Annotated in this window: 33 protein-coding genes; 13 read left to right on the top strand and 20 right to left on the bottom strand. The window is 60.5% G+C overall.

All coding sequences use genetic code 11. The features are described from left to right. Positions 1–261 precede the first annotated feature (261 nt). The 5 genes from ACQKI2_RS15275 (at position 262) to der (ending at position 5,450) form a co-directional block, all read left to right on the top strand. Positions 262–843 carry an NnrU family protein gene (locus ACQKI2_RS15275; RefSeq protein ID WP_427380462.1) on the top strand — a complete coding sequence of 194 codons (582 nt, stop codon included), beginning with the start codon at positions 262–264 and terminating at the stop codon, positions 841–843. A 57-nt stretch (positions 844–900) separates the two neighbouring features. Beyond that, on the top strand, positions 901–1,728 hold the full coding sequence (panB, locus tag ACQKI2_RS15270; RefSeq protein ID WP_427380461.1) for a 3-methyl-2-oxobutanoate hydroxymethyltransferase: 828 nt from the start codon (positions 901–903) through the stop codon (positions 1,726–1,728). Positions 1,729–1,809: 81 nt separating this feature from the next. After that, on the top strand, positions 1,810–2,526 hold the full coding sequence (locus ACQKI2_RS15265) for a tetratricopeptide repeat protein (RefSeq protein ID WP_427380460.1): 717 nt from the start codon (positions 1,810–1,812) through the stop codon (positions 2,524–2,526). Then, positions 2,523–3,872, top strand: coding sequence for a PQQ-binding-like beta-propeller repeat protein (locus ACQKI2_RS15260; RefSeq protein WP_427380459.1), 1,350 nt, complete (start codon positions 2,523–2,525; stop codon positions 3,870–3,872). Before ACQKI2_RS15265 ends, ACQKI2_RS15260 begins: the two co-directional genes overlap by 4 nt. Before the next feature lie 51 nt (positions 3,873–3,923). Next, a complete protein-coding gene (der, locus tag ACQKI2_RS15255; protein ID WP_427380458.1) occupies positions 3,924–5,450 on the top strand; it encodes a ribosome biogenesis GTPase Der in 1,527 nt (508 codons plus the stop codon). Positions 5,451–5,465: 15 nt separating this feature from the next. On the opposite strand, the gene ACQKI2_RS15250 is transcribed toward der, so the two are convergent. The 3 genes from ACQKI2_RS15250 to cysD all read right to left on the bottom strand — a co-directional run bounded on the left by ACQKI2_RS15250 (position 5,466) and on the right by cysD (position 9,462). Next, complete coding sequence (locus ACQKI2_RS15250; RefSeq protein WP_427380457.1) at positions 5,466–6,536, bottom strand: mannose-1-phosphate guanylyltransferase; 1,071 nt, start codon at positions 6,534–6,536, stop codon at positions 5,466–5,468. Between the two features lie 92 nt (positions 6,537–6,628). Next, positions 6,629–8,560 carry a sulfate adenylyltransferase subunit CysN gene (gene cysN / locus ACQKI2_RS15245; RefSeq protein WP_427380456.1) on the bottom strand — a complete coding sequence of 644 codons (1,932 nt, stop codon included), beginning with the start codon at positions 8,558–8,560 and terminating at the stop codon, positions 6,629–6,631. Next, a complete protein-coding gene (gene cysD / locus ACQKI2_RS15240; protein WP_427380455.1) occupies positions 8,560–9,462 on the bottom strand; it encodes a sulfate adenylyltransferase subunit CysD in 903 nt (300 codons plus the stop codon). Before cysD ends, cysN begins: the two co-directional genes overlap by 1 nt. A gap of 260 nt (positions 9,463–9,722) precedes the next feature. Here cysD and glmS point away from each other — a divergent pair, with 260 nt between their 5' ends. The 4 genes from glmS (at position 9,723) to ACQKI2_RS15220 (ending at position 14,886) form a co-directional block, all read left to right on the top strand. Continuing rightward, on the top strand, positions 9,723–11,549 hold the full coding sequence (gene glmS / locus ACQKI2_RS15235) for a glutamine--fructose-6-phosphate transaminase (isomerizing) (RefSeq protein ID WP_427380454.1): 1,827 nt from the start codon (positions 9,723–9,725) through the stop codon (positions 11,547–11,549). Between the two features lie 129 nt (positions 11,550–11,678). After that, the gene (gene galE / locus ACQKI2_RS15230; RefSeq protein WP_427380453.1) at positions 11,679–12,680 is read left to right on the top strand and encodes a UDP-glucose 4-epimerase GalE; all 1,002 of its coding nucleotides are present in this window, start codon (positions 11,679–11,681) and stop codon (positions 12,678–12,680) included. A 29-nt stretch (positions 12,681–12,709) separates the two neighbouring features. After that, positions 12,710–13,636 carry a hypothetical protein gene (locus ACQKI2_RS15225; protein ID WP_427380452.1) on the top strand — a complete coding sequence of 309 codons (927 nt, stop codon included), beginning with the start codon at positions 12,710–12,712 and terminating at the stop codon, positions 13,634–13,636. Positions 13,637–13,731: 95 nt separating this feature from the next. Beyond that, positions 13,732–14,886 (top strand): DegT/DnrJ/EryC1/StrS family aminotransferase, encoded by a 1,155-nt coding sequence (locus ACQKI2_RS15220; protein WP_427380451.1) that lies wholly within the window; start codon positions 13,732–13,734, stop codon positions 14,884–14,886. 88 nt (positions 14,887–14,974) lie between these two features. Here ACQKI2_RS15220 and ACQKI2_RS15215 read toward each other — a convergent pair whose 3' ends face one another. The 5 genes from ACQKI2_RS15215 to ACQKI2_RS15195 form a co-directional block, all read right to left on the bottom strand. Then, positions 14,975–15,574: a hypothetical protein gene (locus ACQKI2_RS15215; protein ID WP_427380450.1), complete on the bottom strand. Its 600-nt coding sequence runs from the start codon at positions 15,572–15,574 to the stop codon at positions 14,975–14,977. A 250-nt stretch (positions 15,575–15,824) separates the two neighbouring features. Next, entirely contained in the window at positions 15,825–17,006 is a 1,182-nt protein-coding gene (gene metK, locus ACQKI2_RS15210; protein WP_427380449.1) for a methionine adenosyltransferase, read from the bottom strand. Positions 17,007–17,033: 27 nt separating this feature from the next. Next, on the bottom strand, positions 17,034–17,891 hold the full coding sequence (gene purU / locus ACQKI2_RS15205) for a formyltetrahydrofolate deformylase (protein ID WP_427380448.1): 858 nt from the start codon (positions 17,889–17,891) through the stop codon (positions 17,034–17,036). Positions 17,892–17,913: 22 nt separating this feature from the next. Continuing rightward, positions 17,914–19,323, bottom strand: a complete 1,410-nt coding sequence (gene ahcY / locus ACQKI2_RS15200; protein ID WP_427380447.1) for an adenosylhomocysteinase — start codon at positions 19,321–19,323, stop codon at positions 17,914–17,916. 107 nt (positions 19,324–19,430) lie between these two features. Further along, complete coding sequence (locus ACQKI2_RS15195) at positions 19,431–20,516, bottom strand: glycosyltransferase (RefSeq protein ID WP_427380446.1); 1,086 nt, start codon at positions 20,514–20,516, stop codon at positions 19,431–19,433. A 239-nt stretch (positions 20,517–20,755) separates the two neighbouring features. Here ACQKI2_RS15195 and rfbC point away from each other — a divergent pair, with 239 nt between their 5' ends. Both rfbC and ACQKI2_RS15185 read left to right on the top strand, forming a co-directional pair. After that, positions 20,756–21,307, top strand: coding sequence for a dTDP-4-dehydrorhamnose 3,5-epimerase (gene rfbC, locus ACQKI2_RS15190; RefSeq protein ID WP_427380465.1), 552 nt, complete (start codon positions 20,756–20,758; stop codon positions 21,305–21,307). Between the two features lie 150 nt (positions 21,308–21,457). Beyond that, a complete protein-coding gene (locus ACQKI2_RS15185) occupies positions 21,458–22,795 on the top strand; it encodes a DUF2793 domain-containing protein (protein WP_427380445.1) in 1,338 nt (445 codons plus the stop codon). Here ACQKI2_RS15185 and ACQKI2_RS15180 read toward each other — a convergent pair. The 9 genes from ACQKI2_RS15180 to ACQKI2_RS15140 all read right to left on the bottom strand — a co-directional run bounded on the left by ACQKI2_RS15180 (position 22,792) and on the right by ACQKI2_RS15140 (position 31,716). Then, positions 22,792–24,093: a hypothetical protein gene (locus ACQKI2_RS15180; RefSeq protein ID WP_427380444.1), complete on the bottom strand. Its 1,302-nt coding sequence runs from the start codon at positions 24,091–24,093 to the stop codon at positions 22,792–22,794. The two genes, ACQKI2_RS15185 and ACQKI2_RS15180, sit on opposite strands and share 4 nt — an antisense overlap. A gap of 52 nt (positions 24,094–24,145) precedes the next feature. Further along, positions 24,146–25,546, bottom strand: coding sequence for an ABC transporter ATP-binding protein (locus ACQKI2_RS15175; RefSeq protein WP_427380443.1), 1,401 nt, complete (start codon positions 25,544–25,546; stop codon positions 24,146–24,148). Further along, positions 25,536–26,432, bottom strand: coding sequence for an ABC transporter permease (locus ACQKI2_RS15170; RefSeq protein WP_427380442.1), 897 nt, complete (start codon positions 26,430–26,432; stop codon positions 25,536–25,538). Before ACQKI2_RS15170 ends, ACQKI2_RS15175 begins: the two co-directional genes overlap by 11 nt. 159 nt (positions 26,433–26,591) lie before the next feature. Beyond that, positions 26,592–26,993 (bottom strand): GtrA family protein, encoded by a 402-nt coding sequence (locus ACQKI2_RS15165; protein WP_427380441.1) that lies wholly within the window; start codon positions 26,991–26,993, stop codon positions 26,592–26,594. Positions 26,994–26,998: 5 nt separating this feature from the next. Beyond that, on the bottom strand, positions 26,999–28,132 hold the full coding sequence (locus tag ACQKI2_RS15160) for an FAD-dependent oxidoreductase (protein ID WP_427380440.1): 1,134 nt from the start codon (positions 28,130–28,132) through the stop codon (positions 26,999–27,001). Next, positions 28,129–28,950: a glycosyltransferase family 2 protein gene (locus tag ACQKI2_RS15155; RefSeq protein ID WP_427380439.1), complete on the bottom strand. Its 822-nt coding sequence runs from the start codon at positions 28,948–28,950 to the stop codon at positions 28,129–28,131. Before ACQKI2_RS15155 ends, ACQKI2_RS15160 begins: the two co-directional genes overlap by 4 nt. Beyond that, complete coding sequence (locus tag ACQKI2_RS15150) at positions 28,947–29,951, bottom strand: hypothetical protein (RefSeq protein WP_427380438.1); 1,005 nt, start codon at positions 29,949–29,951, stop codon at positions 28,947–28,949. Before ACQKI2_RS15150 ends, ACQKI2_RS15155 begins: the two co-directional genes overlap by 4 nt. Next, positions 29,948–30,778 carry a sugar phosphate isomerase/epimerase family protein gene (locus ACQKI2_RS15145; RefSeq protein ID WP_427380437.1) on the bottom strand — a complete coding sequence of 277 codons (831 nt, stop codon included), beginning with the start codon at positions 30,776–30,778 and terminating at the stop codon, positions 29,948–29,950. Before ACQKI2_RS15145 ends, ACQKI2_RS15150 begins: the two co-directional genes overlap by 4 nt. Then, the gene (locus ACQKI2_RS15140; RefSeq protein ID WP_427380436.1) at positions 30,775–31,716 is read right to left on the bottom strand and encodes an NAD-dependent epimerase/dehydratase family protein; all 942 of its coding nucleotides are present in this window, start codon (positions 31,714–31,716) and stop codon (positions 30,775–30,777) included. The genes ACQKI2_RS15145 and ACQKI2_RS15140 overlap by 4 nt, the downstream gene beginning before the upstream one ends. 372 nt (positions 31,717–32,088) lie before the next feature. On the opposite strand from ACQKI2_RS15140, the gene ACQKI2_RS15135 reads away from it, so the two are divergent. After that, a complete protein-coding gene (locus ACQKI2_RS15135) occupies positions 32,089–35,160 on the top strand; it encodes a hypothetical protein (protein ID WP_427380435.1) in 3,072 nt (1,023 codons plus the stop codon). Between the two features lie 27 nt (positions 35,161–35,187). On the opposite strand, the gene ACQKI2_RS15130 is transcribed toward ACQKI2_RS15135, so the two are convergent. Further along, positions 35,188–37,044 (bottom strand): hypothetical protein, encoded by a 1,857-nt coding sequence (locus tag ACQKI2_RS15130; RefSeq protein WP_427380434.1) that lies wholly within the window; start codon positions 37,042–37,044, stop codon positions 35,188–35,190. A gap of 204 nt (positions 37,045–37,248) precedes the next feature. Here ACQKI2_RS15130 and ACQKI2_RS15125 point away from each other — a divergent pair, with 204 nt between their 5' ends. Next, complete coding sequence (locus tag ACQKI2_RS15125; RefSeq protein ID WP_427380433.1) at positions 37,249–38,907, top strand: hypothetical protein; 1,659 nt, start codon at positions 37,249–37,251, stop codon at positions 38,905–38,907. A gap of 250 nt (positions 38,908–39,157) precedes the next feature. On the opposite strand, the gene ACQKI2_RS15120 is transcribed toward ACQKI2_RS15125, so the two are convergent. Together ACQKI2_RS15120 and ACQKI2_RS15115 are read right to left on the bottom strand one after the other, a co-directional pair. After that, complete coding sequence (locus ACQKI2_RS15120) at positions 39,158–42,076, bottom strand: glycosyltransferase family 2 protein (RefSeq protein WP_427380432.1); 2,919 nt, start codon at positions 42,074–42,076, stop codon at positions 39,158–39,160. Continuing rightward, a complete protein-coding gene (locus tag ACQKI2_RS15115) occupies positions 42,069–45,380 on the bottom strand; it encodes a rhamnan synthesis F family protein (protein WP_427380431.1) in 3,312 nt (1,103 codons plus the stop codon). The genes ACQKI2_RS15120 and ACQKI2_RS15115 overlap by 8 nt, the downstream gene beginning before the upstream one ends. Between the last annotated feature and the right edge of the window lie 245 nt (positions 45,381–45,625).

The following is a 45,625-nucleotide window of genomic DNA, read 5'->3' as shown; positions in this document are numbered from 1 at the left end:
GGGGATCTCCTCCCCCGCGCGCGGGGGAGGTGCCCCGCAGGGGCGGAGGGGGGAGCGGCAAATGCCACCCTCGACACCTCCTAGCTAAAAATCCGCGTCCTCCCGGAAATCGCGCAAGCGATTATCCGGGACCTTCTCTCAGTCTTTCCCCAAAACCGGCCGCGCTCCCGCGCGTTCCGGCCCTCCGCGCTGCCGCAAACGCGCCGCTTCCCGCCATTCTCCAATCGGTTTACCGTGCGCCAAACGCTGGGAGGCACCGTCATGACCTATCTCATTCTGGGGATCATCATCTTTTTCGGAGCGCACCTGTTCAGCGCCTTCCGCAGCCGCGCGCCGGGGAAGGATCTGAAGGCAAAGCTCGGATACGGCCCTTATATGGGCCTCTACAGCCTGGTCTCGGCGGTCGGTCTTGGCCTGATGATCTGGGGCTTCGGCGCCGCCCGGCCCGCGCCCATCCTCTACACCCCGCCCACCGGCCTTGCCCATCTCAACCTTGCCCTGATGCTGCCGGCGATGATCCTGCTCGCCGCCGCCTACCTGCCCACGGGCCGCATCAAGAAGGCGGTCAAGCATCCGATGCTGGCTGCGGTGAAAATCTGGGCGCTGGGCCATCTGCTGGCCAATGGCGAGATCAATTCGGTCCTCCTCTTCGGCAGCTTCCTCGCCTATGGGGTGATTGACCGGATTGCCGTGAAGAAGCGCGGTGATATCGGCCCCGGCCCGGACGCGCCGGTCTCCGCCATCGGCGATGTCGGCGCCGTGGTCATCGGGGCAGGGGCGTATGTGGCGATCCTGCTCTGGCTCCACCCGATCCTCTTCGGTATGCCTGCCCTGCCACAGTAACCGGCCGGGCAAAGGCATTGCTTGCCCGTCCGGTTCTGACCGGGTAATCGCAGGGCCATGTCAAAACAGACCCAGACGACCCGCAAGACCGTCAAGGACATCGCCGCCGCCAAGGGCGCGACGCCGCTTGTCATGTTGACGGCCTATGACGCCCCGACCGCCGCGATCCTCGATCCCCATTGCGACATCCTTCTGGTGGGCGACAGCCTCGGTATGGTGGTCCACGGCCTGCCTTCCACGGTCGGCGTCACGATGGAGATGATGATCCTGCATGGCCAGGCGGTCATGCGCGGCTCGCAAAGCGCCATGGTCGTGGTCGATATGCCCTTTGGCTCATATGAGACGAACGCCGATCAGGCCTTCCTGAACGCCGTGCGGATCATGAAGGAAACCGGCTGCCAGGCCATCAAGATAGAAAGCGGCGCCTATGCCGCCGGCCAGATTGCCCACCTCGTTGAGCGCGGCATTCCGGTGATGGGTCATATCGGCCTGCGCCCGCAGGCGATCAATGTCGATGGCGGCTTCCGCGCCAAGGGCCGCACCGATGGCGAACGCGACCGGGTCATCGCCGAGGCCCGCGCCGCGGCGGACGCCGGCGCCTTCTGCATCGTCATCGAAGGGGTCGCCGAAGACCTGGCCGCTGAAATCTCGGCCGAAGTCAGCTGCCCCACCATCGGGATCGGCGCGTCGGCGGCCTGTGACGGGCAGGTTCTGGTGACGCAGGACATGCTCGGCCTGTTCGACTGGACGCCGAAATTCGTCCGCCGCTACGCCGATCTGCGGGCGGCGATCGACGCGGCCGCCGCAGAATATGCAGCAGATGTGCGCGCCCGGCGCTTCCCGGGCACGGCTGAAACCTACAGCCTGCGAAAACAGGGGTCTTAACAGCGCTGATCCGTTGCAGGCCCGCCTTGGGCCGTCTAGGTTCGCGCCCGAGTCCCCCAACAATCCCGCCGGAGCCCCTGCGTGAGCGACATTTTCACTGAAGTTGACGAAGGCATTCGCCAGGAAAAGCTGGGAACCCTTTGGAAAAGATGGCGGCCGTTCGTGTATGGCGGGGTGGCGGCTCTGATCATCGGCGTCGCCGTCAACGAGTTTGTGCTGGCCCCGCAGGCCGAAGCGCGCCGCGAAGCCCGCGCCCTGGCGCTGGAAAACGGCATCCGCGCGCTGGAAGACGCCCGCTATGCCGAGGCTGAGGAAGCCTTCACCAAGATCATGAACGAAGACGCCAAGCTTGCCCCGCTGGCGGCCCACTTCCTTGCCCAGACCAAGTATGAAGGCGGCGGCGACGCGGCAGGCGCAGCCGAGCTGCTCGCCTCTGTCGGCGGTGTCGAAGGCGGCCCGTATGAGCGCCTTGCCCTGCTGAAGTCGGCCTACTTCAAGGCAGACGAGCTGAGCCTGGCAGACCTTGAGACCACTCTCGGCAGCCTCGTGACCGATGACAGCACCGTCGGCGCGCTGGCGCGGGAACTGGTGGCCGCCAAGGCCTATGAAGCGGGCGATTTTGCCCGTGCCCGTACCGAATATAACCGCCTGCGCCTCGACGCTTACGCGCCGCAGGGGCTGGTCCGGCGCGCAGAGATCGCCCTGGCGGCAATCCCGGTGCAGACCGGAACTGAAGACGCAACAGAGGCCGCGCCCGCCGAGGCGGCGCCGGCTGAGCCGCAGGAGACCGGCCAATGAAGTTTGCCCGCACCATTCTTGCCAGCACGACGCTGGCGGCCGCGCTCGCCCTGTCGAGCTGCAACAGCCTGCCGAGCTTTGGTAACAACAAGAAGGCGGAGCAGACCGCTGAAGAAAGAGCCGGCCGCCTGGCGATGGTGCTGGATGATGAGCAGGTAACGCCCGAGCCCGGCCTTGCCGGCGTGGCAATCGACCTGCCGCCGGCCATAACGGTTGATGCCTGGCCCGAAGCGGGCGGCAATCCGGCCAAGGTTACCGGCCATATTCAGGCCGCGCAGGATCTGAAGATCGATTGGCGCCGCTCAGCCGGTAAGGGCTCGAACAAGCGCTCCGCCCTAACCTCTGCCCCGGTCACCGATGGCAAGCTCATCTATGTGCTCGATTCCCAGCAGACCGTGCGCGCCATGCGCCTGTCGGATGGTGGCTCGGTGTGGTCCGAACGGCTGAAAGGCCTCTCGCGCCGTGACAAGGCCGCCGTCGGCGGCGGCCTGGCGGTTTCCGGCGATACGCTGGTGGTCGCCAGTGGCTACGGCTATGTCGCTGCCCTGAACGCGGCGAATGGCGACGAAAAATGGAAGCGCCCGCTCGGCGTGCCGATGACGGGCTCGCCCACGATTGCCGATGGCCGCGTGTTCATCAATTCCAACAATAACGAGATCTTCGCCCTCGATCTGGCCACCGGCCAGACGCTGTGGAGCGATCAGGCTATCTCCGAAACCGCCCGCGTGCTCGGCAGCCCGAGCGTGGCGGCGGTCGAAGAATTCGTGATTGCGCCTTTCTCCTCCGGCGAGATCATTGCCTATCTGGCCTCCAATGGCCGCCGCCTGTGGACCGATGCGATCCAGCAGGCGGGCGGTTTCACGCCGATTTCCGAGATCAATGATATCGGCTCCCGTCCGGTCCTCGGGGCGGGCCTCGTCTTCGCCTCCAACCAGTCGGGCGCCACGGTGGCCATTGATGGCCGGACCGGCACTCGCGTCTGGGGCAAGACCGTCGGGTCCACCCGCGCGCCCGCTCTGGCTGGCCGCTACCTGTTCGTTGTTGGCATCAATGGCGAACTCGCCTGCCTCGACGCCCAGAATGGCGATGCTTTCTGGGTGACGGAGCTGCCGCAGTTCAAGAATGAGAAGAAAAAGAAGAACCGGATCAGCTATTCTTCCCCGATTATCGCCTCTGACCGGGTTCTGGTGGCCTCTTCAGAGGGGGAACTGCTTGCTTTCTCCACGCAGACGGGGCAGCAGACCGCTTCGCTGAAACTTGGCGATACGGTGTATCTTGAGCCCATCGCGGCTCAGGGTAAGCTTTACATCCTGACGGATAAGGCACGCCTGATCGCCATCAGATAATTCGGGCCGGGGCGATCCTCCGGCTCATAGCCGCTGCGGAGGGCGTCTGCCTTGCCATTGAAGCTCGCCATTGTCGGCCGGCCAAACGTCGGTAAATCGACCCTTTTCAACCGTCTGGTTGGAAAGAAGATCGCGCTTGTGGATGACCAGCCCGGCGTGACCCGGGACCGCAAGATGGCCGAAGGCCGCCTTGCCTCGCTGCCTTTGTCGCTGATCGACACCGCCGGTTTCGAGAATGTGAAGGATGACAGCCTGGAAGCGCGGATGCGCGCCCAGACCGAAGCGGCCATTGCGGAGGCTGATCTGGTGCTGTTCCTGGTCGATGCCCGCGTCGGGGTGACGCCGGAGGACGAAACCTTCGCCGCCCTTCTGCGCAAGGCAAACCTGCCGGTCGTGCTGGCGGCCAACAAGGCCGAAGGCCGCGCCGGGGAAGCCGGTGTGTTCGATGCGTTCAGCTTGGGCTTTGGCGAACCCGTGGGGCTTTCGGCCGAGCATGGCGAAGGGATGGCCGAGCTTTACGACGCCATCCGCAACGCCCTGGGCGAAGAGGCCTTCGAGCGTGCGCTGGAAGAGGCCGAGCCTGACTATGCCGGCGGCGGCGGTGACGACATTCTCGACAAGCTTGCCCATATCGACATTGAAGATACGACGATGTCGGATGAGGAGCTGGTCGCCGCCATCGAGGCAGCCGATGTGGACACGCCGGCCGCGCCGGTGCAGGCAGACCGGCCGATCCGTCTGGCCATCGTCGGGCGGCCCAATGCCGGCAAGTCGACCCTGATCAATCAGCTGCTGCAATCTGACCGTCTGCTGACGGGGCCGGAAGCGGGGATCACGCGCGATTCCATTACCATCGACTGGGAATGGGAAGGCCGCCAGATCCGTCTTGTGGATACGGCAGGCCTGCGCCGCAAGTCCAAGGTTCAGGAACGGCTGGAGCGGATGTCTACCGCCGAGACCATCCGTTCCCTGAAATATGCCGACATTGTCGCGCTGGTGATGGACGCGCATGAGGCGATGGAGAAGCAGGATCTGCAGATCGCCGACCTCGCCCTGCGCGAAGGCCGGGGGCTCGTGCTCGTCATCTCCAAATGGGATACTGTTCAGGATACGGACGCGGCCGCGCGCCATATCCGCGACATGGCAAACCGCCTGATGCCAAATGCGGGCGGCGCGCCCGTGGTGTTCCTCTCTGGCCTCACCGGGCGTAATACCGAGAAGCTGATGCCGGCGGTGGTGAAGGTCTACAAGGACTGGACGGCGCGGGCGAAGACCGGCGACCTCAATCGCTGGCTGCGTCATACGGTGGAGCACCATCCGCCGCCGAGCGTGCAGGGCAAGCGGATCAAGCCGCGCTACATGGCCCAGATGAAGGCGCGTCCGCCAACCTTCGTGCTGATCGCCTCGCGCGGTGATCAGATGCCGGAGGGTTACAAGCGTTATCTCGTGAACGGTATCCGCGAGGCGTTCGACATGCACGGCGTGCCGATCCGCCTGTTCGTGCGCCAGGGCAAGAACCCCTATGCCGGTAAGGTCGGCCCGGATGGCCCGCCGCGTTACAAACGCCGCAACGAGTAGCGGCGTACGGGCCGGTCAGAGATAGCTGTCCAGCCCGCGATCCTTCAGGGCCTGCACAACCTTGCCGACATCCTGCGCGCTGTTCTTCGAGGCGACGAGGACGCGCTTGCCATCAGCCACCACGACCAGATCTTCGACGCCCACTAGGGCCACCAGTATTCCTTCTGCAGCATGAACGATGCATTCGCCCGCTGAGATGCTGACCGGCTCCGGCGAGTTTGTCCGGTCTGAAACGTCGCCGATCATGGCCCAGGTGCCGATATCGCTCCAGGCACAGTCGAGCGGGGCATAGACGGCGGCGCGCTGGGTCTGCTCCATGATTGCATAGTCGATGGATGTGCTGCGGAGGGTGGCGAAAATGTCCGGGTCCAGAAAGAACCGCGCGCCTTCGGTGCGGGCAGCGCTCAGCGCCTGTGAAGACGCTTCCAGAATATCTGGCGCAAACGCTTCCAGTTCGGCCAGAAGCGTCCCCGCATCGAACAGGAAAAGGCCAGCGTTCCAGCTATACTGGCCGCTGGCCAGATAGCCGGCGGCGGTGGCGAGGTCGGGCTTTTCCTTGAAGGCGGCAACGCGCGAAACCGCGCCGGAGAGCGGCGCGCCGGCCTGAATATATCCGAAGCCGGTTTCCGGACGGCTGGCGGCAATGCCGAAGGTGGTGATGTAGCCATTGCGGGCGGTGGCGGCCGCCTCGCGGATGGCGTCAGTGAAGGTTGAGGGGCGGCCGATATAGTGATCGGACGGCACCAGCAGACCCAGCCCGCCGGGGAAACGGTCGGCAATCAGCCGCGCGGCCATGGCGGCGACAGCGGCGGTATTCTTGCCCATCGGCTCCAGCAGGATGGCGGAGGGATCCACACCGATTTCGGCCAACTGTTCCTCGATCAGGCCGGCATAGGCGGCGTTGCTGATGATGATCGGCGCGGCAAAGGCTTGCGCGGAGTCCGGCGCCCGGAAACGGAGAACCGTTTCCTGAAACACGGACTTGTCAGAAACGAGTCTGTGAAACTGTTTCGGGCGGGCCTTGTCAGATGCGGGCCAAAGGCGCGTGCCCGCGCCGCCGCACATGATCACGGGATGAATACTCATGCTTCACTCGCAACAGTGTCTACCAATGCGCGGACAATGCCCATCAGCGCGAGATATGCAATCTATGGGCCGTTTTGAGGTTAAACTTGGCCTCAGATGCCGCTTCCGGGGCCTTCCCAGATGCTGAGGAAGCCCTTTTTCTGGAGGTGAACGAAAATCTCCTCGGCTGCTTCGTCGGCAGAGTAGTCTGCGGTGCTGATGCGGATTTCCGGGTTCAAGGGCGGCTCATATGGGCTGTCGATACCGGTGAAATTGCGGATCTCGCCCGCCCGCGCCTTCTTGTAGAGGCCTTTGACATCGCGGCTTTCGGCGATCTCCAGCGGCGTATCGACATGGATCTCGATGAATTCGCCCTCCGGCATCAGGCTGCGCGCCAACTGGCGTTCGGCCCGGAAGGGGGAGATGAAGGAGACGAGCGTGATGAGGCCGGCGTCCGACATCAGCCGGGCCACATTGGCGACGCGGCGGATATTCTCCACCCGGTCAGCATCGGTGAAGCCAAGATCGCGGTTGAGACCATGGCGGACATTGTCGCCGTCCAGAATGAAAGTGTGGCGGCCATAGGCGAAGAGGCGCTTCTGCAACGCATTGGCGATGGTCGATTTGCCCGATCCCGAAAGGCCGGTGAACCACAGCACGGCCGGGCGCTGTCCCTTCTGCTCGGCCAGCGCGTCGCGGCTGATGTCAAGCGCCTGCCAGTGAATGTTGGAGGCGCGGCGCAGAGCAAAGTCGATCAGGCCGAGGGCCACGGTGTCGTTCGACTGGCGGTCGATCAGGATGAAGCCGCCGGTTTCGCGGTTGTCCTTGTAAGGATCAAACGGGATCGGCTGGTCCAATGACAGGGTCGTGACGACAATCTGGTTCAGCTCCGCCGTGCGTGCGGAGGTTTCCGCCAGCGTGTTGACGTCGATGCCATGCTTGGGCGCGTTGACGGTGGCGGTCACCGTCTTGGCGCCGGTCTTCAGGATGTAGCGCCGGCCCGGCAGCAGGGGCTGCTCGTTCATCCAGAGCAGATGGACCTGGAACTGGTCGGAAACCTCCGTAGGCTGATCGGCGGAGACGATCATGTCGCCGCGCGAGGTATCGATCTCGTCCGCGAAGGTCAGCGTGACCGACTGGCCGGAGACCGCCTCGGCCAGATCGCCGCCTGCGGTGACGATGCGGGTGATGGTGGTTTCGCGGCCGGAGGGAAGCGAGCGCACCTTATCCCCCGGCTTGACGCTGCCGCTGGCAATCTGGCCGGCAAACCCGCGGAAATCGAGGTTGGGGCGGCTCACCCATTGAACCGGAAGGCGGAAAGGCCGGGCGGCGCGTTCGTCCTCGATCTCGACGCTTTCGAGATATTCGATCAGGCTTGGCCCATCATACCACGGCGTCTCGGGCGAGCGCTCGGTCATGTTCGTTCCGGTCAGCGCCGAAAGCGGGATAGGCTGGATACTGACCTTTCCGGGAAGACCCTCGGCAAAGGCCATGTAATCGGCCACGATGTCGTCGAAGATGTCCTGATTGAAGCCAACCAGGTCCATCTTGTTCACGGCCAGCACCAGGTGACGGATGCCGAGCAGGCTGGCAATGAAGCTGTGCCGCCGGGTCTGGGTCAGCACGCCCTTGCGCGCGTCGATCATCAGGATGGCGGCGTCGGCGGTTGAGGCGCCCGTCGCCATATTGCGCGTATACTGTTCATGGCCGGGCGTGTCGGCCACGATGAACTTGCGTTTCTGGGTGGCGAAGAAACGGTAGGCCACGTCGATCGTGATGCCCTGTTCGCGCTCGGCGGCAAGGCCATCGACCAGGAGGGCAAAGTCGATGCTGTCGCCCTGGGTGCCAACTTTTTTGGAATCGTTTTCCAGCGCGGCAAGCTGGTCCTCGAAGATCATCTTCGAATCGTAGAGCAGCCGCCCGATCAGGGTGGATTTGCCATCGTCCACCGATCCGCAGGTGATGAAGCGGAGCAGGGACTTGTTCTCATGCGCCTCCAGATAGGCGCCGATGTCGGAGGCGATGAGATCGTCGTGGAGGCGCATCAGAAATAGCCTTCCTGCTTCTTCTTCTCCATCGAGGCGGACTGATCCTTGTCGATGGCACGCCCCTGGCGTTCGGAGGTGGTGGTGAGAAGGATTTCCTGGATCACATCGTCGAGCGTCGCTGCCGTGCTTTCCACAGCGCCGGTCAGCGGATAGCAGCCAAGCGTCCGGAAGCGGACGGATTTGACTTCTGCCCTGGCCGCAATATCCGCCGGCACCCGGTCATCATCCACCATGATCAGCGTGTCGTTCCAGGTGACCACCGGGCGGGGCGCGGCGAGATAAAGTGGCACCAGCTCGATCTTCTCCCGGCGGATGTACTGCCAGATGTCGAGCTCGGTCCAGTTTGACAGCGGAAAAGCGCGCAGGCTTTCGCCCTTGTGCATCCGGGTATTGTAGAGGTTCCAGATCTCCGGGCGCTGACGTTTCGGGTCCCAGCGGTGGCCGGCAGAGCGGAAGGAGATGATACGTTCCTTGGCGCGGGACTTTTCCTCGTCACGCCGGGCGCCGCCAAAGGCCGCATCGAAGCCATATTTGTCGAGCGCCTGTTTCAGCGCGGCGGTCTTCATCACATCGGTATGATAGGCCGAGCCATGGCTGAAGGGGCCGACGCCTTCCTTCACCCCGTCTTCATTCATATGGACGAGCAGCTCCAGGCCCAGCTCCTTCACCTTGCGGTCGCGAAATTCGATCATCTCGCGGAACTTCCAGCCGGTATCGACATGCAGAAGCGGGAAAGGGGGCTTTGCCGGATAGAATGCCTTCATCGCCAGATGCAGCATCACGGCCGAATCCTTGCCGATGGAATAGAGCATCACGGGCTTTTCGCACTCGGCCGCGACCTCCCGCAGGATGTGGAGGCTTTCCGCTTCGAGCCGGTCAAGATGGGTCAGGGTGGGCAAGGCTACTGGTCCTGTTCTGGCACTCTGCGCGTTCCGTAGCGGGCCTTATGGGGAGAAGGAAGGCTCTGTGACCGCTCCGCATTGACCCTTCAGTAAAGCTAAACGAAAGCAGGCGCAGCGCCAGACCCGAATCCGCCGCAATCGGTGTCACAAATGCACATAAATCGTCATTGTGCAGCCCGACTCCCGGGGTTTATGGAAACGATCAAGCCCATGGCAAAGCTTTTGCAGGGCGGGATCAGAGCACCGGAGCACCGATCATGTGTGGTATCGTCGCAATTGCAGGCAAGGATGAAGTAGCAGGCCGCCTGGTTGATGGCCTGAAGCGACTGGAATATCGAGGATATGACAGCGCCGGCATCGCCGTGGCCGCTGCAGGTGAGGTCGAGCGGCGCCGGGCCAAGGGCAAGATTGTTAACCTTCAGGAACGCCTGAACGAGAACCCGCTCAAGGGCGTCACCGGCATTGCCCACACCCGCTGGGCAACCCATGGCGCGCCAAATGAGACCAATGCCCACCCCCACCAGTCCGGGGCGGTTGCCATCGTTCATAATGGCATCATCGAGAATTACCGCGAGCTGCGCGAAGACCTCGAAAAACGGGGCCGCAAGTTTGAGTCGGAAACCGACAGCGAAGTGATCGCCCAACTCATCGATGCCTACATGGCCGAAGGCCAAGACCCGGTGGCCGCCTTTGAAGAGGCACTGAAGCATTTCGAGGGTGCCTTCGCCATTGCCGCGATCTTTGCCAACGACCCCGAGCTCGTGATCGGCGCCCGCAAGGGCTCGCCGCTGGTGCTCGGCTATGGCGAGGACGAGATGTATCTCGGCTCTGATGCCATCGCGCTGGCGCCGCTGACGCGCGACGTTACCTATCTGGAGGAAGGCGACTGGGTGGTGCTGCGCCGCAATGCCTTCGATATCCGCAATGTCCGCGGCGAGCGGGTGAACCGTCCGCGCGTTACCTCTGCGGTCAATGACGCGCTGATCGAGCGGGGCGAGTACGATCACTTCATGCTCAAGGAAATCCACGAGCAGTCGGAATCCCTCGCCCGGTCGATCATGCCCTATATCAATCAGGCTGATCAGACGATCAGCATTCCGGAGGCCGCCCGGTCGCTGTTTGCCGATGCCGACCGCGCCGTCGCCATTGCCTGCGGCACGGCTTATTATTCGGCCTTTACCGCCAAATACTGGTTCGAGCAGATTGCCCGCCTCGCCTTCGAGCCGGACATTGCCTCGGAGTTCCGCTATCGCCGCCCGGTTCTGCCGGCCAAAGGATTGTCGATCTTCGTCAGCCAGTCGGGCGAGACGGCCGATACGCTGGCCGCGCTGCGGTATTGCCGCGAAAACCGCACGCCGGCGATTGCGGTCGTCAACGTTCCGGAAAGCTCGATTGCGAGGGAAGCTGCCTCCATCGTGCCAACCCATGCCGGGCCGGAGATCGGCGTTGCCTCGACCAAGGCCTTCACGGCGCAATTGTCCGTACTCGCCATTCTGGCGCTCTCGGCGGCCAAGGCGCGCGGGCATCTGCTGCCGGGTGATGAGGTCAAATTTGTCCGTAGTCTGCTGGCTCTGCCGCGCAAGGTAACCGAAGCGCTCGAATGTGCCGACCAGGTGAAGGAGATCGCCAAACATATCGCCGGGAAGCGCGACATCCTTTTCCTCGGGCGCGGCCGGTATTACCCGCTGGCACTTGAGGGCGCGCTGAAGCTGAAGGAAGTTTCCTACATCCACGCTGAAGGCTATGCTGCTGGCGAACTGAAACATGGCCCCATTGCGCTGATCGAAAAGGGCCTGCCGGTGATCGTCGTGGCGCCCAAAGACGAGTTGTTCGAGAAGACGATCTCGAATGTCGAGGAAGTGCGCGCGCGCGGGGCCGAAGTGATCCTCATCTCCGACGCAGCCGGCATCAAGGCAGCGGGCAAGCGGGCCGATCATGTGATCGAGCTGCCGGAAGGCGACGAGATTTCGCTGCCCATCCTTTCGGCCGTTCCGCTGCAGCTGCTCGCCTACTATGTTGCCCTGACGCGCGGCACCGATGTTGACCAGCCGCGCAACCTCGCCAAATCGGTGACGGTGGAATAACGGGCAGGGCTGCAGGGCTTTTCGGCAGCGTATTCTGTCGCTTGCAAGGGGCCTGTTAACCGTCGCCGATATAGAATGGCTCGGATGGGCCGGCGCTATGCCGGGCCGAGTTCGAGTGGGCGATTGCATATGCAGGGTAAGGTTCTTGTCACAGGCGGCGCCGGATATGTCGGCAGTCATTGTTGCCGCGCGTTTGCCGAGGCTGGGTGGGAAGTTACGGTTTTCGACAATTTTGCCACCGGTTGGCGTGACCTGGTTCGCTGGGGCGGGCTGATCGAGGGTGACCTGAATGAACCGGCGGACATCGAGGCGGCCTTCCGGAAGGTAAAGCCTGATGCGGTTGCTCATTTTGCCGGCTCGACGCTTGTGGGCGAGTCTGTTCACGAGCCGGAAAAATATTATCGCAACAACACGGTCACGACGCTGAACCTTCTGGAGGTCATGCGCCGGCATGATGTGCGCAACATCATCTTCTCTTCGACCTGCGCGATATTTGGCCGTGCGCAGACGGAATATCTGGCTGAGGATCATCCCTTTAACCCGATCAATCCCTATGGAATGTCCAAGCTGATGGTTGAGCACATGCTGGCCGACAGTGACCGGGCGCATGGAATCCGCTCCGCCTGCCTGCGCTATTTCAATGCTGCCGGCGCCGATCGTGACGCGCTGACGGGCGAACGGCATGTGCCGGAGACCCACCTTATTCCGCTTGCGCTGAAGGGCGCATATGATCCGGATTATGCGTTCAGTATCTTTGGGGATGATTTCGACACGCCCGACGGCACTGCGATACGCGACTATATCCATGTGGAAGACCTGGCGGAGGCACATCTGCTGGCGCTGAACGCGCTGCGGGCGGGCGCCTCCAGCAATGTGTTCAATCTGGGCACCGGGCGCGGCACCAGTGTTGCCGAAATCGTTGCGGCGGTAGAGAAGGCCACCGGGCAGACCTTACCGCGCAAAATCGGACCGCGCCGGGCGGGAGATCCGCCGCGCCTGGTCGCGGCGCCGGATCGCGCAGCTGAAATTCTCGGTTGGAAGGCGCGCCGTTCTGATATTGACTCGATCATCCAGTCTGCCCTTGCCTGGCACCGGAAAGACTGGGCCAGACAAACAACAGACGCCGGATGATGGCATCGGCCGGCAAGGGAGAATGAGACGTGCCCGGAGTGGATCTGGCTGAAGTTGAAGCCCGCATTGTTGGGCAGATCGGTGAGCGCGGCCCGCAGTTGGGCAAGGAGCTTGCCTTTGCCATGCCGGATATTCCGGTGCTGGCATTGTGGCAGGCCTGCTTCCGGAGCCAGTCGTTTCTGATCTCCCACTTTGCCAGCTACTATCTGCGCTATGACATCACGCGGGAGGATCAGGTCCGGCTCAGCCCCTCGATCCTGCGCGATTTCCTTTCCTTCACCCTGTTCGGACTGCCCGGCCAGCGCGAGCAGATGATCGAGCGGCAGGGATCTCTCTCCAATACCCACCGCGAGATCAGCCGCGAGAAGATTGCGCTGGCCCAGGCGGCCATGAAGGCGGTCTTCCTCAAGCTTACGCGCGAGATCCGCAGCCAGCTCTGCGCATTCATTGCCGGAGACCTGACTTATTTCCTCGCCCATAACGAGCCGCGCGAACATGCTGCTTCCGGAGAGATGGTGAAGGGATCGGATGTGGATATCGTCATCATTCTTTCCGATGCTTTGCCCGAGGAGGTGAAGGAGACGATTGACGGGGAGATGATCCGGTTGAAATCCATCTATCTGCGCCATCCCGACTACCGGCAGGAGATCGACTTCATTACCAAGCGCCAGTCCGTGATGGAGCGCCAGTTTGGTTATGCCGATATCCATGACAAGATCGCCAGCAAGATTGCCTATGAATCGATGTTTCTCGGCGGCTCGCTGACGCTCTATATGGAAGTACGCGATGCGATGTCGCGCCTTGGGGTCGACAAGCTGATCGAGGGCGATTTCGACCACGCCCTCAAGGATCGCAAGAACGCCATGCGCAAGCTGTTGCATGTCGATGCGTCCACGATTGATGACGAGACGCGCTCGCTGTTCTATTTCTCGCAGGAGCGCGTGGAGTTTTCCTGACACAGGCTGAAACCAACTGTGACTGGAAAGCTGGCGCGCGCCGCGCCAAACAGCGCGCATAGCCCATGCGGGCACCAGATCAGGAACCAGAACCCATGCAGTTCATCGACCTTCAGGCCCAGCGCCGCCGCATCGAGACCGAGATCAACACGGCCGTGCAGCGCGTGATCGAGAGCGGCCGTTATGTTCTTGGCCCGGAAGTGGGCGAGGTTGAGAAGCAACTGGCTGCCTGGTGCGGCGCCAGGCATTCGGTTTCCTGTGCCAATGGGACGGACGCGCTGGTTCTGCCGCTGATGGCGTGGGGCGTTCAGGCGGGCGACGCCGTATTCTGCCCGAGCTTTACCTTCGTTGCCACCGCGCAGGTTGTGCCCTGGGTGGGGGCAACGCCGGTCTTTGTGGATATCCATGCGGACACCTACAATATGGACCCGGCAAGCCTTGAGGCGCAGATTGCGCGCGTGAAGGCCGAGGGCAAGCTGACGCCGAAAGTCGTGATCGCGGTCGATCTGTTTGGGCAGCCTGCGGATTATCCGGCCATCAAAGCCATCTGCGAGCGCGAGGGGCTGAAGCTCATCGCTGACACTGCGCAGGGCTATGGCTGCACGCTGAATGGCAAGCACCCGTCCGACTGGGCCGACATTGCCACAACCAGCTTCTTCCCGGCCAAGCCGCTCGGCTGTTACGGAGATGGCGGCGCGATCATCACCAATGACAGTCAGCTGGCTGAGCTTGTCGAATCGCTCCGCGTCTATGGCAAGGTGACGCCGACAGATGCGGCCCAGCGCAATTTCCACCACGACCCGAAATACCTTTCGCTGCGCGTGGGCATGAATTCGCGCCTTGATACGATCCAGGCGGCGGTGCTGCTGGAGAAGCTGAAGATTTTTGCCGACGAGATCGAGAAGCGCGAAGCGGTTGCCCAGCGCTATACGCAGGCCCTGACGGGTAAGGTGCGCCGTGTGCCCCATATTATCGCGGGGGGGCAGAGCGTGTGGGCGCAATATGTGATTGAGCATGAGAACCGCGACGGCCTGCAGGCACATCTGACCGCGAGCGGCATTCCCAGCATGGTCTATTATCCCGTGCCGATCCACCAGCAGGACTTTGCGGCCGCCTATGCCCCGCCGGCGGGTAGCCTGCCCGTGACGGAAGAGGCGAGCCGGTACGTGCTGGCCCTGCCGATGCATCCTTATCTGGGGACGGAAGATCAGGACCGGGTGATTGACGCGGTGCTGGGGTTTAACGGCTGAGCTGACGGCCGGCTGTTCCGGAGCCTTTCTGAAAAACGCCAGCGCCCCTATCCTCCCCCGGCATCAGCGGGGGAGGCGCAGGCCCGCGTCACCCGCAGAGAACGGGCGGGCCCTGGGCGGTGATCCCGGCCCAGGCCTCTGGCCGCGCGGCCTCATCGAGGCGGCAGAGCAGCGCGTCGATCCAGGGCGGCAGGCGGCGGAGGATGTGGCCGGGGACGGGCAGATCCTTCAGGACACGGCCTTTCCGCCTGCGGAGCATGCGGGCGAGACGCAGGGCGTGTTTTTCCGGATGGTTCAGAACCAGCGCAAGGCGCCGGGCAGCCTCCATCATCAAGGCCCATTGCACGAAGGGGGTGTCGGCCCCGTCTGATTTTGCGGCGTGGCGGGCGGGGCGTGTCTCCTCGATGAGGCAGAAGAGGGCCTCGCGGCGGCGTTGGATTTTTCCTGGAGTTTCGTTGGAGGGCTTGCGAGAAACGCCAACGGGGCGCGGCTCGGGCAGGGTAATTTCGCCGGCGAGCGCATGGATATAGCGGCGGACGAGCGCCGTGGCGGTCATGAGCTGGAGGCGGGCCTCGGCGGCGATGCTGGCGAAGTGTTCCGGCACCGCCTGACGCAGCAGGGCCCGCAGCGCGCCGAGCAGGGCGGCAATGCGGGTCCAGAGTTCCGGGCGGGGCGCGGTGATGTCCATGGCGCTGAGGATGGGGGCGCGGGGAAGCCGGGCGGATAAGGAGCGGCGCAGGAGGTGTCATTCTGGACAGCGCGCAGCGGTGATCCGGGAGCTTCTGGCGGCTGGCGCAAGAGCGGAGAGAAGGTCCCGGCTCTGCAGCGGCTGCGCCGCTTTGGCTGGGATGGCGCGGGGGGATTCTGGGTCCGGGATATTTGCTGGCGAAAATTCCGGGAGGGTGGGGGATAGGGCCGTGGCCTATCCCCCAATCTCTTTAGTTGGCGAGGCGTTTCAGTTCGCTGGCAATGTCGGTCTTTTCCCAGGTGAAGGTGCCGTCCGTGCCCGGAACGCGGCCGAAATGGCCGTAGGCGGCGGTTGGCGCATAGATCGGGCTTGCAAGCTTGAGATGCGTGCGGATGCCCTTGGGGGAGAGATCGAACAGCTCGCGCAGGGCCTTGGCGATGCGGGCTTCATCCGCATTGCCGGTGCCGTGCGTGTCGACATAGATCGACAGCGGCTGGGCAACGCCGATGGCGTAGGAGACCTGGATGGTGCAGCGGCTGGCGAGGCCGGCCGCAACGATGTTCTTGGCGAGATAGCGCGTGGCGTAAGCGGCCGAGCGGTCCACCTTGGACGGATCTTTGCCGGAGAAGGCGCCGCCGCCATGGGGCGCTGCGCCGCCATAGGTGTCCACGATAATCTTGCGGCCGGTGAGGCCGGTATCGCCATCGGGGCCGCCGATCACGAAGCTGCCGGTCGGGTTCACGTAGAACTTGTCTTCCGGCGGGAACCAGCCCTCGGGCAGGACTTCCTTGATAACCGGGCGGATAATCTCGCGCAGCTCCTCCTGGCTGACGCCGGCCTTGTGCTGGTGGGAGACGACGACGGCGTTGACGCCAATCGGGCGCGAGCCCTGATATTGCAGGGTCACCTGGCTTTTTGCGTCGGGCTCCAGCTGCGGGTTCTTGCCCGAATGGCGCAGGGCCGCGAGCTTTTGCAGGATCTGGTGGGAATAGACGAGGGTGGCGGGCATCAGCTCCGGTGTCTCATCCGATGCATAGCCGAACATGATGCCCTGGTCGCCGGCGCCTTCTTCCTTGAACAGGCCCTGGCCTTCCTCGACGCCCTGGGCGATCTCGGCAGATTGTCCGTGAACGTAGTTTTCCACGGCCATGTTCTGCCAGTGAAATCCTTCCTGCTCATAACCGATCTTCTTCACGACGGCGCGGGCGGCAGCGTTCATTTCCTCAGGCGTGACGACGGCGCCGTTATTCGTGCGCACTTCGCCGGCGAGCACCACGCGGTTGGTGGTGCAGAGGGTTTCCACGGCGACTTTCGCGGTCGGGTCCTTGGAGAGGAACAGATCGACCACTGCGTCGGAAATCTGGTCGGCAACCTTGTCGGGATGGCCCTCGGCGACGCTTTCGCTGGTAAACTCGTGAGATTTCAGGGGCATTCTGGGGCTCCTATCGGGAACTGATATTTATCGGGCGAAAACGACCGTGCGGCCGGAATTGAGGAAGATGCGGTGTTCGGCATGGGCCTTGACCGCGCGCAGGAGGGCGATGCCCTCGATGTGGCGGCCGGTTTCGACCATGTCTTCAGGGGTGAAGGTGTGGTCGATGGTTTCGGTGGCCTGGGTGATGATCGGGCCTTCATCCAGGTCTGCGGTGACATAATGGGCTGTGGCGCCGATGACTTTCACGCCGCGGGCATGGGCCTGGTGGTAGGGCTGGGCGCCCTTGAAGCCGGGCAGGAAGGAATGGTGGATGTTGATGACCCGGCCCTCAAGGCGGCGGCAGGCATCCTCACTCAGAACCTGCATGTACCGTGCAAGGACGACAAGCTCCGAACCGGTTTCCTCGATGATGTCATACAGGCGCGCCTCGGCCTGCGCCTTGGTGGGCGCTGTGACCGGCACATGAAACCAGGGCAGGCCCCAATGCGCAAAGGTGGATTTCAGCGTGTCGTGATTGGAGACGATGCCGGTAATCTCGATGGGCAGCTCATTGCGCCGGGCGGCATAAAGCAGCGTGTTGGCGCAATGGTCTGACTTCGATACCAGCAGCAGCGTGCGCAGCTTTTCATCCGACGAGCGGATCTGCCAGTCCGCCTCAATCTCGGCTGCCAGCGGCGCCATCGCGGCCTTCACCGCATCCAGCGTGCGGCCATTGCCCGGCGGGGTGAACACCAGCCGGGCGAAGAAGCGGTTCGTCAACGCATCGCCGAAGGTGCGCGAGGTGACGATGAAGCAACCATGCTCTTCCATCAGCCGGGCAAGGCTGGCCACGAGGCCAACCCTGTCCGGACAGCTCAGAGTAAGGATGAAAGTTTGCGACACGTATGTCCCCAGATGTGCCGTATCAGTAGCGGTAATGTTCCGGCTTGAACGGGCCGGTGGTTTCCACGCCGATATAGGCAGCCTGCTCGCCCGAAAGATCGGTCAGCTTGACGCCGAGCTTGGCGAGGTGGAGGCGGGCGACCTTCTCGTCCAGATGCTTGGGCAGGGTGTAGACCTTGTTGGCGTACTCGCCGCCCTTGGTCCAGAGTTCGATCTGGGCCAGCGTCTGGTTGGTGAAGGAAGCCGACATGACGAAAGAGGGGTGGCCGGTGGCGTTGCCGAGGTTCACAAGGCGGCCTTCGGAGAGAAGGATGATGCGCTTGCCATCCGGGAAGGTGATCATGTCCACCTGCGGCTTGATGTTCGTCCACTGAAAATTCTTCAGGCCATCGACCTGAATTTCATTGTCGAAGTGGCCGATATTGCAGACGATCGCCATGTCTTTCATGGCGCGCATGTGGTCGACCTTGATGATGTCCTTGTTGCCGGTGGCGGTGACGAAGATGTCGAATTGCGAAGCGGCTTCTTCCATCGTGGTGACTTCATAGCCATCCATCGCCGCCTGCAGGGCGCAGATCGGGTCGATTTCGGAGACAGCGACGCGCGCACCGGAGCCGGAGAGCGAGGCGGCCGAGCCCTTGCCGACATCGCCATAACCGGCGACGAAGGCGCGCTTGCCAGCCATCATAACGTCCGTACCGCGACGGATCGCATCGACGAGGGATTCCTTGCAGCCATACTTGTTGTCGAATTTCGACTTGGTGACCGAGTCGTTGACGTTGATTGCGGGGAAGGGCAGCTCGCCGCGCTTTTCCATCTGGTAGAGGCGGTTGACGCCCGTGGTGGTCTCTTCCGAGACGCCCTTGATGCCGGCCTTGGTCTTGCCGAACCAGCCGGGGCTGGCGGCGATGCGCTTGCGGATCTGGGCGAAGAGGATTTTCTCTTCTTCCGATTGCGGGTTTTTCAGCACCGACGGATCGGCTTCGGCCTTTTCGCCGAGGACGAGGTAGAGCGTGGCGTCGCCGCCATCGTCGAGGATCAGGTTGGGCGCGCCGCCGTCATGCCAGTGGAAGAGGCGGTCGGTGTAGTCCCAGTATTCTTCGAGCGTCTCGCCCTTGTAGGCCCAGACGGGGGTGCCGTTTGCGGCGATGGCGGCGGCGGCGTGGTCCTGCGTCGAATAGATGTTGCAGGAGACCCATTGGACATCCGCGCCGAGGGCTTCCAGCGTCTGGATCAGCACGGCGGTCTGGATCGTCATGTGCAGCGAACCGGCGATGCGCGCGCCTTTCAGCGGCTGGCTGGGGCCGAACTCTTCGCGCGCAGCCATCAGACCCGGCATTTCCGTTTCAGCGATGGCGATCTCCTTGTTGCCGAACTCGGCGAGGGAGATGTCCTTGACGAAATAGTCCTTCGGGAGGGCTTTTGCGGCCATATCAACGATCCTTTATATGTTATGCTGCCGGTAACATGAGCGGCCGCGGCGTGCAAGGCTTCCCCGGCTTGATGGCAGCCGGGCCTCGCGGAAGAAGACCTGCAGGATCAGGCGTCAGTGAGCGCGCGGGCGTAGGCAGACCCTGGCAACTGACCCGGAATGGATTGCCTGGCTGCCTCGCCCAGTTGTTTCCTGCGGGCAGGATCTGCGGCCAGGCATGCGAGAATTTCGGCGCCGGCGGCGATGTCGGGATCTGCCCAGACGGCGCCCGGCTGGGGGGCATACACGCCTGTTTCATCGGCTACCGGAATCAGGCGGAAGGGCAGCAGGGCGGAGTTGGCGTCCGTCATGAATTCCAGATTGCCCGACCAGCCTGTGGCCGCGACGCATTTGCCTGCCGCCATCGCTTCAGCCAGATGCAGGCCAAAGCCTTCCGACCGGTGCGGGGCGAGGAGGATGTCTGCCGAAGCCAGGAGAGTTGCAAGTGCAGCCTCACTCAAGGTCTCATCCAGGAGTGTGACGCGCGGATCACCGCCGATAGCGGCCATCAGCCTAGCCGTATAGGCGGGATAAAGCGAAAGACTGCGGCATTTCAGGGTGAGGCGTACATGGCTGTTGCCAGCAAATGCCTGCTGGAACATGGCCAGAGCCGCCAGAGGGTTTTTCCGTTCAAGCGAGGAGCGGGCATCCCCGATGGTGAGAATATGGAGGGGGGCGTCCTGCGGCGGGGGGGCCGTTTCGGGAATGGGCGCGCCGCCCGGCGCCGCAGGCTGAGCCCTTACGGCATGGGGAACGGTTTTGACAGGTTTGTCATAGGCCGCGCTGAAGGCGGCTGCCACAAAAGCGCTGGGCGCCCAAATTTCAGAAACAAAGCCTGCTTGCCGTTGCCATTCAGGCGGCGCGAGCGGTGTTTCCCAGGCCCAGGCCCCGATAATGCGCCAGCTGTGCCAGCGGCGCAGCCCCAGCGCCATCAGACACCGTTCCACTTCCGGCGGATTGGCAAATAGAATGAGCGTTCCGGGCGTGGAGGGGATGAGGCAGCCAAGCGGGGCTGGGGCGGGAAGCTGAACCTGATTGAGATAGCCACTGGTATCCACCGCGATGGGGGAGAGGCCGCTTTCAATGAGACCTTCGTAACAGAGTTGCGCGGCCTTTCCGATGCCGTTCATGGTGCGGAACATGCCGGCCACCATGAGGGGCCCCCTGGATGCTGACGAACGTAGTTGGGGGGGCGGGTGTGGCAGAATCTGCTTGCGGATGGCAGCTTTCAGGACGGACGTGAAACTCACCAAAACTGCCTTTAATTCTGCTGCACTCAAGCCCACTCTACCGCAACGCCGCGTCAGGGAAACCGTCTGACCGTTTATCTTGGATCGGCCAGGAAAGCCGTGTAGGGCGTTGGCAAACAGCTACACAGGAAGAGGTTATGTCGATCAAGATCGAAGCGCTCGCAATTCCGGATGTCAAACTCGTAACACCGCCCAGATTTGGCGATGACCGGGGCTTTTTCAGCGAAACTTACAACGCGGAAAAGTTCAAGGCTGCGGGCATCGACGCTGACTTCGTGCAGGATAACCACTCCCTTTCGGCGCAGACAGGGACGGTGCGCGGACTGCATTTCCAGGCGCCCCCCTTTGCGCAGGCCAAGCTGGTGCGCTGCTTGCGCGGAGCGATTGTCGATGTGGCCGTGGACGTGCGCAAAGGCTCGCCGACCTACGGCAAATGGGTAAAGGCAGAACTCTCCGCGGAGAATGGCGTGCAGATTTACGTTCCCCGCGGATTCCTCCACGGGTTTGCAACGCTCGTTCCCGACACGGAGATCGCCTACAAGGTCGACAACTACTATTCCAAAGAGTGTGACGGGGCAGTGATCTGGAACGATCCCTCCCTAGCCATTGATTGGGGCATTGACCCAGCCACAGCCACTCTTTCGGCCAAGGACGCCGCCGCACAGAGCTTTGCGGAGTTTGTGTCGCCGTTCTGATCTGTCGCCTGAAACATGGAAAATGTGCTGGGTAAACGCGGGCGTTTCCCAGGCATCCTGCCGTGTTCAGGGCAGTTTTGCCGGATGCAATCCGGCTGGCTTTCCGGGGGATTAAACTGTTGCGCAGTTTGATCAACGGAGCTGTCTGCAATGGACCATTCTTCACGCCTCGGCCTGCCTTTCCTTCTGCCCAATCAGAGCCAGAAGCACGTTACCCTGAACGACGCGCTCGGCAGGCTCGATGTGTTGGTTCAGCTTTCCGTCCAGGGGCGAGGGCTCAGCGTGCCACCCGCGGAGCCTTCCGAGGGCGCATGCTGGGTTGTTGGGCCTGGCGGTTCGGGCAGCTGGGCCGGGCATGATGACGAAATAGCGGTGTGGGCGGATGGCCTGTGGCAGTTCCATGAAGCGCGCCCCGGCTGGGTTGCCTTTGTGCTGGATGAAGCCCGGCTGATCGCCTGGGATGGAACGGCATGGGGCGAAGCACTGCCGCTTCAGAATATCAGCCAGCTGGGCATTGGCACCGTCGCAGACAGCGAAAACCCATTTAGCGCAAAGCTGAGTAAAGCATTGTGGACCGCGCGGTATGGCGAAGAAGGCGGCGATGGAAATCTGCGCTACACTCTCAACAAGGAAACCGCAGACCGCACGCTTTCCCTTTTGATGCAGTCTGACTGGTCCGGCCGCGCGGAAATCGGTCTGATGGGGAATGATGATCTGAGCATCAAAGTCAGCGCCGACGGCGCCGGGTGGACGCAGGCGCTCAGCATCAAGCGCGATGATGGGCAGGTGACGCTCCCCTCCGGCATGCGCCATGGCCCGACAGGGCTGTCCATGGCTTCCTACATTCCCGGGCCTGTGAAAGATATCTGGCGGCTGGATGCGGCCAGAAGCGCGACGCCGCGGAGCTATGCCATCAGCGCGGCAGGCGGAACAGTTCTGACCCTTTCCACAGCGCAGGCCTCCGAGATTTTCAGCGAAAGCATGCGCGACAAGGTTGCCGTGCGTGTGTGGAACACCAGCAAGTCGCCTGCAGAAGCGGCCTGGGTAGACCGGGATATCTCATCGACACAGCTGCGTGTGACGGACGCCAGCCATATTGCCAGCTGGGGCGCAGGCGACCTTCTGCAACTGGGCGATCCGGCCGGAACCGGCGCCAATATGCTGGGCATGGTGGCGCTGGACGTGAGCCCCTATCTTGCCAACGAATTGGGCGCGGTCTTCCCGCAAAAGGGCCTTATGCTGGTGTTATATATTTCTTCCGTGGGCGGATCTGGGATTCTTGGCGTGTCGGCGAATGGCGATTATGGTTCCGTGCTGGCCGGAAATGCCCTGCAGGATGGAACACGCAATCATGTGGCGATCCCAGTGCCGACAAACGTGCCTTCTCCGATCTCCGGAAGCAATCTCCTGTTCCTTCGGGAGCAGCTTGAAAGTCCGGCAACGGCGATGCTGACCACTTTCGTGCGCCTGCTGGGCGTTTACGCCTAGCGAAACATCCGTACAAAAGCGCTTTTCAGCCGCGTTCGAAGGGCGGAAGGCAAAAGCTTTGAGAGCCATGCGGGAATCTTTGGGGGCGGGGCGGCGCCGGCACGCAGTGACCGGCCAAGCGCGCCTTCAAGCGCTGCCTCCCCACCTCCGGATTCTGTATACCCATGCGTCAGAAACCAGGCGTGGAAAGCGGCCCGGCCCCGCCCGCTGGACAAGGGGAACGCGGCACGCAAATCCGGACGGCTTTCATGCAAGGCAAGCATGAAGCGGGTTATGATGACACCCGGCGCCTGATCGGCACGCTCGCTGGGCGCGTGCCACCAGCTCGCATCGCTTTGCGTAAAGCCCTGAGCGCCCGCGTCCGGCCTGCGCCGCATCATTGGGGCAATAGGTGATCCGTCCAGGAACTTTCCGTAAGCGTATGGTATTCCAGACCAGTGATTGTGGCCGTTTTCCGATACGCGGGCCAGATAGGCCGTTACCAGCCTTGAGGCAGCGCCGGCATTTTCTGCCGTGAACCTGTCCTGATGTTTCGAGAAAACGGATGGGTTGCCCGGCACGACGCCGCTGAAATGAAAGAAAATCAGTTTTGCCTCACCGGCCATCCAGGTGCCGTTTTCTGCCTGCTTGACCGGGCGATGGGCAAGGTTCCAGTAGGCGACATTGTAGCCGGGATCTCTCAGAATATGCAGCCGGGAGAGAAAGCTCGGCGCAAAATCCATCCATTTCTGATCAACGAACAGGCCTTGTTCCAGCGCGTTATAACCTTGATCAATCAGCCGATCCTGCCACCAGGAGAGGTAGGACAGGCTCTCGATGCTTGCATCAAATGCGCAGAAGCCCAGATTGAATGTGCCGCTTGCCAGAATGTGGAGATCACTGGGGGTGCCATTGTCTTCCAGCGGCTGAAGCAGGTGGGGGGTGAGCACGCAGGACGCGCCCGCTGCAAACGCCTCGCGCACAGCGCCGAATGGCGCAAAAACCTGAATGTCGGGATCGAGATACACCGCATGCGTGAAATTCCGGCCTCGCAGCAGATGCAGCAGGCACGCCGGCTTAATGGCCGTGGCAAATTCAAGCAGGGTGTAGCGGAACTGCATCGAGCCGATTTCAGGCAGGCCGAGCGCAGACATCGGAATGATGGTTTCCGGGAAAGCCTCGGTGCCTTCAGTATCGTCGGCGAGGAAGACAAAAAAAGTCGCGTTCGGCTCTTTCGCGCGCAGACTCTCGGCGAGGGTCGCGGCAAAGGCGAGATAGTTCCGTGCGCAGATGGTAAAATAGGCGGTGGCCAATTTCATATTCCGGACATTTGGCGCCGGGAATTCTCGGTGCCGGACTTTTCAGCCGCAGTCATGCTGTCTTCCGAAGCGCTTTCACTTCAACGCTCACGGGTTCATTGTTCGGGCACAGATCAACCATCCCCTGGCGGCTATACCGGGCATCGGTGGGCATGACTCTGAAAAGGATGGCATCGAGAATTCGATGCCGAATATCCAGGTCGTTGCCGCTGCGTGTGAATACACCACAATTGCAGCTATACGTGCCCGGAAGGAATGGGCAATCGAACGGGAACGCGATGCTGAACCGGTCGCCAGCCTCAACGGAGATGTGCTGATCATACGCAAAGGCGTGCTGGCCGGCAATTTCGATCCCGCTGATGGTCTTGACGAACATGGCAAAGTTCACATTTGCCATGGGCGCATCAAATTCGACATCATAGCGATAAAAGTATTTCTCGTTGAGGACGAGATTGTTCACCCGCTCACCTGCGGCGTTCGTGATATGAACGTCGAGAATACGGGCACCCTTCTGCGTGTATTCAACCTGGGACATCGAAACGAGTTTGGGATCGTACCAGGCTTCGGCCAGCATGCCGTCCGTCGCTGACGGCCGCGCGGCGGCCGCTTCTGGAGCTTCGGTTTCAGCCGTCTGGACGGCCCAGCCATCGACGGATTTCAGCGCGGCGCGCGCCTCATCCGCCTCGGCGCCTGAGAGGTTCATCATGCGCTGATAGTGGTTCACGACCACTTTCGGATGGCCTTCCAGCAGCTTTTCGCCCCGGTCGATCAGAACGGCGCGGTCACACAATTGCACGATCGTCTGCGCGCCATGGCTGACGAACAATATGGTGCCGCCGTTTTCCTTGATCGTTTCGATGCGATTGAAGCATTTGCGCTGAAACGCTTCGTCGCCGACCGACAGGGCTTCATCAACAATCAGGATGTCAGGATCGATGCTGGTCGCAACGGCAAAAGCCAGACGGACATACATGCCCGACGAGTAGGTTTTCACCGGCTGATCCAGGAAGGGGCCAATATCCGCAAAAGCTGCGATCTTGTCGAACCGCGCTTCGGTTTCTGCAGCCGAGAGGCCCAGGATTGCCGCGTTGAGGAAAACGTTCTCGCGGCCCGTGAATTCTGGATTGAAGCCTGATCCCAACTCCAGCAGCGCCGCGATGCGGCCGTTCACCTCTATGGTGCCGCCGGTCGGCTGCAAGGTGCCGCAAATCATCTGCAGCAGCGTCGATTTTCCCGAGCCATTGCGGCCGACGATACCGATCGTCTCGCCGCGGCCCACTTCCAGGGAAACATTGCTGACGGCCGGAAATATCCGGTGGTATGATTTTGAGGGCGCCCCGATCACGCGGGAGAGCCGCGGCAGGAGCATCTGCTTCAGCCGGTCTTCGGGCCGGGAATATACGAGATAGTGCTTGGAGACATTGTCCAGACGAATCAGGGGCTCAGAGGACATCTGCAAATCCCTTTCTTGTTTTCCGGAACCAGGCGAACCCAAACAGGCATATCGCAAGGGAGGCGCAATAGTAGATGCCCAAACCCTTCCAGTCCGGCATGTTTCCAAAGATCAACACTTCCCGCGCCTGTTCCACGGGCAGGGTCAGCGGGTTCAGCACGATCCAGGGCTGCAACCATTCGGGCAGGGCGGTAACCGGGAAAAAGATGGGGGCCATGAACAACATTGCAGTCATCACTGGACCGATGAACTGGCCGATGTCCCGCACATAGGTGCCCAGAGAGGCCAGGAGCCATCCAAGGCCAAGGATCACGAGGCAGAGCGGCGCCACGATCAGTGGCAACAGGATGGCGGTCCAGGGGATCCCGCCAAACACGGCCATCAGGAAGGGGGCCAGCACCAGCAAACTGAACCCGGCATGCACCAGGGAAGTGGTCAGCGCGACAGGGATCAGGATGTCCAGCGGGAAGACGACCTTTTTGACATAGCTCGGGTTGCTGATGATGACGGTGGGCGCGCGGATCAGGGTGTCTGCCATCATCTGGTACAGGATCAGGCCAACAAACAGGATCACTGCGAATTCTGCTGGCGATGCGTGGGTATCAGATGTCGCCCAGCGCGAGCGAAATACGACGCCGAATACAAAAGTGTAGACGCCCAGCATGAGGAGCGGCGTCAGCAAGGACCAGGTGACGCCCAGGAGAGAGCCGCGATATTTGGCCTGAACTTCTCTTTTGGAGAGTGAGAGTATCAGCCCCAGGGAGTTTGAATCTGGTTTGCGGAAACCCATGGTACGTTTCAACGGGATCAACCTGTTTTGTATGCCGGCCATGGAAGCGAAGAACCCCGAACTCATTTCCATCCCCTCATACCAGTCGATTTCCAACGCAAAAACAAGGGTAAACCGCGACGGAGTATGCCAGACGGAAACCGAATTTCAGTCTTCGCTCCTTAATAACCTTCAACGCCCAGAATGGAAGGGTGCCAGCCCACCTGCATCGGAAAGTTGTTTCGTCCGGGTTGCCCGCCTTTGCCGTTGGCGGGATCATGCTTCAGGCCTTTTGAATATCAGGCGAGCCAGCAGGTAATTCACGACAAATGATGTACCAAAGCCTGCACCCAGCCGGATCGCATCCTCCAGCGCCGAGGCCCCCAGAATCTTGCCGAGAACAAATATGATGAAAATCCGGGATCCTAGTGCAATCGCTGCAGCGCCAAGCGTGGCGACCAGGCGCGTTGCCGATAGCGACGCCCGGCCCCGGGCCGGAAAAACCCAGAGTTCCAGCAGGACGTAATTGACACAAAGTGCAGCAATAAAACCGATGGCAGCTGCCAGCTCCAGCGGTAGCCCGAAGCCCCTGCTGGCCGTGAATGCGATTCCGAGGTCCAGAAGGAAACCAATCCCGATGGTAACGGAATACTTCAGGCCCGCTTTGCCATGAGTCATATCCGTCACCCGAAAAGCCTGGCCGTGTTGGCATGCTGCCAGGACGGCTCCATGCCAGGCAGGATGTCAAACAGATCGTAGATATTGTCGATCTTGGCGCCCATCACGGTGATCAGCCGGGGGGTGGCCGCATCCCTGTGCAGCAGGATCGGGCGTCCATCATCCCGCTCATTTTTGACGAGCACGGTTTTGACATCGAACACCGATTTCACATAGCGCACGTCCGACAGGCAGGGCACATATCGCCGGGCATCATGCATCATATGCCGCCAGCGGGTGTTGCGCGGAAGGCTTTCGGAAAATCCGGCAGGGGGACCGCCAGGAGGGTCCACCCAGCTGAAATGCGGCGTGTAGCGAACGTGCGTGAGAGAATACAGCTGTTCCGACGGATAGGGCATGGCTGAGAAGAAGGGACCGTCCATGACGGTGACGGCAAGATTGGCAAACTCCGGTGGGGGCTCGACCAGCGCCAGCTCGGCCAGTTCATGTTTTACATTGACGAGGGGCGCCTTGGCGGCTGCCAGCAATCCGTTCACGGCAGCATAGGTCACATTGAACACGTGGCCCGCTGTAATTTCCTCGCCTGTGCTGAGGCCAACCACGCAATGATCCTCTGCGTGCTGAAAGGTTTCTGCACGGCTGGAGAACCTGATGGGTATCTGGTGCTGGTCCAGCCGCACCAGAAGAAGGTCTCGCAGGATGGACCAGTCGAAGGCAAACTCCTTGCACAGAAACACGTCCTCGACGACGTTCATGTCAAACAGGGCGCGGTGCGCTGCGCTGGCAGGCAAGATGGGGGCGCCCATATCTTCAAACATGCGCCGGAAACGCCCCGCCGATACCTTGGACTGGCGCTGGGCAATGGCGTAGAGCATGTCAAATTCTGACAGCACGGCGGGTTCAAAGTCGCGTACGAACTGTTCCTGCAAAACCCTCGATCGCAGCGCCGTCACAAAGCTGCGAGGATAGTGAAAACCGGAATGGACACGGGCCTGATTGACGCGCGAGGCCCGCTCCAGCAAGCCGTCGCCAGCTTCTATGAGAAGAACTCTGTCTGTGAGGCTGCGCAGAAAAAGGGCAAGGCAGCAGCCATAGAAGCCGCCCCCTACTATCACGAAATCGAAGTCTGTACGGCTCATGCAGGTTTGGGATGATAGACGCGCAGCAGGGCGCCGGTGACGACCAACACCAGATCGACCAGGGCACCCATGCCGCTGATCTTTGTCGGCACGGCTTCGTCTTTCGGATAGGTTCGTGAGGTCGGCAGTTCCTTCACCCGGTAGCCAAGCTGGCTCGCGCGGACCGTCAGATAAGCCAGCAATTCGTATTTGACGAAAACGTCCCGGAAAGGCTGAACCCGCGGATCAGACAGATATTCTGCAGAGTACGCACGGTAGCCTTGTGTGGTGTCGGTAAACCAGTAGCCGGCGGCGAGACTTTGCAGCGGCGCATGGATCAACCGGATTGCGATGAGGCGGGACAGGGGGGTGTTCTCACTATAGCCGCCGCGCAGGAAGCGGGATGCCTGGACATAGCCAAAGCCCTGATCCAGCGCTGCAATGAAATCCGGAACGGTTTCGACCCCGTCCTTCCCGTTGCCGTCGATGGTGATGATGCCTGCATAACCTTGGAGCAGAGCCCACGCATACGCACAGCGAAGCTGAGCGGAGAGTTTTCCGGGGCCGGTCTTGGTAATCAGTGCCCTGACACCAACGCTTTCAAGAAAACCGTGCTCAAGCGATCCATCCGTAGACCCACCGTCGACGATGATTATGTCCGCCTGCCGGTCGAGCCCCAGCTCATGCATGCGGCGCAGTTGGCTTTGAATCCGCTGCCCCTCATTGATGACCGGAATGATGATGCAGTAAGGCGTTGCGCGCGGCCGCAGGACTGCTTCATGGAATGCGGGCACACTCCAACCCCGTTCTGCGATCGCCGGTACTTGAGCGTCGGTCATCTGGCAGATTGCTCCTTCGCCGCGTGAGGTTGTGCGAGAACTTCGACGTTCAGGTCAGTCTTGTCTTTGAAGAAATTGATGTTTGCGATTTCATCGACAATCGCGTTGCGGGTGCGCCCTGTCAGCCTGTCTACCACATCGGCGAGGCCAAGACTGATGAGACAGAAGCCCACGGCAAGAAATGTGACCGAACCGCCTTGCGCCAGCGCTGTCGTAAACCAGCCGGGCGTCAGAGGGGTGCCGATGAGGAAAAGCGTGATGGCATAGAGCGTGTAGGCAAAAGCCAGGCCTGCCGTGATAAAGGAAAAGGCGGCATATGTTTTGAGTAGCCGCGGGGCGGAAACGGTCACCAGCTCTCCGAGCAGTTCAACCCGTTCCCCCAGGCTGGGGCCGCGGAAGGGAAGGCCTTTGGCGTTGACCAATACCCGCTGAAATCTGCGGAAAGACTGTTTGGCTTCAAACCTCAGATCAATGACGAGTGTGGGCCGGCCAAGCATCTCGTTGAGATGAGTGCGCGGAAGGGAGAGGGTCCGCAGATCGCGCGCGTTGACCTTATAGGGGGAAACGGCAGCCATGACCCAATGCCACACGGGCACAGTCGCGGCCGCTTGAGAGCGGCGCGCCATGATGGTTTCCCCCGATTCGAATGCCTGATCCGCAAGGGCGCTGACATCCAGCGCAGCCAGCTCGGAAATCGCCGACAGGACAACCACATCTCCGATCGCTTCAGACGCGGCGACGACACGGCGCCGGTAGAAGTTCATATCGTTGTTGACGAGCAGCATGCGGAGGTTGCGGATGTTGCTGAGCAGCGAAGCGGTGCTTTCGATCTGCGCGCGGTGGCGTTCAGCGACCACATAGACAAGTTCGAAATACTGGTATCTGGCTTCCAGCTCAACGGCGAGCGCGCTGAGCCGCGCAAGTTCGGCGGAAACGTCGCCTTCGTCCACAAAGCAGAATGATGCGAGATAGTCGCCGCGAGGTCCGTTGGAACGTGTCATGCAGCGGCGCTCCTGAGAGATGATGCAGCCCGGGCGAGCGCGCTTTTAACCTCGGCAACACCTGCCTGACGCATCTCGATCGAGAACCAGCCCGAATAGCCCGTATTCAGAATGTGCGACGCGAGTTTACCCAGGGCTGCGGGATCCTTGGGGGCGGGGGCCAGGTTTGGTTCACTCATGTGCACATGGGAAACAATGTTCCGTCCGTAATCGAACAGTTGAGCGCCCTGGTCAAACTCTTCATTCATATGAAGTGCGCCAATGTCGAAATTCACGGTGATGGCAGGATGGTCCACATATACAGCGAAATCGACTGCTTCACTCAATGTGGTGAGGAAGTTTGTGCCGTATGCTGCGGGATTAGGCTCAAGCGCCAGGCGCGTGCCTGCCGCTTCTGCCTTGTCTCCAAGGCGGCGGAACAGTGCGCGAGCCTCCGCTTCGGCCTCCTTGCGGTCCATACCTTCGGGGATGGCGCGGTTTCCAGGAGAGCCCATGACGAGGTTGGGGATGCCGAGCAGGCCTGCCAGACCGATCGCCCGCTGCAGCCCTGCCTCGAATGTGTCCCGTTCCGCAGGTGTGCCGAAAAGCCGGGCATTCTGAACCCCGAACAGCAGAGACTGCATCGAGACCAGTTGCAGCCCGTACGCTTCCAGGGAGGCAAAGAGGGCCGATACGGCAGCTGGTGAGGGATTGAACGGGTCTGCCTCCTGCGGGAAAGTCAGGCCAGGCGCGATTTCCAGGCCTTTCGCCCCGGCTTCCTGCAACAGGCCGAGGCATTCGTCTGCCTCATCCGGCAGCCAGGCGATGTTGGACATGGCGAGCTTCATGCGCGGCCTGATTCCTGTTCGAAAAACGCCTTCAACTCTGACAGCACTTCATCGCGGCCGATGAGATAGGGCCCTGTCTGCCCGAACGCGCCGGCATGGTCTGTCTTGACGTTCTCGATGTTCAAGGCCGGGCCGGAATTGGAGAAGGGCGATCCGCAAAGATGCTGATGGACTTCGTTTGCGCTTAGAGGGGCTGAGCAGACGTTGAGAACGGGAATCTTCTGTGACACGCAGGTTTCAATATCAGCCCAGAGACGATTGACGTTGTAATATTGGAACTGGCTGTCGCTGTTGGTGAAATTGCGTGCCAGAAAACCCTGTTCCCGGAATGCATTCTCCACAAGTTCTTCTTTGTCCCGCGCTGCCAGGGCCTCGCGATCACATTTCCACATGCCAAGGCCGGTATCGAAGGAAAAGACCGTCAATGCGGCGTCCCGCTGGGAGGCGCTGAATTTATCGAGCAATTCCTTGAACTTGTCGTCTTTCACGAAGGACGGCACAGGATTGAGCAGATCAAAGATGAAGTTCTTTTTCAGGCCGTGGCCAAACAAGGCGGGCAGCCGCAGAATATGCGCGTCAAAAGCCCCGGCAACCTGCTCTTCCAGGCGCCGCCGGTTACGGCCATAAGCTTTTTGGGTCTCGAATTTCGCGGATGTTTCTGTGTAACCGGCGGATGGATCGTCAAATACGGCGATCGTTGAAATCAGAACGAGCTTTGAGACCTCCGCTGACTGCATGTGTTCGAACAGGCGGTTGAGGTTTGCCGCGTCTTCATCGGGTTTGGCATTTGCAGCCCACATGGCCGCCGGCGCACCAGCGCAGATCAGGAGATCAAACCTTTCTCCGGCAATCTGCGGAATGGATCTGGAATTGTAGGATGCATCAAATTTGACAGCTTCGCGCAGAAGGCCTCCCACAAAGCCCGTGGATCCAATCAACCCCAATCTCTTGCTCGTCATTGCTGCTCCTCGCATCGCGGGTTGGGACTGGCGCAAATGCGCTCTGTAGTGTCATGGGCCGTGATGCGATACGTGCCCTGAGGCCTCAGAATTGGATAGTCGTTCGCGCGGCCCAAGTCGCTTCCTGTTTCGCCACTGTACAACCAGAGTTTGTGATTAACAGTCAACTGCTTACCGGACATATGCTGATCCTTGAAGGGGATCTGCGTTATCGTCCCGCGTGTGTGATATGGCGGCGGCGATGGCTTGGGCCGGGCAGTTGCTTTGTCTTGCACGTATGATAGCGACATTGTGTTTGAAGCCGTGCAAATCTTACATGGACGCGCCAGCCTCCGAGGGGACAACACTTTCATGAGACTTGCTTTTCCGGCTGTCTTTCTGCTGATCCTCCTGCCCGTTACGGCTGTCGTTGCGCTCTATGCCTGGTGGATATGGCCGCACACCGGATATCTCACCGAACTCACCCTGAGCGGCGCGGCTTATGGTGACCAGAACAAGATGCGGGACGTGTTTCTTGTTCCGGGGTTTCTGGGCATGGGTGTCATTGCCGCTGCGATGCTTTGGCTGGTCCTGAAATTCGCCGCTGCAACCTCGCCGGCATCGCCAGATGGAGAAGCGCGGCTGGCGACCATGGGGCGGGCAGGGACAATTCTGCTGCTTGTGCTGCTGGCCGCATCTGGCGCCATCGGATGGGCGGTCCTGGCCGGGACGGGCCTGTGTATTCTGGTATCTCAAATGCGGTTGCAGGACGCCTGGGACCGCGGCGCGGGCATAATGGTCCTGTTTGCCTGTGCCCTCGCGCTGCTGCTGGAGAATACACTGCAGATCGATCCGGATGTCGTGTTGCCATTGACCCTGATCGGAGGGGCGGTGCTGCTCTGGTTCCTTCCTCATCCGGCATGGCTTGCGCGTTTGTTGTTCAAACTGTCGGCCGTGCTGGTTGCGGCTGCGATTGTGCTTGCGGCTCCTGTGTTCTGGCAGCCTGTGAACGGGCGGGGCGCGTTGGTCACGTTTGTGGACCTGCCGTTCTTTCTTGTCGGCGGCCTTATCGTAAAGGCAGCGCTGTTTGATGGCGGCGCCCGTGGAACGAACGGCGGGTGGCCCTCCGAAGCGGGACTGGCACTGGCATTGGCGGCTGCGTTCACGCTTCTGCAGATGCAGGAATTCGGACTGCCGGTGGTTCCCAACGATGACTATCATTTCGGCGAATATCTCATCGGTGCCGACTGGTCAGCGCAGGGTCTCCTCTTTTCTGAAGGCTTCCCCGCCCACGGCTTGTTTGATGCAATCGGCGGCATCATCGCGCGCCAGCGCGGTGAAGACAGCGCCACGGCTATTTTGCTGGGCTTCGCGATCTTTGCCTTCTTCTGCAAGTTTGCGATTCTGCACGCCTTGCTGCGGCTTTTCGGGCTTCCGCTTGGCCTGATCGGTTTTATCATTGTTCTTCCCATGGTGCAGCCAAACCGGCTCGGGGAAGTGGCCATCGTGGCTGTGCTTGCCGCAGCGGGGGCGCGCTCTTCACCTGTAATGGCCGGTATTTTGACAGTCGGCGTTGCGGCCCTGAGCGTCTTCACCTTCGGTGGCGCCGGCATTGTCCTCGCGGTTACAGGCTTCAGTATTGCCCTTGTGGCGCAGTACCGCCGGGATCCGCGCCAGTTCAGAAGCTATCTTGCGACCGCGCTTGCCGCGGGGTTGGTCATTGTGGCCATTGCCCATCAGGCCGTTCTTGGATGGCTCTGGTATTTGCTCGAATCTTCCCGGACCAATGTGCTGCTTTATGGGCTGGGGCTTGAGACATGGCTGAGCCAGTCTTCAGATTGGATCGAATTCGGGTTTGCGCACGCCTTCGCCGTGATCCCGTTTCTGGGTATCGGCCTGCTCGTTCTGTTCAGCCCCAGAGTATCGGGCTCCTGGCGTCAGTTTGCGGGCCTGATAGCGGCGGTTCTGCCGCTCCTGGCCGGCGCGCTGCTCTGGAACTCCTATGCCATGGGGCGTATCGATCCGGGGTATGCGCGGGCCGCGCTGGTCAGCGTTACGATGGGGGCCACTTTCGCCTGCTGGGCCGCAGTGATTGCGCCTCCTGCGGCGCGGGGGGTAGCGGCGGCTCTGGCAGCCCTGATCATCATGCCTGTTGGCAGCGGCCTGTATGATTTCCGGCAGCCGCTTGCGCCCAACAATGTTGCCCTGCCCGCAGCGCCGCAGGGCGGTTTGGCAGAGCATTTCAGAATTGGGGCAGGCGCTTTCTCCCAACCGAGCCTTGACCGGCTGCAGAATATTGAAGCGGTGCTGGAGGATGTGGGGCTGCAACCGGGAGAGGCGTTTGGCAATCTTACGAACCGGTCAGCCATAAATTACTATCTGGATCGGCCTTTGCCGCTCGTGCTGACGAGTGCCTACAATGCGGGTACACGCACATTTCAGACCGTCAGCCTCAACTCCTGGTATTCAGCGCCGCCAAAAATCTTCCTGATTTCAGCTGAGAATTTGGAGCATGACGGGTACAAGCTGCCCGCGCGCGCTTTCGAATTCTACAGGTACGTTGTCGAAGAAGATTACAGTCCCCTGGTGGCCAACGGGATGGTGTTTGCGGTTCATAATTCATCACTCGGCGTTGGGGTTGGGGCCCAGAAGCAGGTGTTCGGCTTGCTGGATGTTACCGACGTCAATTGGACGCAAGGGCTCGCAAACGAGCTCAATACAGGCTGGTCCATGGCGGTGGAGGAACGCGCGCGCGGGGTTCTGGCCGTGGGGGATCAGCTTCAGGTCTCGGATGGCAGCATCCGGACGGTCGTGAATGCGGACGGGCTGAATGTGAAGCTCGACAACGATGATTTTGCCGGAGCTGAGGGGAGGTCTCTCACATTCTCCGTTCTCAACCGTGAAGTGCCTTTGGATCCGGAAATGGTTCTGGCTGGCACCTTCCGTCTGGAAAATCTTAATCGTTGGCCGTCTGCGCTGGGCAGGTCGATGGCTCTGTTGAGGGAGCACAGCATTGATGATGCCGCCCCCATAGCGCTGAACCTGGTCCAGACCCTGGACGCCACAGGCGCGCCTGTTTTGGCCGCGTCTGGCGAGCGAGGCATCAACGCCGGTACCACATTCGTCTTCCGGGCCGGAAAACCGTTCGCTCCGGACGAAGCCGGGCTTCTGGATATCGAGCTGCGCTGCACTCAGGGCGCTGGCGCCCCCTTTTGGCGGGTGTCCTGGAGCCGGCCCGCGGAGCCTGCCAATCCCATAGCGACCATCCACTTTGTCAGCTCCTACTTCCGCAATCTGGTGCCGCTCGACACGAACGCGAATTGGCTATTGTCCGATGCTATCGAGGAGATACGGCTCGAATTGCTGGACATGGGAGGGTGTGCATCGGTTACGGTTGAGAATGCCCGTTTGATCGGGCGCAAACCCCTCGATCTGGCGCACTGAACCGGTAGCGGCGTTCCTGGCCGGGCTTCAATCCGGCGACGGATGGAGTTTGCAGTATACGGTATAACCTTCGGAGCCAGACATGCTCTGGAAGCCGTCTTCAGCCAACATCCGGTCTATCTCCGGGGGCGCGCTTTCAGCGATTACCACCACATCTACCCCGAGCGCCATCACGGGTACCAAAGACGCGATACTGCCGGGATAGCCGCTGACCAGAGCGGCGACTGCCACTCTCTCCGCCTCTGGAAGGTTCAGCTCAGTTGCCGGCGCAATATTGTTGAAGTTGTGAGCCATATGGCGCGCGGCAACCGAGGTAAGGCGGGGAACCTTCATCTGCGCGGCCACCTCCCAGCGCTCCGGCGCGAGGATGATTCCCCCATCTTCAAGCTGGCAAGCCGTGGCGGCCGCAGCCACAGAGCGGGTCTCGGCGGGGTCGAGTTTCGGGCTGCCTGGCGCCATGAAGGCATACGGATAGCTCCACTCCCGCTGCAATTGCCAGAGCGGCTTACCCGACACGGCAAAACCGATGAAAGCCGCAGCCAGCAACGCAGCAAGCCAGACCTGCTGGCGGCTGAGTGCGAGTATCAGGGCGCCGCTCAGCAGGATGTAGGCAGCGGGGTACTGAAAGAGATAAAAGGCGCGCCAGAAACCGTCGGCCGGAACCAGGCTGAAAAACACCGGAAGAAGCAACGGGTTCAGAACGGTGGCGGCAACGAGCAGCTGGTAGCTGAGAAAGCGGATGACGAAGCTGCTGCCCTGCTTGCGCAGGAGGCTCCATCCGGCAGCGGTCACACCGGCCGCTGCATACAAGAGAACATTGCGCGGCGAGAGCACGAGTTGAACATACTCGGCAAACCCATGGTTTGCGATGTTCTGCCAATAGCTTGTGTCAGGCGTGTTGCCGAAGCGGAACAGAAACGCAGCCCCTACGGCAAGGGGAATGGCGGCGATAACGCCCGCAGCGATGAAGGGCATATCGCGCCGCAGGAACAGGGCGGATGTCAGATAGGCGCATCCAAGCCCCATGGGCAGTATGAAGAGTGCCGAGCCCGTGAGGCCGATCAGGCTCACGATCAGGCTGATCAGAAAGGTAGCGCTTCTTGCGGAAGGGTGGCGGGTGAAGGTGTCCCAGGCCGGGAACAGCAAGAGCAGCAGCGCCGCCAGAAAGCATTTACCGGTCCAGGTTCCAATGATCAGCCATGTGCCGATCCGCCGGTTCGTGTCCGCATCGAAATACAGGAGAATGAGCACCAGGCCGAGCACCGCCGGCCCCAGGAAGGCCGGCGCATCGGGAAACATTCTTCGCTGGGTGTATTCGATCGAGGCGGCCACCGTGAGGGCGGCAAGGCCCGTCCCGAGCAGCTGATACCCCGCCAGGGGTGAGCCGATCAGGCTGCCCATCAGGACCAGGCCATACTCCCAGGAGGGAACGAGATGGGCCGCGCTGATGGCGGGTATGTCGTCGAATGCGAGGCGCGTGTCGTTGACCGGCAGGGGCGCGCCAAACGATATGTTGAAGGCTACGCGGTGAAAGAAGGTCGTGTCATCGGGATTGGTGGCAAACACGCACAGGCAGAAGAGCGCGAACGCCAGGGCAATCCCAAGGCTCAGCAGCGGCGGCAGACCAAGCCGGAGCTGCCGCCACCCTTTGGGAAACAGGCGCCAGCACGCGGCCAGCCCCAAAACAGCGCTCATCCAGATCACGCCCTGGGGCAGGCGCGCCAACATTCCGATCCAGTAGGTGACCGTAAAAACGGCAAAGACAAGCAGTAACCAGGGTAGCAGCAGATCGGATAGAAGGGCGGGGGGATCTTCGCCCTGCCCGTTGCCGGGAGAAGATGCAGACCTGCCCTCTGTTTCCAAAGAATCTTCTGATCGGGACATCAGCCAGCGCAGCCTTCAGACATAAGGGGGCGAATTGGAACAGCAAACTTCCACTTGAGGCTACGGGAGGCAATAGATTCATGGGCCTACTGATCCCATCGATTGGGGAAAGCTCATGGTCTTCGTTCGGCGCATATGCGCGTTGCTAAGCGCATTGCAATCCCGATAATGGGCAGGACCACAAAGGCAAACGGGGATCAGGTCTTGAGTGAGAAGTCCCAAATTCGGCTCGATGAAGCCATTCCATTCCGCGTGCCAGAAAAGTGGCAAGGGCTTGCGCTTGGTTGCACCCTGTTTTTCGCGGGCCTTGTCCTGTGTTGGTTGCGCGCGCCTGATTCTCTGATCAATCCGATCCTCTATACCGAAGATGCCGTTTGGACGGGGCAGGCCCTGCAGAATGGCTGGGCGGATGCATTCATCAACGCCAAGCCAGGCTATCTGGTGTGGGGAAACATACTGTTATTGTGGCTTTCAAGCCAGCTGAGCGTTTTGGCCTGTGGCGACGCCATCGTTTGCATGCCCGAGACGGTTTCATTTGTAAGCTACGGATTTTACGCTGGGCTTGCGACGATCCTGTTCTTTGCCGCCCCCAAATCTTCAGGTTGGAAGCTTCGCCTTGCCTGGTATCTGGCAGTCTTCCTTCTTCCGCTCGGTGAGACAAGCAACGAGATATTCGGACGCATATCCAACATTGGATACTACGTTGTCGCGCTCACGGCAGGGTTGATGCTCCTGCGATCAAGGTCGCGATCCCCTTTCAGGTTTATCGCAGATGCCATTATCCTGCTCTGTGTTGCGACAAACCCCGCCGCAATAGTGGTGATCGGCGCGGGGCTGGTCATCTACTATGTTGCGAACCGAGAGGCACTCTCGGAAATTCTCAAACGAGATTGGTTCCTTATCGCCGGGACGGCGATCCTGTCGGTTTGGATCGCTGTGTTGATGGCCGGAGCAGGGGGCACGCGCGTCGGGGAATATGAACCTGCCACAATGGTTGAAGTCGTATTCGCGCGCTCGGTTCTCTATCCCTTTGTATTCCCGTTTTACGATCTGATGAGCGATGGTTGGACGCTGGCGCTTATGGCAGTTCTGGTTCTGCTGTTGGGGGGGATCGCTTTTTCGCTGCGTGAAAGGGAAAAGACTGTCACGGCACTGATCATATTCCTCGCCTTCCTAAGCTTTTGGGCGATGACCATACTGCTGCGCCCCAGCTTGACGCAGCAACTCGTGGACTACTCAACCACGTTTCCCGACCGCTATTTCGCGGGGATCAATTTGTGCCTGATGCTGCTGGTATTTTTTCTTGTGAATGAAGGATGGCGGCGGGGCGGATTGTTTCAGGTGCCTTCTGGCCTACTACTGGGTGTATTAGCCATATTGTACATGAATCAAATTCCTGTGCTGTTTGAGATAACGTCCACAGGGACACGGACGTTAGTCACCTTCCGTCAACAGATTTGCCTTTCCGCCACGTCCGACGTTTTTACGAAAGGTAATGAACACGTATCAATACCGGTGGAAATCTATCCCATGGAAATGACCATGGAGGCGCGACAACTCGCTCATGCATACAATAGAATTAACTGTCGAGACGAATTCCGACGACATTTTTATGTTGATGACGTCAATTGGAAAAATGGAATGATCAGAACGGGAGAGCCCAGATTTATTCTGCCGGCTGCTCCGGAGTTTGTGACGAATTATGTGCCTGGCAAAATTGTTCAGTTTCCGGACGGTGAGAAAAGGCGGATCACATCCGTCCATATCGCAGACAAGTATTGGGATGTGACAACTGAAGGTGGGCTTGTGAACATGGGTGATGCCAGTGCATTGGATATTCAGATCGCACCTGAGACAAGGTGAGATCGATAAATCAGTCTGTGGTCACTGGCTAAAGAGAAGATCGGGGGGATTTGCGTGTCACTGCCCCCTAAGCGCATTCAGTTTTTCCAAACGATTCGAAGAAGAAATTTGCCCTCTCTTATCGCAGCAATACTTCCATTTAGTGGCGGCCTTCTGCGCGACGATTCAGTTCATAATGTTCCTTGCCGCTTTTGAGCTTCTCAGCCTTACAGCAAGCGCAACATCCGGATTTGCATCGAGTTAAGACGCTTCATCGAGCAAGCTTCTTATAATCCTTGGAGTCCTCGCCATCTAACACCCAAGGTTTCCGAATCCTTGGTGTTGTGGCCAAAAAGTATGTGCCGGTGTCCACTTCCAGATTGGAATTATAGTATGGATCGGTCCGCAGACGATCACCCCAATTAGCCCTCATATATTCCACCTCACCCCTGAATCGCAGGAGCTTCTCTGGAGTGTCTTCAAGCCCACGAGACTTAGACTCATGATGATACAGTTTCGCGTACGGGGTCCAAATGATCCTTTGACCTGCCGCTCTGATTTTTAGGCAGAGGTCGACATCATTGAAGGCGACGCGCAGATCGCGCTCGTTCAATCCTCCAACCTGATTGAAAACGGATTTAGTCATCAGCAGGCATGCTGCTGTCGCGGCTGAAACTTCTCGCGTCAGGAAGGCTAGAGCAAAGTATCCGGGATCATTGTCATCAATCGACAGCATGGCATGGGCGGCCACTCCGTCGCCAGCAGTGCCACCACCGGCCCCAAGCACCACGCCCGCGTGCTGCACGGTTCCATCAGTATAGAGCAGTTTGGCGCCGACGGCTCCGACGCCGGGCTGGGAGATTTCGGCGACCATTTCCCGCAGCCAATCGCCCTCGATCACCTCGGTGTCGTTATTCAGCAGGCAGACAAGCTCACCGCGGGATTTTTCAACCGCGAAGTTGTTGATGGCGGAATAGTTGAACACATCATCATACAGGAAGATGCGGATGCGCGGATCCTGCCGCAGCTTTTCAAAATACTCCAGGGTTTCAGGCTTGCTGCTCTGGTTGTCCACAATGATGATCTCATAGTTCGTATATGTTGTTTTTGAGATCAGGGACCGGATGCAAGGCTCCAGAATGTCCAGGCCGTCACGGGTTGGAATGATGATCGATACGAGCGGCGGTGGTTCGGGCGTGTCGAGTTTGAGGCGGTAATAGGCCAGTTGCGGATGCGGCTCCATCCGGCCCTTGATCTGCCGGCGCTCCAGCGCGTCCTGGGTCGCGCGCAGGCCTGCCTTGGCCGCATAGGATTTTTCGCCCGCATCCATCGCGGTCGATCCTGGCAGGATGCGCCAATGATAGAGCACATGCGGAATATGCACGATCTCTTCAGGCTTAATCTGCTCGATGATTCGCAGCGCAAGGTCGTGATCCTGTGACCCCTCCAGGCCGGCGCGGAAGCCGCCAACCTTATCGACCAGGCTTTTCCGGTAAACGCCCAGATGGCTCACCATGTTCTGTTCAAAGAACAGGCGCTCGTTCCAGCCGGATTTGAAGTAGGGTTCCTTCCGGACGCCCTGCAGGTCGATCTTGTCTTCGTCCGAATAGATCACACTGGCGTGTGGCATCCGGTTGATGGCTTCGGCCACGCAGAAAAGGGCGTGGGGCGCCAGCTTGTCATCATGGTCGAGCAGCGCCACCCACTCACCGCTCGCAATCTCGAGTGCCGAGTTTGATGCCTTGGATATATGTCCGTTCTCAACGCGGTAAACCACTTTGATGCGGGGATCCCGGGCCGCGTACTGGTCCAGCACGGTCCGGATATGGGGCGCCGGCGACCGGTCGTCTGCAATGCAGAGTTCCCAATGGGGGTAGGTCTGATCCAGCACGCTGTCGATGCATTCGCACAGCAGTGCTTCGGGCGTGTTGTATACCGGCATGACGATGGAGATGACCGGCTTCTGCTCGAAGTTGTCCGCCATGGCGCGCATGGCTTCACGGTCAGCCCGGGTGATTGTATCGAAGCGCTCGATCCATTCGAGGTAGGCCACGTTCGGATTTTTAGGCGCAGGCGGGCCGCTCTGATGCTGGCGGTAGCGGTCCCGTAGCGCGGCTGCTGCGCCGCTCGGCCCTGCGCTGAGCACCTTCAGGCACACGCTTCCAAGCAGCCGGGCCCGGTCCATCGGCGCGGGCGCGATGGTCGCTGCGACCGCGGAGTAATAATCCAGGCGGGAGAGTTGTGAAAAGCTGATCGGCCCAAATCCAAGGACCAGGGACCCGCCGCCAGCGCTGTCGATGGGATCAAACCGCAAGCGCTTGACAGGTTGCTCTAGGGAAACGTCCGCCCACGCCAGGCCGTCGCGGCCAAACTGGAAGCAGGGGCGGCAGGACGCGGCTTCCGTGAACCCGGCGGAATGATCGAAATAGAGTTTTGCGCGGTCCAGCGCGCTGGGTGGCCCGGAAAAACTGAACTGCAGCCGGTAATGCCCCGGTGCGAACACGGCGCCGTCTCGCGGGGCAATGACCAGATAGGGATCCTGATCCGTCACATGGCAGATGGTCTGCCGGTTGCGTACGGCAATCGTTTCCAGGTCGTGGCTGGCCTGAAGTTCCAGGTCTCCGGAGAGACCAATCGAGAGCCTCCTGGTTGGGCGATCAGTGAAGAGTTTATGCCACAGCGGATTCAGGCCGGCCTTTTCGACGAGGCTATTGGCATCGAGATAGGCGCCGGCATCGAAATTCTGGGACGGGCTGATCCGCGCGGCGCCAAGGCTGACATACGCTTCCAGAACACTCTGGTTTGGGCGCCTGTCCGGCAGCAGTTGCGAAATGCGCGCTGGGTCGAAATACGGGTTTGGCCATGCACCGGCAGCCTCGCCATAAATCAAATAATGACACAGTGGATTGACTGCCAGCGTATCCAGCAAGGGATACTGGCGCAGATAGAAGGCGGTATCAAAGAGCGGGCTGGGGTCTCGTTGTTCGCTGGCCCCATGGTTTAGATAATGTGCCAGAGGGTCTGAAACCTGTGAGGCGTCCAGATCCGGATAGTAGCCCAAATACCAGTCGCCATCGAACAGCGCGGTCTGCGAGAGGATGCGTCTGGCCGAAAGCATCGCCAAGTGTCTGTTCATGAAGCCGGTCACTGGGTGGCCCGGCTTCAGGGGCGCGCTGGTCAGTTCAGACATAAGGGAACGCTCCTAGTCCAAGGGGGCGCGGTGTCCCTGCAGGATCGTTCAGAAATGCCATTCTCAGCCCCCGCCTTTCCGCCAGTACACCCGTCATCCGCTCAATGGCGTGCGCGAGTGTTCCGTCAATCTGTCCCCGTTCAACTTCAAATTGGTCCGCCGAAAAACCAGTTTCATCCAACCCGGCAAAGATGTCCATGCGAGCATAAAACATAGATCCTGCCACAAAAGCCGATTTCAGGACCATGTCCTGCGAAATGCCCAGATTTTCCGACACGCGCCGCACATTTCCCGCGTTCGTGCCCATAAAGTCAGCAGTTGAGAGTATGTGCCCGGCCGGTGCCAGAATACCCAAATCAGGATTTTTCGCGAAAGCGCGGATCGCTTGTTCTGGCCCCCCAGCGAGCAGCAGCTGATCATACAGAACTGTCCGCCAGTGATCGCCGTCGGGCAAATGCGGGCTCCGCTTGGTGTGGAGTTTCAGAACCATAGTGGCATTGTCATTCCGCACAGCTGAAAGCGAAGCGATGAACGGCGCTGCGTCTCGGCCCCGATTGTCGGTATTCAACAGAATGAATGGCCAGTCCGACGCTCTAAGCTTTGCCGCCACGTCGGCGACGGCTTCAGTTGGCGCGGTGACGTAAAGCTTTAGCGGCACAGTGCTGGTCGCGAGGCGGCTGAGGATTTCGTCCAGGATCTCCGGATAAAATGCATGAACGACCACAGCCAGCCATTCACTGCCGCGGGGGGCCGCTCCGCGCTGGTCGGCGATTTGTGGCCGCCGGGCGGGAGGAGGAAGAGGTCTTTCTGCCGCCGTATTGCTTACGGCCAGTTTCCAGACATTGGTGGATGTCGTGGCGGGGGACCGGGCTTCGGTCAGAGAGCGGGCTGGGGGGCGGCCAGGTTTCAGAATTCTGCTAAGCCCCCGCAAGGGCGCCGTGAGCTTCCAGGAGGTGCTCTGAGTATAGGCCAAGCTCTCCGCCTGAGCCCGCTCAAGCGCCTGCTGCAGGTGGTGCACCGAAGCGGCCTGCTGGTCAGCCAGCACTTTCAGCCTGTCTGCCCTGGACTTTTCGGCCCGCTGATCTTGTTCTGCGGAATCTCGTTCGGCCCGTATTGCTTCCGCCTGACGTTCAAGCGCTTCCTGTTCCTGTTTCATCTGCTGCTTGAGCGAACCGATCTCGGCGGACAGAGCGCTGCGTCCTGCAAGCGCAGCATCACGCTGAATACAAGCTTCATCATGAGCCTGCTGAACCTCATCCCGGATGCGGGTAATTTCCGCCACCAGGGAGCTTTCCTGCTCCAGCTGAGCAGCCAGGGCGTCTCGCTGACGGCAGGCGTCGTCATGTGCCTGTTTTAAAACATCGCGGATGCGTACAAGCTCGGCTTCAACGGCGATCTGATTGTCCAGCTGGGCCTTCAATGTGCTGACTTCTGCGGACAGTGTCTGGTGCTGTGCTACCGCAGCGTCTCGCTGACTGCAGGCGTCGTCATGCGCCTGCTTTAAAGTATCGCGGATACGTACAAGCTCGGCTTCAACGGCGATCTGATTGTCCAGTTGGGCCTTCAATGTGCTGACTTCTGCGGACAGCGTCTGGTGCTGTGCTACCGCAGCGTCTCGCTGACTGCAGGCGTCGTCATGCGCCTGTTTTAAAGTATCGCGGATACGTACAAGCTCGGCGCCGGCGGCGGTCTGATTGTCCAGCTGGGTCTTCAATGTGCTGACTTCTGCGGACAGCGTCTGGTGCTGTGCTACCGCAGCGTCTCGCTGACGGCAGGCGTCGTCATGTGCCTGTTTTAAAACATCGCGGATGCGTACAAGCTCGGCTTCAACGGCGATCTGATTGTCCAGCTGGGCCTTCAATGTGCTGACTTCTGCGGACAGTGTCTGGTGCTGTGCTACCGCAGCGTCTCGCTGACTGCAGGCGTCGTCATGCGCCTGCTTTAAAGTATCGCGGATACGTACAAGCTCGGCTTCAACGGCGATCTGATTGTCCAGTTGGGCCTTCAATGTGCTGACTTCTGCGGACAGCGTCTGGTGCTGTGCTACCGCAGCGTCTCGCTGACTGCAGGCGTCGTCATGCGCCTGTTTTAAAGTATCGCGGATACGTACAAGCTCGGCGCCGGCGGCGGTCTGATTGTCCAGCTGGGTCTTCAATGTGCTGACTTCTGCGGACAGCGTCTGGTGCTGTGCTACCGCAGCGTCTCGCTGATTGCAGGCGTCGTCATGCGCTTTCTGGGTTGCGTTCCTCTCGCGGTCCAGTTCGGCAGTTCTGGCGACCTGTTGGTCCAGCTGCACTTTCAGATTGCTGATTTCCGTCGAGAGAATTTCGCACTGTGCCATAGCGGCGTCGCGTTGGTTGCAGGCGTCGTCATGCGCTTGCTTGACGATGTCGCGGATACGTTCATGTTCTGCGGCGAGGCCTGCTTGATGGGTTGCATTGGCACTGGCCTTTGCCAGCGCTCCTTCGAGTGTGTCGATTGCCCTGAACAGGGGTGGCAAATCCGCAAAGCGGTGGATCAGATCTTCAATATCGAGATCTTTGTTGGGAAGGCGCCCCGGGGCCGCCGGCGCCGCCATCGCGAGCAATTTTTCAAAAAGGTCCGCCACGATTTCAGATGCGCGGCCTGACCGGCGCAGTTCGCGATCACTTATCAGCTGGTGGCGAAGGCTGTCCTCCAGGAAATTGGTTTCATAGTCTTGGATTTCCGGGGAATCGACTCCCGGAAATGGAAGATCCAATTTTTCGGCGATCCGTTGCAACTCGCCGACAGCATTGTTCATCAGATGGTCAAAACTGACAAAAACGCGGGGATGGCCTGCCGTGGCCCGCGCGGCGCTCAGCATGTGCTGCCCCCAAAGCGCGACACCTTTCTCGATAACAATGCCGTCGCGTGCCCGCAGGGAGCGGGCCGCAGCAAGGGGATTGCGCAGCGCGATCACAAAGCTGACGTCAACCCCCAGATCATCGAGAACACACTTCCAGAACGGCATCAGCATGCACAGTCTGGGATCCTTCAACCCCAACCGTTCTCTGTTGTGGAGCTTGGCCGCAAGCATGGCCGTTGCCTCGGCCCGAAGGTCGAAATACTCGGGCCCAGTCAGCACCTCAGCGGGGATGTTTTCCAAAGAGCTCCACGACCGGCCTGCTTGGCCAAGAATGCGGTCGTTGAGGCTGACTATGTCAGCATCCTCGAAGAAGCCTTTCTCATTGTTGCCGCTCGCAGCGGGCAGGAGTGATTCGCCGAGATCGACGCCCAATACCTGCAGGCCGCGCGTAATCGCGCTTGTGCCGGAGCGGTGCATGCCAAGCACAATCACGAGCTTTGGGCGGCCAAGGGCCCCTGTGCCTGGTTTCTCCGAGGCAATTACTAAAGGTGGTGTGGTCAAGTTAAGCCTATATTTATAACGTCGGGTGGCGAAACAGCGATACGGATAACGATGGCTGGTAGACGAAGCAACCTTCGCAACTCACCGCAGGCCGTGGAATAAACGGTATAGCATTTGCCCAGTTTGGCTTGGTAGGCAGACTGTGCAATGCCCGTCATTGC

The organism is Hyphomonas sp. NPDC076881 (assembly GCF_050269995.1).
GTDB lineage: Bacteria > Pseudomonadota > Alphaproteobacteria > Caulobacterales > Hyphomonadaceae > Hyphomonas.
The sequence above is the reverse complement of the archived record's forward strand: the minus strand, read 5'-3'. Positions and strand labels throughout refer to the sequence as shown.

Bases quoted from the DNA above. Each gene is read 5' to 3' on its own strand.
- ACQKI2_RS15135 (WP_427380435.1), top strand. From the start codon at position 32,089: ATGAGACTTGCTTTTCCGGCTGTCTTTCTGCTGATCCTCCTGCCCGTT.
- ACQKI2_RS15195 (WP_427380446.1), bottom strand. From the start codon at position 20,516: ATGGTGGCCGGCATGTTCCGCACCATGAACGGCATCGGAAAGGCCGCG.
- panB (WP_427380461.1), top strand. From the start codon at position 901: ATGTCAAAACAGACCCAGACGACCCGCAAGACCGTCAAGGACATCGCC.
- ACQKI2_RS15155 (WP_427380439.1), bottom strand. From the start codon at position 28,950: ATGACCGACGCTCAAGTACCGGCGATCGCAGAACGGGGTTGGAGTGTG.
- ahcY (WP_427380447.1), bottom strand. From the start codon at position 19,323: ATGGCCGCAAAAGCCCTCCCGAAGGACTATTTCGTCAAGGACATCTCC.
- ACQKI2_RS15160 (WP_427380440.1), bottom strand. From the start codon at position 28,132: ATGAGCCGTACAGACTTCGATTTCGTGATAGTAGGGGGCGGCTTCTAT.
- ACQKI2_RS15115 (WP_427380431.1), bottom strand. From the start codon at position 45,380: ATGCACCGCTCCGGCACAAGCGCGATTACGCGCGGCCTGCAGGTATTG.
- ACQKI2_RS15145 (WP_427380437.1), bottom strand. From the start codon at position 30,778: ATGAAGCTCGCCATGTCCAACATCGCCTGGCTGCCGGATGAGGCAGAC.
- glmS (WP_427380454.1), top strand. From the start codon at position 9,723: ATGTGTGGTATCGTCGCAATTGCAGGCAAGGATGAAGTAGCAGGCCGC.
- galE (WP_427380453.1), top strand. From the start codon at position 11,679: ATGCAGGGTAAGGTTCTTGTCACAGGCGGCGCCGGATATGTCGGCAGT.
- ACQKI2_RS15120 (WP_427380432.1), bottom strand. From the start codon at position 42,076: ATGTCTGAACTGACCAGCGCGCCCCTGAAGCCGGGCCACCCAGTGACC.
- ACQKI2_RS15250 (WP_427380457.1), bottom strand. From the start codon at position 6,536: ATGAGTATTCATCCCGTGATCATGTGCGGCGGCGCGGGCACGCGCCTT.
- ACQKI2_RS15180 (WP_427380444.1), bottom strand. From the start codon at position 24,093: ATGAAATTGGCCACCGCCTATTTTACCATCTGCGCACGGAACTATCTC.
- ACQKI2_RS15175 (WP_427380443.1), bottom strand. From the start codon at position 25,546: ATGTCCTCTGAGCCCCTGATTCGTCTGGACAATGTCTCCAAGCACTAT.
- ACQKI2_RS15130 (WP_427380434.1), bottom strand. From the start codon at position 37,044: ATGTCCCGATCAGAAGATTCTTTGGAAACAGAGGGCAGGTCTGCATCT.
- metK (WP_427380449.1), bottom strand. From the start codon at position 17,006: ATGCCCCTGAAATCTCACGAGTTTACCAGCGAAAGCGTCGCCGAGGGC.
- ACQKI2_RS15150 (WP_427380438.1), bottom strand. From the start codon at position 29,951: ATGACACGTTCCAACGGACCTCGCGGCGACTATCTCGCATCATTCTGC.
- ACQKI2_RS15260 (WP_427380459.1), top strand. From the start codon at position 2,523: ATGAAGTTTGCCCGCACCATTCTTGCCAGCACGACGCTGGCGGCCGCG.
- cysN (WP_427380456.1), bottom strand. From the start codon at position 8,560: ATGCGCCTCCACGACGATCTCATCGCCTCCGACATCGGCGCCTATCTG.
- ACQKI2_RS15275 (WP_427380462.1), top strand. From the start codon at position 262: ATGACCTATCTCATTCTGGGGATCATCATCTTTTTCGGAGCGCACCTG.
- ACQKI2_RS15165 (WP_427380441.1), bottom strand. From the start codon at position 26,993: ATGACTCATGGCAAAGCGGGCCTGAAGTATTCCGTTACCATCGGGATT.
- ACQKI2_RS15220 (WP_427380451.1), top strand. From the start codon at position 13,732: ATGCAGTTCATCGACCTTCAGGCCCAGCGCCGCCGCATCGAGACCGAG.
- ACQKI2_RS15185 (WP_427380445.1), top strand. From the start codon at position 21,458: ATGGACCATTCTTCACGCCTCGGCCTGCCTTTCCTTCTGCCCAATCAG.
- ACQKI2_RS15215 (WP_427380450.1), bottom strand. From the start codon at position 15,574: ATGGACATCACCGCGCCCCGCCCGGAACTCTGGACCCGCATTGCCGCC.